This is a genomic window from Streptomyces shenzhenensis, assembly GCF_021462265.1.
Lineage (GTDB): Bacteria > Actinomycetota > Actinomycetes > Streptomycetales > Streptomycetaceae > Streptomyces > Streptomyces shenzhenensis.
Map to the genome: position 1 here is coordinate 110,757 of NZ_JAJONF010000017.1, position 56,414 is coordinate 167,170.

A 56,414-nucleotide genomic window follows, 5' to 3' on the forward strand; every position below is an offset into this window, starting at 1 on the left:
CGTGAACTGCTGCGCCGCGCGCACCCTCACGTCATCGGCACCCAGGAGGGTCTCTACCAGCAACTGCTCGACATCGAAACCGGCCTCGGACCCGACTACGGCTGGGTCGGTACCGGCCGCGAGGGCGGCAGCCGGGACGAGTCGACGGCCATCTACTACGACACCCGGCGCCTGGCCCCCGTCGAGCACTACACCTTCTGGCTCTCCGACACCCCTGAGGTCATCCGCTCCAACACCTGGGGCGCCGCCTTCCCCCGGATCGTCACCTGGGTCCGCTTCCGCGATCTCGCCGAAGACGGACGGGAGTTCTACGTCGCCAACACCCACTTCGACCAGAGGAGCCAGTACGCCCGCGAGCGCAGCGCCACGCTCCTGGTGCAGCGGATCGCGGAGTTCGACCGGAGGCTGCCCGTCGTGGTGACCGGCGACTTCAACGCCTACGCCCACAAGAACCCGGCCTACGACACCCTGGTGGACTCGGGACTCGTCGACACCTGGGACGCGGCGGAGCACCGCGGCCCCCAGTACGCGACCTTCCACGGCTACCACCGGCTCAAGCCGGACGGCGACCGTATCGACTGGATCCTGACCTCGCCGGGTGTGACCACGCACCGGGCGGTGATGGACACCTTCTCGATGCACGGCCAGTTCCCGAGCGACCACCTGCCCGTGCAGGTCTCCCTGAGCCTGCGATGAACCGAGCCCACGACGGTACGGCGAGGCCCCCGTGACCGGTGCCGGTCACGGGGGCCTCGGACAGCCCGGCGGCGGTCAGCCCTTGCGGGCCTTGACCTCCTCGGTGAGCTGGGGGACGACGTCGAAGAGGTCGCCGACGACGCCGAAGTCGACCAGTTCGAAGATCGGGGCCTCGGCGTCCTTGTTGACGGCCACGATGGTCTTCGAGGTCTGCATGCCCGCGCGGTGCTGGATGGCGCCGGAGATGCCGTTGGCGATGTACAGCTGCGGGGACACGCTCTTGCCGGTCTGGCCGACCTGGTTGGTGTGCGGGTACCAGCCGGCGTCGACCGCGGCACGCGAGGCACCGACGGCCGCGCCGAGGGAGTCGGCGAGGGCCTCGATGATCGCGAAGTTCTCGGCGCCGTTGACACCGCGGCCGCCGGAGACCACGATCGCGGCCTCGGTCAGCTCCGGACGGCCCGTGGACTCGCGGGCGGTACGGCCGGTGACCTTGGTGCCGGTCGCCTGGCCGGAGAAGGTCACCGCGAGGGCCTCGACGGTGCCCGCTGCCGGGGCGGCCTCGACGGCGGCGCTGTTGGGCTTGACGGTGATGACCGGGGTGCCCTTGGCGACGCGGGACTTGGTGGTGAACGAGGCGGCGAACACCGACTGGGTGGCCACCAGGCCGTCGTCGCCGGCCTCCAGGTCGACGGCGTCGGTGATGATGCCGGAGCCGATGCGCAGCGCGAGGCGGGCGGCGATCTCCTTGCCCTCGGCGGAGGAGGGGACCAGCACGGCGGCCGGGGACACCTGCGCGACGGCGGCCTGCAGCGCGTCCACCTTCGGGACGACCAGGTAGTCGGCGTACTCCGAGGCGTCGTGCGTGAGGACCTTGACGGCGCCGTGCTCGGCGAGCCTGGCGGCGGTGTCGGCGGCACCGGCACCGAGCGCGACGGCGACAGGCTCGCCGACGCGGCGGGCCAGCGTCAGAAGCTCCAGGGTGGGCTTGCGGACGGCACCGTCCACGTGGTCGACGTAGACGAGGACTTCAGCCATGGGATTGCTCTCCTGCGAAACGAAGTTGAGGGGCGGTCAGCGAGTGACGGGCTCAGACGGACTTCCGGCCCGCGAGGCTGCGTCAGACGAATTTGCGCTCCGCGAGGAAGGCGGCGAGCTGCTTGCCGCCCTCGCCCTCGTCCTTGACGATCGTGCCCGCCGTACGGGCCGGACGCGCGACGGCGTCCTCGACCTTGGTCCAGGCACCCTCCAGGCCGACCTCCTCGGCCTCGATGTCCAGGTCGGACAGGTCCCAGGACTCAACCGGCTTCTTCTTGGCCGCCATGATGCCCTTGAAGGACGGGTAACGCGCCTCACCCGACTGGTCGGTCACCGACACGACCGCCGGCAGGGAGGCCTCCAGCTGCTCGCTGGCCGCGTCGCCGTCGCGGCGGCCCCTGACCGTGCCGCCCTCGACCGAGACCTCGGAGAGCAGGGTGACCTGCGGGACGCCCAGCCGCTCGGCCAGCAGGGCCGGCAGCACGCCCATGGTGCCGTCGGTGGAGGCCATACCGGAGACCACCAGGTCGAAGCCGGCCTTCTCGATCGCCTTGGCCAGCACCAGCGAGGTGCCGATCGCGTCGGTACCGTGCAGGTCGTCGTCCTCGACGTGGATCGCCTTGTCCGCCCCCATCGACAGCGCCTTGCGCAGCGCGTCCTTCGCGTCCTCCGGACCAACCGTCAAAACGGTGACCTCGACATCGTCGTCGGAGTTCTCCGCGATCTGCAGCGCCTGCTCGACCGCGTACTCGTCCAGCTCGGAGAGCAGACCGTCCACGTCGTCACGGTCGACGGTCAGGTCATCGGCGAAGTGCCGGTCGCCAGTGGCGTCGGGCACGTACTTCACAGTGACAACGATCCTCAGGCTCACGCCGGCTCTCCTACTGCATCGTCTCTTCTGGGCTGCCTCTTGAAGGCAGCATAGGCGCCCCAAGCGGCTCATCCCGGTCGGGGCGGCCGCGCGCTCCGAACGAAATATTACTCACCAGTACAGCCAGTTCCCGCCCGCTAAGCAAGCGCTTTGAACTGTGACCTTCGCAACGCAGCGTAACCGGAACTCGACGCGTTCGCAGAACAGGTGACGTGTGATCCGCGGAACGGGGAGCGTGTGATCAGTCACGCAGGCCGTTGAAGCCCCCCTGGTGGTACAGGAGCGGCCGGCCTGCGCCGGAGGGATCGCCGACGAGCACCTCGGCCAGCACGATGCGGTGGTCCCCGGCCGGCACGCGGGCGACGATCCGGCACACCAGCCACACCAGTACGCCGTCGATGACCGGGACACCCGCATGGCCGTCGCGCCAGTTGGTGGGCGCCCCGAACCGGTCGGCACCGCTGCGCGCGAAGGTGGCCGCGAGCTCCGCCTGGTGCTCGCCGAGGATGTGGACGCCGATGTGCTCGGCGGTGGATATCGCGGGCCAGCTGGAGGCGCCCGTGCCGACGCCGAAGGAGAGCATGGGGGGCTCGGCGGAGACGGAGGTGAGGGAGGTGGCGGTGAAGCCGACCGGGCCGTCGGCGCCGCGCGCGGTGATCACCGCCACACCGGCCGCGTGCCGCCGGAAGGCGGAGCGGAGCAGATCGGGAGAGGCGAGCCGAGGGGTGCCGAGATCGGGCGTGGCCGTCATGGAGTTGTCCTTCCGCGGGAGGCGGTCTTCGGGTCCGGAGGGGCTCAACAACCCGGACAGCGCGCGCTCGCGGTGCGGGCCAGGTCCACGTGGACCCGCCCGAAGAGAAGGAGTTCCTGAGGCATACGGTCAGGCTGACGATAGGTGGTGCGCCCAGTCAAGCACGTTCCGGCATATGGGAGGTGTCTCACCGTCACCGGCACGTCCGTCAGACCGCCTCTCCCAGCGCCGCGATGACGTCCGCCTTGCGGGGCTGTCCGGCGGCCCGGCGCACCACCCGGCCGTCCGCGTCGAGCACCAGCACGGTGGGGGTCTTCAGGATCTCCAGGTCGCGCACGAGGTCCAGGCGGGCCTCGGCGTCGATCTCGACGTGGGTGACCCCGGGGACCATCCCGGCGACCTCGCCCAGCACTCGCCGGGTGGCCCGGCAGGGGGCGCAGAAGGCGCTGGAGAACTGCACCAGCGTGGCCCGTTCGCCCAGTTCGCCGCCGAGTTCGGCCGCCCCGAGCCGCTTGCCGTCGTCCCGCCCGCGCACCCGTACCCTCCCGCTCCGCCGCTTGTGCAGCACTCCGTAGACACTCGCCGCCGCGAGCACCGCCACGCACACCACCAGTCCGGTCATCACCGGACAAGGATCCATGAGACGGCCCGCCTCGGGAACAAGCGTTCACACGATTGCAAAGATTCCCGGCTCCCCAATCGGCGTCCGGGGCGGAATCCTTGGTTCATGGACATCGACGCACGTGGGCCGCGGTTCGCGGCGGCCGTGACGACGGTCGTACTGGCCGCCGCACTCATCACCCGGAGCCCCTGGATCCTCGCCTGGCAGACGGCGGCGTTCGCGCTGGGCGCCGCGGGGGGCATGACCCGTTCGCCGTACGGCTGGGTGTTCCGGACGGCCGTACGACCGCGGCTGGGCCCTCCGGCCGAGTTCGAGCCGCCGGAGCCCCCGCGGTTCGCACAGGCGGTGGGACTGGTCTTCGCGGGGCTCGGTCTGGTCGGATTCACGCTGGGCCCCGCGTGGTTGGGCCTCGCGGCGACCGGGCTCGCGCTCGCCGCGGCCTTCCTCAATGCGGCATTCGGGTACTGCCTGGGCTGCGAGATGTTCCTGCTCGTGCGGCAGTTGACGGCGCGCCCACAGTAAGGAAACGGTAAAACCACGAGGTGGATCAAGGGACCAACGTGACGAGGATCTCGCCGCTCCCGGGCACCAGGGCTGGCTCCCCGTCCGTTCTTCGGGCACCATCTGCGAGACGCCGTAAACCTACGGCTCCGTAACTTTCCCGCCGGGAGCCTTTTCCCCAGGCAGAGCAGAAAGGGCCCGTCCCCCCCATGGCCGAGTTGGTCTACCGTCCCGTCATCGGTTTCGCCAAGGCACTGTTCAAGGTCTGGGACCTCAAGATCGACTGCCAGGGTTCGGAGAACATCCCGCGCTCGGGCGGTGCCGTGGTGGTGAGCAATCACGTCAGCTACCTGGACTTCGTCTTCGACGGCCTGGCGGCGCTTCCGCAGAAGCGCCTCGTGCGGTTCATGGCGAAGGAGTCGGTGTTCCGGCACCGGATCTCCGGCCCGCTGATGCGCGGGATGAAGCACATCCCGGTGGACCGCGAGCAGGGCGAGGCCGCCTACGAGCACGCGCTGGCCTCGCTGAAGGCCGGTGAGATCGTGGGCGTCTTCCCGGAGGCCACGATCTCCCAGTCGTTCACGCTCAAGAGCTTCAAGTCGGGCGCCGCGCGCCTGGCCCAGGAAGCCGGCGTGCCGCTCGTCCCGATGGCCCTGTGGGGCACCCAGCGCATCTGGACCAAGGGCCACCCGCGCAATTTCAAGCGCAACCACCTGCCCATCACCATCCGGGTCGGCGAGCCGGTCGACGCTCCCCGGGACCAGTACGCGGGCGCCATCACCCGCCGGCTGCGCGAGCGCGTCCAGGAGCTGCTGGAGGCCGCCCAGCGCGCCTACCCGGCCCGCCCGAAGGACGACACCGACACCTGGTGGCTTCCGGCGCACCTGGGCGGCACGGCCCCCACGCCGGACCAGCTGAAGGCCGCCGAGGCGGCCTGAGCCTCAGCCCGCCGACTCGGGCGCGCGCACCTCGACGCGGGCACCCGGGCTGAACTTCTCCAGCAGTTCCGCGAGTTCGGCACCGGCCGAGGCCACGTCAGCCACCGGCATCGGGGTGAGACTCTCCAGCAGGAAGACGGCCGAGGTCGTCCGCTCGGTGAGGCGGGTGCGGGGGCCCTGGCGCCAGTTCCAGCGGCGGCAGGTGACGCCGGCGGCGTCGCACCACACGACCTCGCCGGCGTCGGGGTGCTCGACCACCTCCTCACCCCCGGCCACGGTGCCGAAGTCCTCCTCCCCCGTGGCGCGCGTCAGCCGCATCCCGCCCCGGACGAGGTCGAGGTCCTCGCCGCCCACCGGGATCAGGTGGGCGACGCTGATCGCGTTGTAGACGTCCACGAGCAGGTTGATGCGGGGCAGGCCGCCGTCCGCGAGGGCCCGCCTGGCCAGTGCCTCGGCCGAGTTGCGGGTGCGCGACGGCTTGGAGCCGAAGGCCGTGTAGGCCGCCCGCCAGGCGGCCATGTGCGGATCCTCGTGCGGGGCGCGCCCGTCCAGGCGTACGGCCAGACGGCGGGCCGCGTCGTCGAGCAGCCCGGAACTCGCCTCCGTGCTGGGCCCGTTCACCAGGCCGTGGGCCTCGATCACGAGGTGTGTGAAGCCGGGCGCGAGGGCGCGCACCTCGTCGGACACGGTGAGCGTGAGAGTCATCTGTCCTGCCTCAGAGTGCGGTGGGGAGCGTCTTCCACAGGTAAGTGCGGTCGGGCGCCGCTTTGAGCGCGCCGAGCACGACCGGGTGAGGTTCAGCGTACAGGACTGGATAGTCCATCTCATTGGACTCGGGGTCGGGGACCCAGGCCAGCCGTTCACCGTCGAGGGAGAACCGGGCGTCGACGCCCGGCTTGTTGCCGCGCGGGTCCTGGCGGTGCCAGGCGCCGTGGAAGCGGACGGCGATCAGGCCGTGCACGACGTGACCGGCGCCGCCGTCGTGCGTCAGGCGCTGGTAACACAGGGCGGTGGGGATGTCCTCGGCACGCAGCAGGGCGGCCAGGGCGTGGGCCTTGGCATGGCAGATGCCGGTGCGCCTCTCCAGGACGTCCGAGGCCCGCCAGGTCACCCGCGGGTCACCGGAGTCCTGGGAGTGAGGAATGGCGTCCCGCACGAACTCGTACGCGACACGTGCATAGCCATACGAGTCCTCGACTCCCGCCGCCAGTCGGGCGGCCGTCTCCCGGACCCGGGGATGGTGATGGTCGATGACCTCGTCAGCGGCCAGGTACGCGGACAGGTCGGCGGTGTTCTGGATCAGCTCCATGCCCGCAGAGCATAGGAACGCGATCACCCGAGCGTCAATGATTTTTCAGGCGATCGCATACCTATGCACCAGTCGGGCGGCGGGGACTAGCGCGCCATCTCCTCCTTGAGCGCCGCCACGAACGCGTCCACGTCCTCCTCGGTGGTGTCGAAGGCGCACACCCAGCGCACGTCCCCGGCCGCCTCGTCCCAGAAGTAGAACCGGAAGCGCTTCTGCAGGCGCAGGCTCACGTCGTGCGGGAGCCGCGCGAAGACGCCGTTGGCCTGCACCGGGTGGAGGATCTCCACGCCGTGCACGGCCCGGACGCCCTCGGCGAGCCGCTGGGCCATCTCGTTGGCGTGCCGGGCGTTGCGCAGCCACAGATCCTTGGCGAGCAGGGCCTCCAGCTGTACCGACACGAAGCGCATCTTGGAGGCGAGCTGCATGGACAGCTTGCGCAGGTGCTTCATGTGGCTGACGGCGTCCTGGTTGATCACCACCACCGCCTCGCCGAACACCGCGCCGTTCTTGGTGCCGCCCAGGGAGAGGATGTCGACGCCGACGGCGTTGGTGAACGTGCGCATCGGGACGTCCAGGGAGGCCGCCGCGTTGGCTATCCGGGAGCCGTCCAGGTGCACCTTCATGCCGTGCGCGTGGGCGTGCTCGCAGATCGCCCGGATCTCGTCCGGCGTGTAGAGGGTGCCCAGCTCGGTGCTCTGGGTGATCGAGACCACCTGTGGCATCGCACGGTGCTCGTCCTCCCAGCCGTACGCCTGCCGGTCGATGAGCTCGGGGGTGAGCTTGCCGTCGGGGGTGGGGACGGTGAGCAGTTTGAGGCCGCCCATGCGCTCGGGGGCGCCGCCCTCGTCGACGTTGATGTGCGCGCTCTCGGCGCAGATCACCGCGCCCCAGCGGTCGGTGACCGCCTGGAGCGCGACGACGTTCGCGCCGGTGCCGTTGAAGACCGGGAAGGCCTCGGCGGTGGCCCCGAAGTGGCTGCGGACGATCCGCTGGAGGTTCTCCGTGTACTCGTCCTCGCCGTAGGCCACCTGATGGCCGCCGTTGGCGAGGGCCAGGGCGGCCAGCACCTCGGGGTGGGCTCCGGCGTAGTTGTCACTGGCGAAACCGCGGACCCGCGGGTCGTGATGGCGACGCGCGTCGGTCCTGGGAGGGTTCACGGCTTCTCGGTCAGCCACAGACGGTTTCCGTTCACTTCGGCGGCGGACTTGCTCCAGACGCCCTCGACGGCCTCGGCCAGGTCCTTGACGTCCGTGAAGCCCGCGAACTTCGCGTTCGGCCGCTCGGCGCGCATCGCGTCGTGCACCAACGCCTTCACCACCAGGATGGCAGCAGCGGAGGTGGGGCCCGCCTCGCCCCCGGCCTTGCGGAAGCCGTCGGCCATGGCGAGCGTCCAGGCCTCGGCGGCCGCCTTGGCGGCCGAGTAGGCGGCGTTGCCGGCGGTGGGCTTCGACGCGCCGGCGGCACTGATCAGCAGGTACCGGCCGCGCTCGCTGCGCTGCAGGGCGTCGTAGAAGGCCAGGGAGGTGTGCTGGACGGTGCGGATCAGCAGCTTCTCCAGCAGGTCCCAGTCGGCGAGGTCGGTCTCGGCGAAGGTGGCACTGCCACGCCAGCCGCCGACCAGGTGGACCAGGCCGTCGACCCGGCCGTGGTCCTTCTCGATGCGGTCGGCCCACGCCCTGGTCGAGTCCAGGTCGAGCAGGTCGACCGTCTCACCGGTGACCACGGCGCCGCCGCCCGCGTACCGGGCCGCGTCCACGGCCTCCGCCAGGCGTTCGGGATTGTTGTCGGCTCCGACCAGGGTCGCGCCCGCCTCCGCCAGCCTGACCAGCGTCGCGTACCCGGCGGGTCCGCCCGCCCCGGCCACCGCGATCACCGCACCACTGAGAGACCCGTTGCCCGCCATGTGCTTCCCCTCTTGAGCAGTGTTCCGCAGCCGGCCGCTCACGCGGCGACCGGCTCGGCGCTGTCCGCCGTGATGCCCTTGGTCTCGGCGATCACGTTCTTCAGTTTCCTGGACAGCGCCTCGTAGAACATGCTCAGCGGAAACTCGTCGGGAAGCACGTCGTCCACGAGCTTGCGCGGCGGCAAGGTCAGGTCCAGGGCGTCCGGGCCCTTGGCCCACTTGGAGCCCGGGTGCGGGGCGAGGTAGGTGGCGACCAGTTCGTACCCGGCGAACCAGTGGACGAGCTTCGGACGGTCGATGCCCTCCTTGTACAGCTTCTCGATCTCGGCGCACAGCTGGTTGGTGACCTGCGGGGCACGCTCCCAGTCGATCGCGAGCCTGTTGTCGGTCCAGCGGACCACGTCGTGCTTGTGCAGGTAGGCGAAGAGCAACTGGCCGCCGAGCCCGTCGTAGTTGCGGACGCGGTCGCCGGTGACCGGGAACCGGAACATGCGGTCGAAGAGCACCGCGTACTGCACGTCACGGGCCTGCGGGACGCCGTCGGCCGCCAGCTTCACGGCCTCCTTGAAGGCGGTGAGGTCGCAGCGCAGCTCCTCCAGGCCGTACATCCAGAACGGCTGGCGCTGCTTGATCATGAAGGGGTCGAAGGGCAGGTCGCCGTGGCTGTGGGTGCGGTCGTGGACCATGTCCCACAGCACGAAGGCCTCCTCGCAGCGCCTCTGGTCGTGGACCATCGCGGCGATGTCCTCGGGGAGTTCGAGGCCCAGGATGTCGACGGCCGCGTCGGTGACCCGGCGGAAGCGGGCGGCCTCGCGGTCGCAGAAGATGCCGCCCCAGGAGAATCGTTCCGGCGCCTCGCGCACGGCGATGGTCTCGGGGAAGAGGACGGCCGAGTTGGTGTCGTAGCCGGCCGTGAAGTCCTCGAAGGTGATGCCGCAGAACAGCGGGTTGTCGTACCGGGTGCGCTCCAGCTCGGCCAGCCAGTCCGGCCAGACCATGCGCAGCACGACCGCCTCCAGGTTGCGGTCCGGGTTGCCGTTCTGCGTGTACATCGGGAAGACGACCAGGTGCTGGAGGCCGTCCGCGCGGCCCGCGGCGGGCTGGAAGGCGAGCAGCGAGTCGAGGAAGTCCGGCACCTGGAAGCCGCCGGCGGCCCAGCGCCGCAGGTCCGTCACCAGCGCGCGGTGGTAGGCGGCGTCGTGCGGGAGCAGCGGGGACAGCTCCGCCACGGCCTCGGTGACACGTCGTACGGCCGCCTCGGCGTCGGAGCGCGCGGGCGCGCCCTCGGCCTCGAAGTCGATGGATCCGTCCTTGGCCTGCCACGGCCGGATCCGCTCCACGGCATCCTTGAGCACGGGCCACGCCGGGTGTTCGACCACCCTGGTCACAGGAGGAACCTGCTCCTCCGAGCCCACCTGCACAAGAATTTCCGTCATGACCCATCCTCCACGGGAGAAGCTTCCGTAAGGACACCGTATGCGTACGAGGTTTCTCCCAGCAAGGGGGCAATCGGGAAATCATCCTGTGACATCGGACCTTCACCGCGCTTTTTCCTGTGCGAAACCGTGAAGGCGCTCACATTCGCCACAGCCGGTGACGAGGCGCCAGTTCGGCGGGACCGCACGGATCCGGCCGGTCAACGCGCGGCGGGACGCGCCCACGCCCGGGTGACCGCCGACCGGGGTACGGACCAGATGCCGCGCGCCCGGCGCGCCAATCCCCCCGTGTACGTACGGGTTCATCGCGACGGGCGGCCGTTAGGCTGCGCCCAGCCGCGTGGACAGCGACGTCCGTCGTACGGTTCGCGCGCCTGCCCCCACCGCCGCCGTCGACGGAAGCGAGTTGAATCTTGAACTTCCTTACCATCGGTCACCGCGGAGTCATGGGCGTCGAGCCCGAGAACACCCTCCGTTCCTTCATGGCCGCCCAGCAGGCCGGCCTCGACCTGATCGAACTCGATCTCCATCTCAGCAAGGACGGCGCCCTGGTCGTCATGCACGACGCGGAGGTGGACCGCACGACCGACGGCACCGGCCCGATCGCCGAGAAGACCCTGGAGGAGCTGCGCGCGCTGGACGCGGGCCGGGGCGAGCGGGTGCCGGTGTTCGAGGAAGTCCTGGAAGCGGTGCGGATGCCGTTGCAGGCCGAGATCAAGGACGTGGCCGCGGCCCGGGCGCTGGCCGAGGTCATGCAGCGGCGGGACCTGGTGTCCCGGGTGGAGGTGTCCTCGTTCCACGACGAGGCGGTCGCCGAGATCGCCCGGCTGGTGCCGGGGGTGCGCACCGCGCTGATCTCCAGCCTCCCCCACTTTCGAACAGACTCAAGCGGGGGGACCCCCATCGGCACGGACGTGGTGGAGCGGGCCCGGGAGGCGGGTGCGGCGACCCTCTGCCTGAACATCCGGCGGCTGACCCTGGAGGTCGTCGAGCACGCCCGCAAGGCGGATCTGCGGGTGATCGGCTGGGTGGTGAACACCCAGGACGATCTGCGGCTGGTGCGCGCGCTGCAGCTGGACGGCGCGACGACCGACTACCCGGAGATCAAACGCACCGCCCGCTTCACCGCGTGAACCCCGGCCCGCGCCTCACACCAGCGGCTTGACCAGCAGCTCGAACTGCAGGTCCGCCCGCCGTGGAATGCCGAAGCGCTCCTCGCCGTACGGGAACGGCGTCATCTCTCCCGTACGGCGGTAGCCGCGCCGCTCGTACCAGGCGGCCAGGTCTTCGCGCACCGAGATCACCGTCATGCGCATCTCCGTGACGCCCCAGTCCTCGCGCGCCTGGCGCTCCGCCTCGGCGATGACGGCCTTGCCGAGCCCGGCGCCCTGGAGGGCGGGGCTCACCGCGAACATGCCGAAGTAGGCGTGGGTCCCACGGTGCTCGAGCTGGCAGCAGGCGACGACCCGGCCCGCCTGCTCGACGGTGAGCAGCTTGCCGTCCGGCGCCTTGATCACTTGGAGGACACCCTCGGGGTCAGTGCGCTGTCCCTCCAGGATGTCCGCCTCCGTGGTCCAGCCGGCCCGGCTGGCGTCGCCCCGGTAGGCCGACTCGATCAACGCGACCAGGACGTCCACATCGGCGTCGGTGGCGTCACGGAAGGTCAGTCCGACGGCGTTCTCCATGGGCGGGTTCTCCGATCTCGGGCGCGGCTCAGCCGTGCCTGAGCTTATCCCCGCCGCCCGGCCCGCTTCCCGGCCCCTCGCGCCGCCCGGCCTGCGGGGCGACCTGCCGTTACGCTCCGGTCGCATGGTGCACGTACTGAGCAGCCGGACGCTGATCCGCCCCGCCGACCCCGGGCTCTCCCGCGCCTTCTACGGCGAGCGGCTGGGCCTCGCCGTCTACCGCGAGTTCGGTCAGGGCCCGGAGCGCGGCACGGTCTACTTCCTCGGCGGCGGGTTTCTGGAGGTCTCCGGCCGGGCTGACGCCCCCGCCTCGCCGGCGGTGCGGCTGTGGCTGCAGGTCGCGGACGTCGCGGCGGCGCACGAGGAACTGGCGGCGGCGGGTGTCGAGATCGTGCGGCCGCCCGTGAAGGAGCCGTGGGGCCTGATCGAGATGTGGGTCGCCGATCCGGACGGCATCAGGATCGTGCTGGTGGAGGTGCCGGCCGGTCATCCGTTGCGCTGCCGGCCGGGGGTCTGAGCGCGCCGCCGGAGGTGCCGCGCCATGTCGCCGGTCGTCCGCGGCGCCGGCGTGGCCGGTCGCGCAGTTCCGCGCGCCCCTTTCGGTGCTTCCGAACCGCAGCGGGGTGCGCACCCGACCGGTCAGGCCCGCAGCGCGCCCATCCTCCCCTCCAGACGGCCCAGCAACTCCGCGAGGAGTCCCGCAAGTTCGCCCTGGCCCTCCGGGGCGAGGACGGACAGCACGGCCGTCTCGTAGGCGAGTTGCTCGGGCAGGATGCCGTCGACGAGGTCGCGGCCCGCGTCGGTGAGGCGCAGGTGGGCGACCCTGCGGTCACGGGCGTCGCCGCGCCGCTCGACCAGGCCGCGCTCGGTGAGCTGCTTGAGGCGTTTGGTGACGGCGGCGCCCGAGGAGAAGGTCTCCTTGGCGAGCTCGCTCGGGGTCAGCTCGTGGCCGGTGCGGCGGAGCGCGCCGAGCAGGTCGAACTCGGGGCGGCTGAGTCCGGCCCGGCGCAGCGGGGCGTCCTCGGCCTGCTGGAGGAGAGCGGCGCAGCGGTTGATCCGGCCGATGACCTCCATGGGCCCGGTGTCCAGTGCGGGGTGGACACTGCGCCACTGCCGGACGACGGCCGCGACCGTGTCGTCCATGACGGCCCCGCTGCCCACGCCCTCGTCGTCCAGGCCTCCGCCCGCGCCCCGTCCCGCGTCGCTCGCGGCCGCCGGTCGTCCGCTGGTCGCCGTCATGGCCGTACGTCCTCCGTTGTCCTCGCGCCGTCCCAGGAGTGCGTTCCCTGGCGTCGTACCGTCGCGGCGAGCGTACGGTGTCCGGACTGCTCGGCGAGCACGACCCGCTCCTGGGGCAGCGCGCGTTGCCACCACTCGCCGGACGCGGCGTCGACCGTGGCGCGCAGCTCGGCCAGGGCGGCGGCGAGGGTGCGCCGGGCGGTCTCCAGGGCGCGCGGGGCCGGCTGCGGCCCGGCCAGCAGCCGGACGGCCTGTTCGCGGGCCCGCTCGACCGCGGTCAGGGCATGCTCGATGCGGTCACCGGCCCGGCGGTTGGTGACGACGACGGCGGTGGCGAAACCGACGAGCGCGCCGACCAGGGTGTCCACGACCCGCTCGGTGATCAGCCTCCCGGCGTCCTGGGTGCGGGCGAACTCGGTGACGAGCAGGGCCATCGGGGTGACGCAGACACTGCCGAGCCAGTAGTTGCGGCCGATCAGCGCCTCGGCGCCGAAGTTGAAGGCGAGGCAGCACAGCACCAGGGCCGCGGGGTGGAGACGGGCGAGAGGTACCACGGCGGCGAAGACGAGGACGCCGAGGAGGTTGCCGACGACGCGCTGGACGCCCCGGTGCCAGGTGAGGGTGACGTTGGCCTGGTAGAGGGAGGCCGCGGTGACCAGCGCCCAGTAGGGGCGGCCGACGCCGAGGGCGAGGGACGCGTAGCCGGCCAGGGCGCAGCCGAGCGCGGTGCGGGCGGCGAGGGGGGTGAGCGGGCCGAGCCGCTGCCACAACGGGCGCTGCGGTACGGCGCGTTCGGCGTCGACGCCGAGCAGGTCGTCGTCGGCTCCGGCGACCCGCGGGACCCGTCCGGTGCCGCGCAGGCCACGGGCCCAGCCGCGGAGCAGCCGCGGGTCGGCGTCGGCGGGGGCGGCGAGGGCGACCTCGGCGCGGACGACGAGGTGTTCGAGGGCGCGCCGGGTGCGGTCGGTGCGGGCGCCGGTGGCGAGCAGGCACTGCCAGGCGGCCTGTACGGCGGCGGCCGCGGCGGCGCGGGCCCGGTCGTGGCCGTCGCCGGTGCCGCGGGTGTCGGCGTAGGCGGCGGTGGCGCGCAGGGCGTGGGCGGTGGCCCGGCGTTCGGGGCCGTGCGGGCGCAGCAGCCCGGGGGCCATGCCGACCAGCCAGGCCCAGGCGCCCGCCGCCAGGGCGAGGCCGACGTGGCCGGGGACCTGGCCGAGGGTCTGCGGGGCGAACAGGGCGGCGGAGCCGATGAAGGTGAGGACCACGTTCCCGGGCGGGCCGACGCGGGTGGCGTCGCAGAGGACCTTCTGCACGGCGGCCATGAGCGCGCCGACGGTGACCAGGACGGCCGCGTTCGTGGTGAGCGAGGCGGCGGTCAGGGCGAGGGCCAGGCCGCCGGTCATGCCGAGGATCACCCGGGCCAGGGTGCGGGCGCGGGCGGGGTAGGGGCGGTTGTGGCCGTAGAGGGCGCACAGCGATCCGGCCATCGTGTACATCGCCAGGTCGAGGCGGCCGAGGGCCAGCAGGGCCAGGCTGGGCGGGGCGACCGCGGCGACCACGCTGCAGGCGGGCTTGAACCAGATGTCCGAGGGCCGGCCGAGGCGCAGCACACCGGCGAGGGGCAGGCGGCGGGCGGTCGTGGGGGGCGTGCTGCTCATACTCATCAATTTAGCATGTATTTTACTTGTAAAACACCATCGAACAGCGCTGGTCACATGCTGTGCTCCGGCGAATGCTCCCCGTGTACGTCCTTGCGCTCGCGTGCGCGCCGTACGGCCGGGGCATCGCATCCCTCGACACGACGTCGAGCGGGGAGGTGCGCCGTGCACGGACCGGCTTCGCCCGGCTGGCTGCTGGTCGCGCTGTGCGCGGCGACCGGGTCCTACTGCCTGCTGCGGATGCGCAGCAGGGTCGAGGAGCAGCGGCGCGCCGCGGGCGGCGAGGCGCTGATGGGGTTCGGCATGGCCGTCATGGCGGTGCCCGCGTCGGTGTTCACACCGCCGGGGTGGACGTGGCCGCTGTACGCGGCGGTGTTCGGCGCGGCCGCGTTGCACGCGCTGTGGAGCGCCCGCAGCGGTCCGCGTCATCTGCACCATCTGGTGGGGGCGGCGGCGATGGTCTACATGGCGGTGGCGATGGCGGCCGCCCCCGGCACCCACCACCACGGCGGCGCCGGAGTCCCGCTGGTGACCGGGCCGTTGCTGCTCTACTTCACCGGCTATGTGCTGCTGTCCGGCGCACGGCTGGTCCCGGTCGCGGTGACCGCCGGGACGGGTGCGCTCCGGTGGGGCGACCGGCCCGAACTGGCGCGCGCGTGCCGGTTGTCGATGGGGATCGGCATGGTGGCGATGCTGCTGGCGCTGTGAGGACCTGACAGCACAGGCGCCACGGACGTTGCCTGCGTCACTTTGGCGCAACGGGCGGTACCCGCGGGCGGTTCCCCGCTCATAGGGTGCTGGCCATGATGGTCCCCGTGGCACTGTTGCTGCTAGGCGCCCTGACCGCCGTGGCCGGCCCCCGGTTGCTCGCCCGGGCCGACTGGACGGACCGGGAACCGGTGGTCACGCTGTGGGTGTGGCAGTGCGTGGTGGCGGCCGTCCTGCTGTGCTGCGCGCTGTCGATGACGCTGAGCGCGGCGGCCGCCTGGCAGGCGGTGCGGGGGCACGTTTTCGCCACTGCCCCGAGCGGGGTGGTGGAGGCCTACGCGCTCGGTACGACGGGCCCGTGGGCGGCCGTGACCGCGGTGGTTCTCGCCTGCGCCGGGCTGTGGAGCGGGGCGATGCTGGTGCGGGAGATCGCGCGGGCCAGGTCCAGGCACAGCCGGGAACGGGCCGAACTCCTGGTCCGCGCACCGCTGTTGCCCGGCGAGGAACCGGCCGACGGCCGGCTCGTCGTCCTTGAGGGGGACCGCCCGGATGCCTGGTGGCTGCCGGGCGCGGCGCCCCGACTCATCGTCACCACGGCCGCGTTGCGTCGCCTGAAGGGGCGTCAGCTGGACGCGGTCCTGGCTCATGAGCAGAGCCACGCACAGGCCCGCCACGACTGGCTGCTGCACTGCTCGGGCGCGCTGGCCGGCGGGTTCCCGCAGATCCCGGTGTTCGCCGCGTTCCGCGACGAGATGCACCGGCTGGTCGAACTGGCCGCCGACGACGTGGCCTCCCGGCGCCACGGCCGCCTCACCACCGCGCTCGCCCTGGTCGAACTCAACGAGGACCGGGGCGTGTTCGGCCCCGGACCGACGCCGCACGCCCACGTCCCGCAGCGGGTCCACCGGCTGCTCACCGCCCCGGACCGCCTCCCGGCCCGGCACCGGCTGCGGCTGACCGCGACGGCCGCCCTGGTCCCGGTGATCCCGGTGCTGGTAGCGCTGGTACCCAGCCTGCGAGCCCTCGGGTGAGGCCGCGCCCGGCGGAGGAATTGCTCCGCGGGCAATGATTCGGCAAAGATCACGCCATGCGCCCCCCGCCCAGCGACCGCCCCGCTCCCCTTCTCGCGACCGCCGTTCTCGCCCTCTCCTCGGCGCTGCTGCTCGCCCTCGTCGCCGGCGAGTGGCCGCCCCTGGTCGCGGTGGACGAGAACATCGCCGACGCCGCCCACCGCTGGGCCGTGGCGGACCACGGCACCACACAGGTGCTGCGCGTCCTGACGGACTGGGTCTGGGATCCGCTGACCATGCGCCTGCTGTGCGCGGCGGTCGCGGTGTGGCTGGTGTGGCGGCGCTCGGCGTGGTGGACCGCCCTGTGGCTGGCCCTGACCTGCTCGCTCGGGACGATCGCCCAGCAGTCCCTGAAGACCGCCGTCGGCCGCCCGCGCCCGGTGTGGCCCGACCCCGTCGACTCCGCCCACTACGCCGCCTTCCCGTCCGGCCACACCATGACGGCCACGGTGGTCTGCGGTCTGCTGCTGTGGCTGCTGCACCGCCGCGGCACCCGCCGCGCGATATGGCGTACGGCCCTGGCCGCGGCCGGGGTCTCGGTCGTGGGCGTGGGCCTGACCCGGGTGTGGCTCGGCGTCCACTGGCCCTCGGACGTGCTCGGCGGCTGGCTGCTCGGGGCCCTGGTGGTGGCGCTGGCGGTGCTGGCGTACGAGTGGGAGCCCGACGGCCGGGGACGGCCTCACCCGTAGCCCACGGGCGCACCCGGCCGTCGGTAGAGTCCGGCACATGACTGCCGTGCTCTTCGACTTCTCCGGGACCCTCTTTCGCATCGAGTCCGCCGAATCCTGGCTGCGGGCGGTGCTCGCCGAGGCCGGAGCACCGCTCACCGAAGCCGAGTTGACGCGGACGGCGCAGGCGCTGGAGGCGGCCGGGGCACAGCCCGGCGGAGCCTTCCCGGCCACGCTGCCCGAGGAGCTGTCCGGCGTGTGGGCGGTGCGCGACGAGAGCGCGGAGCTGCACCGGGCCGCGTACACCGGCCTGTCCCGGCGGGTGGCGCTGCCGGACCCCGCCCTGCACGACGCGCTGTACGAGCGGCACATGGATCCGCGGGCCTGGACGCCGTACCCGGACGCCGCCCGGGTGCTGCGCGCGCTGCGTGAGCAGGGGATCGGGGTCGGTGTGGTCAGCAACATCGGCTGGGATCTGCGCCCGGTCTTCCGCGAGCACGGACTCGACGCGTACGTGGACACCTACGTCCTGTCGTACGAACACGGTGTCCAGAAGCCGGATCCGCGGCTCTTCACGGTCGCGCTGGAGGCTCTCGGGGCCGCGCCCGCGCAGACGCTGATGGTCGGGGACAGCAGGCCCGCCGACGGCGGGGCGGCGGCGCTCGGCTGCCGGGTGCACTTCGTGAACCACCTGCCGGCGGCCGAACGGCCGGACGCGCTGCTGGCGGTCCTTGACCTGGTGGGCGTGGCACGCCGACCGGCCACGCCCACCCAGGCCTGAGCTGCGGTGCCGTCCGCCCGAGACGCTCCCCCGTGTCGCCCCGGACGGACGGCAGCCCTGAACCGGCCCCGCGCAGGGCGGTGCCGACCGCGTCGATTATAGTTGGCTGGCAGCCAGTCAACGCAGGAGTTCCAGCATGTCCCCGCGCAGCCCCTCGGTCAATGAAGAATTGCGCAGGCGTTCGCGCGAGCGACTGCTGCAGGCCGCGGTGGAGCTGGTCGACGAGCACGGCTTTGAGGCGACGACGCTGGGCGCCATCGCGGACCGGGCGGGATCGGCGCGCGGACTGGTGTCGTACTACTTCCCCGGCAAACGCCAGCTGGTCCAGTCGGCCGTGCACCGGCTGATGCACCGCACGCTGGAGGAGGCGCTGGAGCACGAGCCGCGCACCGAGGACGGGCGGGAGCGGCTGGCCCGGGCCATCGACGCGATCCTGGGGCTCGCGCACGACCGGCCGGTACTGATGCGCCAGCACATGGCGGGACTGCTCCAGGCCGAGGGCTTCGTGCAGTGCCCCGAACAGCGCCGGCTGGCGGAGCTGCTGGGCGACACCGTCGCCCGGTACGGCTCGCCCCAGGTCGCGGCCGACTACCCCATGCTGCGCGCCATGCTCATGGGGGCGGTGTACGCGGCGCTGGTGCCTGGGGTGCCGATGCCGATCCCGGCGCTGCGGGCGGAGCTGTTCGAGCGCTACGGGCTCGACTGGGAGCTGGGCACTCCCCCGGAGTCCGCGCCGGCGACCGAGCCGCAGGACCTGTCCCGGTTCTTCGCGACCGGGGACCGGACCGAACCCGGATCCGTGCCGGAGTCCGGACCCGGTCGGCCCGCGGGGGCATGACGCCGGCCAGGAAGCCCGCGTCACGCGCCTGCGCGTGAGCCGGGTCGCCGACGAGCTGGGTGTCCCCGGTGGCGTCACACGCCTGCGCGTGAGCCGGAGCGGCCGGCGGGGGCCGCGCCCGGGCACGACCGCACCCCGTGAACTCTGGACAGCGGCTCCTCGACCCGGTCGGTGAGCACCGTCGGAGCGGCCGGGGACAGCGGGCCGGGCCGTGACGCACGTCCTCGGCGGCGGAACGACGCTTCCAGCGCACACACGACGTGACTCTATGATCACACCACGCGGCCGCGGACGCACGTCCGCGTCACCCCAGCGGCCCTGTCGAGGCGGCCGGGCCGGTGGGATGCTGGAGTCACCAGCCCCTCGGGCAAGGAGTTCCGCTGTGTTGCGTGTCGCCGTCGTCGGCTCCGGGCCGAGCGGGTGCTACACCGCCCAGAACCTCGTCCAGCTCGACCCCACGGTCCGCGTGGACGTCCTGGACCGGCTGCCGTGCCCGTACGGGCTGGTGCGCTACGGCGTCGCTCCCGACCACGAGAAGATCAAGTCGCTGCAGGGAAACCTGCGCACCGTCCTTGAGCACGAGCGGGTGCGGTTCCTCGGCGGGGTCCGGGTCGGGGTCACGGGCGGGGTGCCGGTGGAGCGGCTGCGGGAGCTGTACCACGCGGTGGTGTACTGCGTGGGCGCCGCCGCCGACCGGCGGCTCGGGATTCCCGGCGAGGAGCTGCCGGGCAGCTGGTCGGCCACCGAGTTCGTGTCCTGGTACAGCGCGCATCCCGACGCGGTCGACGCCGGGTTCGTGCGCGACGCCCGCTCGGCGGTGGTCATCGGGGTCGGCAACGTCGCGGTGGACGTGGCGCGGATGCTGGCCCGGGGTGCGGCGGAGCTGAGACCCACCGACATGCCGCAGCAGGCGCTGACCGCGCTGGCGGCGAGCCGGATAAGAGAGGTCCACGTGATGGGCAGGCGGGGCCCCTCACAGGCCCGGTTCACCACCAAGGAGCTGCGCGAGCTGGCCGGGCTGCCGGAGACCGAAGTCCGGGTGGAACCGGCCGACCTGGCGCTCGACCCGGCCTGCGCCGACCCGTCCGCGCTGCCCGCCGCCCAGCGCCGCAACGTGGAGGTGCTGCGCGGCTGGAGCGACGCCGGCGGCCGGGGAGCGGAGCGCAGCATCCGGCTGCGCTTCTTCCTGCGCCCGGTCGAACTGCTCGCCGAGGGCGGACGGGTCGGCGCGGTGCTCTTCGAGCGCACCGAGCCGGACGGGCGCGGCGGGGTGCGCGGCACCGGGCGGTACGAGACGGTCGAGGCGCAGCTGGTACTGCGGTCGGTCGGCTACCGCGGAGTGCCGCTGGACGGACTCCCGTTCGACGAGGAGAGCGGCACCGTGCCCCACGAGGCGGGCCGGGTCCTGCACAGCTGCTTCGGCGCACCCGGCGACTACGTGGCCGGCTGGATCAAGCGGGGACCGACCGGCGTCATCGGCACCAACCGGCCCGACGCCAAGGAGACGGTGGCCTCCCTGCTGGCGGACGCGCCCGCGCTGCTGCGCAGGGAGGTGCCCGAGGATCCGGTCGCCGCGCTGCGTTCGGCGGGCATCGAGCCGGTCGAGTGGAGGGGATGGCAGGCGATCGAGCGGGCCGAGGCGGCGCTCGGCGCCCGGCTCGGCCGGAGCGTGGTCAAGCTGGCCGACTGGAACTCCCTGCTGGCGGCGGCGCGCTCGGGGCCGTAGCGGAGTCGCACGCGATCGGGTGGGCATGACACGTATCGGCAACGAGCCGGAAATCAACAAACTGTTCAAGCCGCTTACCGTCTCGTGCTGTCCGGATGTCGTCCCCGCCCTGGAGTCCCCATGGCCCCCACCAGCGCCTCCGTCCATCCCGTCGACGAGGTCCCACCCGTACGGCAGTTGGCCGCGTTCGGCCTTCAGCACGTGCTCGCGATGTACGCGGGCGCGGTCGCCGTGCCGCTGATCGTGGGCGGCGCGATGAAGCTGTCGCCCGCCGACCTGGCGTATCTGATCACCGCCGACCTGCTGGTGTGCGGCATCGCCACCCTCATCCAGTGCGTCGGCTTCTGGCGCTTCGGCGTCCGCCTGCCGATCATGCAGGGCTGCACGTTCGCCGCGGTCTCGCCGATGGTCCTCATCGGTACGACGGGCGGCGGACTCCCCGCGATCTACGGCTCGGTGATCGTGGCGGGCCTGGCGATCATGCTGCTCGCGCCCGTCTTCGGCCGGCTGCTGCGCTTCTTCCCGCCCCTGGTCACCGGCACGGTGATCCTGATCATCGGGGTCTCGCTGCTGCCGGTCGCGGGCAACTGGGCGGCGGGCGGCGCGGGTGCGAAGGGCTTCGGGGAGCCGAAGAACCTGGCGCTCGCGGCCTTCGTGCTCGCGGTGGTGATCGGCGTGCAGCGGTTCGCGCCGGCCCACCTCGCCCGGATCGCGGTCCTGATCGGCATCGCGGTGGGCCTCGCGGTGGCGGTGCCCTTCGGGTTCACCGACTTCGGCGGGGTCGGGGACGCCGACTGGCTGGGCATCAGCACGCCGTTCCACTTCGGGGCGCCGGCGTTCAAGGCGTCGGCGATCGTCTCCATGCTGGTGGTGGCCCTGGTCACGATGACCGAGACGACCGGTGACCTGCTCGCGGTCGGCGAGCTGACCGGCCGCGAGGTCGAGCCGCGCTCCCTCGCCGACGGGCTGCGCGCGGACGGCCTCTCGACCGTCCTCGGCGGTGTCTTCAACACCTTCCCGTACACGGCCTACGCGCAGAACGTGGGCCTGGTCGGCATGACCCGGGTGCGCAGCCGGTGGGTGGTCGCGGCGGCCGGCGGCATCCTGGTGCTGCTCGGTCTGCTGCCCAAGCTGGGTGCGGTGGTCGCGGCGATTCCGGCTCCGGTGCTGGGCGGCGCGGGCCTGGTGATGTTCGGCACGGTCGCGGCGAGCGGCCTGCGCACCCTGGCGGCCGTCGACTTCAGGGGCAACAACAACCTGACGGTGGTGGCCGTCTCGGTGGCGGTCGGCATACTGCCGGTGGGCGTGCCGACGGTCTACGCGAGGTTCCCTGACTGGTTCCAGACGGTGATGAACAGCGGCATCAGCGCGGGCTGCCTGACCGCGATCGTGCTGAACCTGCTCTTCAACCACCTGCCGTCGCGGACCGATCCGGCCCCGGGGACGGTTCCCACCGGAGCCGGATCCGCCTGACCGGGGCTTGACGTCAAGGCTTGGCCGGGGCTTGTCGTCAAGAGAGAGCGGCCGCGGTGGACGGGCCCGCGGACAGATGCTCGTGAACCGCCCGCCAGTCCCCGTCGCCGACGCGGTGGAAGACGATGGTCTCGCGCTCGTGCAGCACCTCCTCGCCGGCCGTGGTGGCGACGCGGGTGGTCACCGAGTGGCTGAACACCGCCGTGTCGCCGAGGAGTTGGAGGCGACGGTCGTTCGAGTCGCAGGACAGGACACGGAAGTCGTCCTCGTCGCTCCACTTCTGCCACAGGGCCCGGTACTCCTGGGTGGAGTCCAGCCGCCGGTCGGTGGTGTGGAAGACGAATGTCGCGTCGGCCGCGAAGGCGTCGAAGTAGTCGTCGGTGCGGCCCTCGGCGAAGGCGGCGATCAGGGCGTCCGCCGCGGCGAGGACGGTGTCGTGGTCGTTCGTCATGGGCGCGGCTCCGAGATCCGGGCCACGGCGCGGACGGGTGCGCCGTCCGCGCCGGGCAGGTGCAGGGGGAAGAGGCTGACGTGGACGTCGTGGCCGCTGAGCTGGGCGTCGAGGAGCTCGGCGAGGTTGGTGAGGTTCTCGGCGATGACGGCGTCGGCGCCGCACAGGACGCGGTGGGCGGGAAGGGTCTCGCCGGGGGTCGGGTCGACACTGAGGGCGTCGATGCCGACGGTGTGCACGCCCCGCGCGACGAGGAGGGCGGCCGCCTCCTTCGTCAGATGGGGGTGGTCGTGGTAGGCGTCGGTGCCCCAGTGGGCCGACCAGCCGGTGGCGATCAGCACGATCCGGCCGGCCGGGACCCGGGCGAGCAGGTCCGCCCCGATGGCCGCCCGGGGCGCCAGGCCCCGGGCGTCGACGACGTGGGCGGGGCCGTCGAAGCGGTCCAGCGGCAGCTGGTCCAGCGTGGGCAGGCCGTCCTCGATGTGGGAGGGGGCGTCCACGTGCGTGCCGGACTGCGAACCCATGTGCACCTGAAGGACGTTGACACCGTCCTGGGCCGCGGTCAGCGCGGGCCGGATGTCCACCAGCGGATCGCCGGGGTAGACCGGCATCCCGGTGCGCAGCGGCACGGACAGGTCGATCAGGCGCATCCCCCTCACACCTCCGCGGGCTCGGGGGTGGCCACAGGGGCGCCGTCGGCGGCGGTGATCGGCGCCACCGGGGTGTCGACGGCACGCACCAGCCGCGGGCCCTCGGGGCCGAAGACGGCGCGGGGCTCGGGGAAGAACCACAGCAGCGCGAGGTAGACGACCGCGGCCAGGCCCAGTCCGACGGGCAGCGAGATGTCCACGCCGCCCGCGAGGTCACCGAGGGCGCCGACGAACTGGCCGGGGAGGTTGACGAACTGGACCGCGAGCAGGGCGGAGGCCAGCCAGGCGCCCATGCCGCGCCAGTTCCAGCCGTGCGTGAACCAGTAACGTCCGCCCCGCTGACGGCGGTTGAAGACCTGCAGCGAGTCGGGGTCGTACCAGCCGCGGCGGGTGAGGAAGCCCAGGGTCATGATGACCATCCACGGCGCGGTGCACACGATGATCAGCGTCGCGAAGGTGGAGATGGACTGGGTCAGGTTGGCGGCGAAGCGGCCGACGAAGATGAAGGAGATGGACAGGACGCCGATGAACACGGTGGCCTGCACCCGGCTGAACCGGGGGAAGACGCTGGCGAAGTCGAGGCCGGTGCCGTAGAGCGAGGTGGTGCCGGTGGACATGCCGCCGATCAGCGCGAGCAGACAGACGGGCAGGAAGTACCAGGAGGGCGAGACGGCCAGCAGGCCGCCGACGTAGTCCGGGGCGCTCGGGTCGAGGAAGTTCCCCGCCTTCGCGGCGATGATCGAGGCCGTCGCCAGGCCGAAGAAGAACGGCAGGATCGTCGCGACCTGGGAGAGGAAGGCCGCGCCCATGACCCGGCGGCGCGGGGTGTCGGCGGGGATGTAGCGGGCCCAGTCGCCGAGGAAGGCTCCGAACGAGACGGGGTTGGACAGCACGATCAGCGCGGAGCCGATGAAGGCCGGCCAGAAGCCGGGGGTGCTCAGCGAGTGGAAGCTGCCCTGGTAGCCGGGGTCGAAATCGCCCCCGAAGGCGAGCAGGCCGAGGGCGAAGAGCAGGGAGGCGGCGGCGACCGCGATCTTGTTCACGAAGAGCATGAAGCGGAAGCCGTAGATGCACACCGTCAGCACCAGCGCGGCGAACAGCCCGTACGCGACGGCGTAGACGCCCTCGTTGGTCGGCAGGTGGAACATCCGGTGCGCGCCGCCGACCAGGGCGTCGCCGGAGGACCACACGGAGATGGAGAAGAAGGCGACCGCGGTCAGCAGGGAGAGGAAGGAGCCGACGACCCTGCCGTGCACGCCCAGGTGCGCGGAGGAGGACACCGAGTTGTTGGTGCCGTTCAGCGGCCCGAACACGGCCAGCGGGGCGAGGATCAGCGCGCCGACGGCCAGTCCGAGGCCGGTGGCCGCCAGGCCCTGCCAGAAGGAGAGCCCGAACAGGATCGGGAAGGCGCCGAGGACGCAGGTGGCGAAGGTGTTCGCGCCGCCGAAGGCGACCCGGAACAGGTCCAGCGGCCGGGCGGTGCGATCGGCGTCCGGGATGCGCTCCACCCCGTACGTCTCGATCTCGGTCAGCGCCGGAGCGTCGTGCTGCTCCGACGGGGGGCTGGTGGTCATGTCTGCTCCTCGCGAGGGCCGGTGGAGTCCAGGGTGAACAGGCTGATCAGGTCGTAGGCGACGTGGGACGCCGCGACGGAGGTGATGTCGGCGTGGTCGTAGGCGGGGGCGACCTCGACGACGTCGGCGCCGACCAGGTTGAGCCCGGCGAGGCCGCGCAGGATCTCCAGCAGCTCGCGCGAGGTCATGCCGCCGGCCTCGGGGGTGCCGGTGCCGGGGGCGTGCGCGGGGTCGAGGACGTCGATGTCGACGGACACGTACAGCGGCCGGTCGCCGATGCGCTGCCGCAGTGCGTCCACCGTCTCGTCGACGCCGCGGCGCAGCACGTCGGAGGAGGTGACGATGCCGAACCCGAGGCGGCGGTCCTCCTCCAGGTCCCGCTTGCCGTACAGCGGCCCGCGGGTGCCGACGTGGCTGAGCGCCTCGGTGTCGACGATGCCCTCCTCGACGGCGCGGCGGAACGGGGTGCCGTGGGTGTACTCGGCGCCGAAATAGGTGTCCCAGGTGTCGAGGTGCGCGTCGAAGTGGAGGACCGCGACCGGTCCGTGCCGCCTGGCGACCGCGCGCAGCAGCGGCAGCGCGATGGTGTGGTCGCCACCGATGGTGACCAGCTTCGTGCCGTCGGACTGGAGGCGGGATGCCTCGTGCTCGACGGTCTCGATCGCCTCGTTGATGTCGAAGGGGTTCACCGGGATGTCACCGGCGTCGGCGACCTGCACCGTCGCGAAGGGCGACACGTCGAGCGCCGGGTGGTACGGGCGCAGCAGCCGGGAGGCCTCGCGCACCGCGGCCGGGGCGAACCGGGCGCCGGGCCGGTAGGAGACCCCGGTGTCGAAGGGGACGCCGACGACGGCGATGTCCGCGCGGGACACCTCGTCCAGCCGCGGCAGCCGGGCGAAGGTCGCCGGTCCCGCGTAGCGGGGGACGCGGGAGGAGTCCACAGGTCCACGGGGCTGGGTCGTCATCAGGCACCTTCCTGTCAGTCTGGGCGTGCACCGCCGGATGGGCGGACCCCGGGGCGGAGTGAGTGGTTCCGGTAACGGGGGATGACTCAGTGTGCGGACGGCCGAACGGCGGGGTCAATTGTTGACGACACGAAGAACTACAGTTGACTTGTGTCCGACCACAAAGCCACGCCGCGTTCCGTCCTCACCGTCGGCGACCTGCTGTCGTTCCCGGCGCTCCAGATACGCCTGCTCGCGGGCGGCGGCGGCCTGGGCCGCACGGTCTCCTGGGCGCATGTCAGCGAACTGGAGGACCCCACGCCCTGGCTCCAGGGTTCGGAGGTCCTCATGACCGTGGGCCTCGCCGTGCCGCGCGCCGCCGGGGCCCAGCGGCGCTATCTGGAGCGGCTCGACGACGCGGGCGTCGCGGCGCTGGTCCTCAGCACCCAGTTGCGCACCCCGCCGCTGCGGCAGGCGTTCCTCGCCGCGGCCGAGGAACGCGGCTTCCCGGTGCTGGAGGTGCCGCTCACCGTTCCCTTCGTCACCATCGCGCAGGAGGTCGCCGCGGCGGTCAGCGAGAAGTCCGCCGAGCGGCTCGGCGCCCAGCTCCAGGTCTTCGGCGCGCTGCGCTGGATGGCCGAGGAGAACCTCGACATCCCCGCGCTCTTCGACCGCCTGGAGCAGCTCAGCGGCTACCGCCTCTTCCTGTGCACCCCCCAGGGGCGCCCGCTGCTGCCCGGGGTCGCGGCGCCCGAGGATCTCTCGGTGCTGCCGGCGGACCCGGACGCCCCGCCGACCGTGCCCGGCGGCTTCGTGCTCCCGGTCCTCGGCCCGGGTGGCGCGGCCGGTTACCTGGTCGCGCTGGAACAGGCCGGTGCCCGTCCGGCCGGGCTGGCCGTCGTCCAGCACCTGGCCACCGTCGCCGCCCTGCGACTCGCGATGGTCCGTCAGGAACGCGAAGTGCTGCGGCGGGAGGGGGCGGAGACCCTCGCCGAGATGCTTCAGGACACCCTCGACCCGGCCGGCGCCCAGCGCCGGCTGGCCCACCACGGCCTGGACACGCGGCGGCCCGTGGTCCTCGCGGTGCTCCGGCGCGCCCAGGACGAGCAGTTGGACGGCGCCCTGTCGGACCATCCGCACCTGACCCTGCGACGCGGTGAGGACCGGCTGGTCCTGGCCGAACCCGGCTTCACCGAGGCCCTGGCCGGGCTGCCCGGCGCGGTGTGCGGGGTGAGCCGCCCCTTCACCGTCGGCGAGCCCCTGCGGGTCGCCCGGCAGGAGGCGGAATGGGCGGCCGGACGCGCCGAGGAGGCGGGCAAGCCGCTCCTCCACTACGGCGAGGACGCCACCGGGCGCTGGCTGCCCGAGGACCGCCGGCTGCTGGCGGCACTCGTCGAGCAGGTCCTCGGCGAGGCCCTGCGCTACGACGAGGCGCACGGGTCACAGCTGCTGGTCTCCGTGCGCACCTGGATGGAGCGCGACCGCCGCACCGAGGACGCCGCCGCGGCCCTCCACGTCCACCCGAACACCCTCGCCTACCGGCTGCGCCGGTTCGGCGAGGTGACCGGCCGGGACCTGTCGACGACCGCCGCCTTCACCGAGGTCTGGTTCGCCGTGCGCGCGGCGACCGAACTCGGCGTGGCGGTCGCGGGGCCGTAGCCCGGGGCTCCCGGCAGAACCCCCTCCCCGGCGCCGGAAGGGACCCCGTGGTCACCGGGACGTGCGGAACAGCCCCGCGGGCACCGCTGCCGCCAGTGCCCCGTACCCGGTCGGGTTGAGGTGCAGCCAGTCCCCCACCTGGAGGTCGGCCCGCAGGCGGCTCGGATCGGCCGGGTCCCGTACCACCCGGTCGAAGTCGATCACCGCGTCGAAGTGCCCGGGCCCCCGGATCCACGCGTTGACGCGCCGGCGGGCCGCCTCGCGCACTCCCGCCCCGTCGTCGTAGGCGTTGCCGCCGAACGGCAGCAGGGTGGCGCCGTAGACCCGGATGCCCTGGGCGTGGGCGCGGACGACGATCTGCCGGTAGGCGGCGACGAGGTCGTCGGCGACGGCCTGCTGGGCCCGCGGGGTGGCGGCGGCGGTGCCGATGTCGTTGACGCCCTCGAAGACGATCAGCCAGGAGACCCCGCTGCGGGAGAGGACGTCCCGGTCGAGCCGGGCCAGCACATTGGGGCCGAGACCGTCGGCGAGGACCCGGTTGCCGCCGGCCGCCTGGTTGAGCACGGCGATGCCCGGGGTGCCGGCCCCGGACCGCAGACGGTCGAAGAACTGGTCCGGCCAGCGGTCGTTGCCGTTGGTCGTGGACCCGCGGCCGTCGGTGAGGGAGTCGCCGAGAACGGCCACGGCCCGGGTGGCGGCGGGAGCCAGGACCTCGACGTCGCTCAGCAGGTACCAGTGGTCGACCGCGGTCGCGCCCGTCAGATCCGGGTCCCGCGTGTGGTCGCCGCCGACGAGGTACGACGTGGTGCGCGAACCCGGGTGCGAGGTGAGCGCCAGATCGGGCTGGCCCTGCGCGGTGTACGCCGTGACCGTGAGTTCGGCCCCCGGGGCCAGTTCGAGGTCGACGGGATCGGAGACGACCTGGGCCCCGACGGGTACGACGGTCGCGGCACGCCCGGAGAAGGTCACCCGGTGCAGGCTGTCCGGAACGATCGCGGAGACTCCCGCCCGGCCGCCCGCCGGCAGCGCCACGGTCACCGAGGTCAGCGGCAGCGCGGTGTCGCCGTAGGCGTTGGAGAAGCGCAACCGGAGCCGGGGGGCGCCGACCGTCACGCGGACGGTCTGGCGCAGGGTGGTGTCGGCCAGCACGGACCGCTCCCCCGTGAAGGGCGCGGGCGGCAGGTTGCCGGCCTCGGTGAGCTGCGGCATCCCGGTCCAGGTGGTCACCCAGTGGCTGCCCTGGCGGGCGGCCGGGGCGACCGGGCGCGGACCGCGTACCAGCGCGGTGACGGCCGTGGCGGTCACCACCAGGGCGAGGGCGAGGACACCGGTGCTGAGCAGGGTGGCGAGCGGCGTTCTGCCGGGCTGCGGCTTCACGGGGACCTTCCGGGCGAGGGGACGGCGGCGGTGCCGTCGTCAGCTGACCGTGCGGGGGTACCGTCGAGCGAGAACGCGGTGGCGGGCGCGCTGTCGCCGGTGCGGGCTGTCTGGTGGCCGATGCTCACGTTCGCCGAAGCCGGTGACCTCGGTGAGCGTCGCCGCGGGGACGGCGACGGGGCGGGCCGAGGCGGCGGGCACCGCGAGCAGCGGCAGCCCCACCAGAACGCGGAGAACCGAGAGCGGCCCGGTGCGCGGTGCGTCGAGGGTGGGGACGGGTGTGGCACGTCGTCGTTGTCCCTTTCTGATCGCGGCTCGGTGCGGCGTCGTGCGGGGAACTCCCGGCATGGTGGCATGAACACGGCCGCGCACGGAAGCGCTCCCACGTCACTTCGCGGGACGCGGGACGACCGGAACGGATGCTGCGCGAGGCGTTGACCAGAAAGCGCTTTCACTCTACCTTCCGTTCAGAAACCTGAACGGCGGGTCTCGATGGGCCGTCGTTCACACAGGTGCACGAATGCAGCGGTCCACAGGATGAACATTCATCAGCCACATGAACGACCCTGTGGAACAGCAGGCAGGCCCCCCACTCGAAAGAAGGCATACGGGACATGACTTCACGAGCACCGAACAGTGCGCGCGCACTGCTGGGCGCACTGGCCGCCCTGGGACTCTCGCTTGGCATGATCATGACTGGCGGCACCTCGGCGGAAGCGGCCACCTGGCCGACCGCGAGCGGCAGCCAGGCCGTCACCGCGACGATCAAGCTGTCGGGGACGAAGGACTACGGGATGCTGCGCCTGTACGGCAGCGGCGACCTGGGCACCGGCGGGCAGAGCGAGAGCCAGGACCCGATCCTCGATCTGGCGGCCGGCACCGTCCTGAAGAACGTCATCATCGGCGCGCCCGCCGCGGACGGCATCCACTGCGAGGGCAGCTGCACGCTGCAGAACGTGTGGTGGGAGGACGTCGGTGAGGACGCGGCGACCTTCCGCGGCTCCTCGTCGTCCAACGTGTACACCGTCTCGGGCGGCGGCGCGAAGGAAGCCAGCGACAAGGTGTTCCAGTTCAACGGCGCCGGGACGCTGAACGTGTCCAACTTCGCGGTGCAGAACTTCGGCAAACTGGTCCGCTCGTGCGGCAACTGCTCCACGCAGTACAAGCGCACGATCAACCTGAACACCATCGAGGCGACGTACAAGGGCAGTGCGCTGGTCGGGATCAACACCAACTACGGGGACAGCGCGACGCTGAAGAACATCACGATCGTCGGGGACAGCAGCAAGAAGATCGTGCCCTGCCAGAAGTACATCGGCAACAACACGGGCGCCGAACCGCCGAAGAACGGGAGCGGGCCGGACGGGACGTACTGCAAGTACTCCAGCTCCGACATCACCTACAAGTGAGCCCGGGCGGTGGGGCGGGCGGATTCCCGACTCGACGAGGCCGGGCCGCCGGAGCATGCCGGGTTCGTAGCCGCTGCCGCCCCACCGTTCTACGAGTCCGCCGTCGCGGTCGAAGCGGCTGATCCGCGGGCCCCGGCGGCCGGCCTCCTCACCGGTGACCGGCCGCCCGGACAGCGGTCCCGGGTGCGTCCCGGAGACGACAGGGGCGACGGCCGACCCGTCGCCGGTGGCGACCGGACGCACCACCTGGATGCCAGGTCGCACAGGGCCGTTCGCGGCTCGCCGAGCATGGCCTCGTACCCGTCGGGCCCCGGCGCCCGGCCGGAGGGCGGGGCCATGGCCGGTCGAGCCGGCCGCGACCATCCGGCCGAGGGCGTCGAGGTCGCCTGCGCCGACGGCCTCACCGAAAGCGGTCCGCGCGGCGATGCTCGTCCGCTGGACCATGGGCAGTCCCGGCGCATCTGGGCCACTGTCCTGTCCGTCGGCCGCGAAGCCCATGCGCACGGCCTTCGACCGTGCCCAGCCGGCGGCCCCCGGCACATCTGCGCCGGGGGCCGCCGGCAAGAGCCGGAGAACCGTCAGTCCGCCGTGTCCCCCGTCGGCCCCCTCAGTTCGGCCCGGTACCCCGTGTACGCGGCGCGCAGTTCGTCGCCCGGCCAGTCGGCGGGCAGGAGTTCCGGGGGCAGGACCGGGTCGGTGAGCAAGTGGCGTACCGCCGCCGCGAAGACCGTGAAGCGGTCGGCCGGGAGGCGGGACGCGGACGCGCGGGCGAGGAGGGCGCGGGCGGTGCCCGCCCAGGTGGTCAACGGCCAGAGGCCGGCGGCCAGTTCGGACGCGGGTAGGTCGGGGCGGGCGGTGTAGGACTGCGTGGTGCCGGCGAGGTCGGCCGGCAGGGGCCGGGCCAGGTTCGCCGGGCGGAGCCAGACGCCCTCGCGGAGTTCGGCCAGGCGGAGGGCGGCCAGCCGGGAGCGCAGGTCGGCTCGTGCGGCGGGGCCGCGGCCCGTGGCCGTGACGACCAGCATCTCCCAGTCGCCACGCCACGCGCGCGTGCGGGGCCGTACCGCCTCGTCCTGGCGGCGCTGGCGGGCCAGCAGCCGGTCGCTGAGGCCGTAGACGGCGTCGTCGCCGCGGCGCAGGTCGCCGGCCGCCGTCATGCGGCTGAGCGCGGCCCGGAGCGTGGAGCCGCCGATCCCGAAAGGCTCGACGAACCGGATCAGGTCCTTCACCGGCAGCTCCGGCGGATGCGTACCCAGCAGCAGGCTCAGCACTACCGACCGGGCCGACAGGGGGCGCAGGCCGACGTCGGCGGGCTCGGCGGACAGGTCGTTCATGCGCATGGTCACGTACTGTACGTGCGGAGAGTTGTTGCACTATTGCTGCGACCGCAGAAATATCGCAACATAGAGCCATGGACTCGACCGTCGCGCTTCCGCAGCCGCAGTACGCCACTCACGACGTCACCAACCAGGCGCCGCCGCTCGCCCCGTACGACGCCTCCGACGACCCGGTGCTGATCGAGGGGCTGCGCCGGGAGGGGGCGGAGTGGGCCGAGGAGGGGATCCGGCGGCTCGGGGTACGGGCCGGCAGTGCGGCGGCGCAGGAGTGGGGTGAGCTGGCCAACCGGCACGAGCCGGAGCTGCGCAGCCACGACCGGTACGGCAACCGGGTCGACGAGGTCGACTTCCACCCGAGCTGGCACCACCTGATGCGGGTGGCGGTGGCGGAAGGACTGGCGGGGGCCGCCTGGGCCGACGACCGCGCGGGGGCACACGTCGCGCGGACCGCGGGTGGGCTGGTGTGGGGGCACACCGAATCCGGTCACGGCTGCCCCACGTCGATGACGTACGCCGCCGTTCCCGCGCTGCGCGCCCAGCCCGATCTGGCCAAGGTGTACGAGCCGCTGCTGACCAGCCGGGAGTACGCGCCGGGGCTGCGCGTGCCGACCGAGAAGCCGGGGCTGCTCGCCGGGATGGGCATGACCGAGAAGCAGGGCGGTTCGGACGTCCGGACGAACACCACGGCCGCCACCCCCACCGCCGAGCCGGGCGTCTACACCCTGCGCGGGCACAAGTGGTTCACCTCCGCGCCGATGTGCGACGTCTTCCTGGTGCTGGCCCAGGCACCGGGCGGCCTGTCGTGCTTCCTGGTCCCGCGCGTGCTGCCGGACGGCAGCCGCAACGCGTTCCGCATCCAGCGGCTGAAGGACAAGCTCGGCAACCGCTCCAACGCGTCCTCCGAGCCGGAGTTCGACGGGACCGTGGCCTGGCTGGTCGGGCCCGAGGGGCGAGGAGTGAAGACCATCATCGAGATGGTCAACTGCACCCGGCTGGACTGTGTGATGAACTCGGCGACCCTGATGCGCAAGACGCTCGTCGAGGCCGGTCATCATGTGCGCCATCGCAGCGCGTTCGGCGCGCGGCTCGTCGACCAGCCGCTGATGCGCAATGTCCTGGCCGACCTGGCCCTGGAGTCGGAGGCAGCGACCACGCTGACGCTGCGGCTGGCCGGGGCCGCCGACCGCGCGGTGCGCGGGGACGAGCAGGAGCGGGCCTTCAGGCGGATCGCGACCGCCGTCGGCAAGTACTGGGTCACCAAGCGCGGCCCGGCCTTCACCGCGGAGGCGCTGGAGTGCCTGGGCGGCAACGGCTACGTCGAGGATTCCGGCATGCCCCGGCACTACCGCGAGGCCCCGCTGCTGTCGATCTGGGAGGGCTCGGGGAACGTCAACGCGCTCGACGTGCTGCGGGCGCTGTCCCGCGAAACCAGCGCCGCCGACGCCCTGTTCGGCGAACTCGCGCACGCCCGCGGAGCGGACAGCCGGCTGGACGCCGCCGTGACCCGGCTGAAGAACGAACTGGCCGGGACCGATCAGGTGGGGGCGCGCCGGGTGGTCGAACGGATGGCGCTGGCGCTGCAGGCCTCGCTGCTGGTCCGGTACGCCCCGGCCGCCGTCGCGGACGCCTTCTGCGCGACCCGGCTCGGCGGCGACTGGGGGCACGCGTTCGGCACCCTGCCCGCCGGCGCCGCGTTCGACGCGATCCTGGAACGGGCGCTTCCTGACCGGAACTGACCCCCCTACCGGCGCCCGTGGCCGGTGACCGCCGACGGATCGCACACAGTCGCCGCCCGGTTCCGCATCGTTGTCAGTGCCGTGGTACAGACTCCGGAACAGGGGGTTCTCGCCTGGGGAGGACAACGTGTTCACGGGGATCGACGAGGTCGACTGGGCCGCGCTGCGGCACGCGTACGGCACCGCGGAGGACGTGCCCGGGCTGCTGCGCGGACTGGCCTCACCGGACGCGGCCGAACGGGAGGTCGCGCTCGACGGGATGTACGGCTCGGTGCACCACCAGGGGAACGTGTACGACTCGACGCTCGCCTGCGTCCCGTTCCTCTTCGCACTCGCTTCCCGTCCGGAGGTGCCGGACCGGGGCGCCATCGTCGAACTGCTGGTCAGCATCGGCGCGGAGAGCGCCGGTCCACGGGCCCGGGCCGCCGTCCGCGCCGGCGCCGCGGCGTTCGTGCCACTGGCCGCCGACGCGTGTCCCGGGGTGCGCCGGGCGGCGGCCGGGGCGCTGGTCCGGTTCCTCGACGGACCGGCGCGGGTGCTGGCGCTGCTACGGCGGCGGATCGCGGTCGAGCGCGACGAGCAGGTGCTGCTCGCTCTCATCGAGGCCCTCGGGCTGCTGGTCCGCCACCGTCCCGCCCAGGCGGCCGGGGCGGTGGCGCTGCTGGCCGCGCAGAGCGGGCCGCCGTACGCCCCGACGGCACGGCTGGCGGCCCTCGGCCAGTTGGGTCTCGGCGCGCCCGAGCGGCTGCCCGGCGACCTGGTGCCCACCGCGGTCCGACTGCTCAGGGAGCGGTCCGAGCGGCGCGCGGCAGGCGGGGACCGGGTGGACACGGACACCCTGGTCGGCCGGATACGGCGGCTGCGGCCGTCGGACGAGGAGGGTTCGTATCTGCTGCGCACCCTGCACCGGGCGCTGGACGACCGGGTGGCGGACCGGATCGCCCTGCTCGTCGGCCAGTTGAGCAGCCCGGACCCGATGGACCGGTGTAACGCGGTGCGGATGTCGGCCGGGCTGTTCCGTGGGTGGCGGGCGGACTTCACGACGCCCGTCGAGCTGATCGGCAGGCAACTGGGCCGGGGGCAGGACCAGTTACGGGACGCGGCCGTCTCGGTGCTCGCGGAGCTGTTCGGGCTGGCCGCGCCCGCCGCCGATGAGCTGCACGCGCTGGTGACGGTACGGCCCGACCTGTGGGTACGCACCTGGGAGCGCGGCAGGCCCTCGCTGGGCGGTCCGCTCAAGGCACTGGCCAGGAGCGGCGATCCGCGCGCGGTGCCGGCCCTGTCCCAATTGCTGGCGAGACCGGTGGCGCCCGCGGGTCTGGGCTTCGAGATCGCGCATCTGGGCCCGGCGGCCGCTCCGCTCGCCCCCGCGCTGCGGCACCGGCTCGGCCGGATCGACCCGGACTCGCCACGCGCCGCCGAGCTGGCCGCTCCGCTGCTGGCGGCGCTCACCGCTCTCAAGGACCCCGTGGCGGTGCCGGAGGTGCTGCGGCTGCTGCGCGGCGCGCCGGACGGGCTGGGCGCCCGGGAGGCCCTCGTCGGCCAGGCGGTGCGGGCCCTCGACGCCCTGGGGACGGCGGCCCGGGCGGCGGCACCGGTCCTGCGCGGGCTCCTGGACACCCGGCACGCGGCCGTGGCGGCGGGGGCCCTGTGGTCGGCGGAGGGGGAGGCGGACGCCGTACTCCCCGTGCTGCTGCGGGAGCTGACGCTCGGTCGCAGCCGCGGCGCGCGGACGGCGGCCGGGCAGCTGGGGCGGCTGGGACCGGCCGCCCGTGACGCGCTGCCCGCGCTGCACCGGCTGGCCGGATCCGGCCGGGTGGGGGAACGAACGGCGGCTGCCGAGGCGTTGTGGCGGATCGGCGGGGATCCGGAGCCCGTACTGCCGGTGTTCCGGACCGCCTGGTCGGAGAACCCCTGCACACGGGGCGCGATCGCCGGGTGTCTGGCCGCGATGGGCCCGGCGGGCGCCCCGCTGCGCGACCTGCTGACGGCCGAACTCGCCACCGCCCGGCGCCACACAGCACGACCGGGCGGGTTCGGCAGCCACGACATCGCCCAGGACGAGCGGCTGCTCTCCGACTGCCGCCAGGCGCTGGCGAGTCAGTGACCGGAAGCCGCGCCGTCACGCGCCGGCGAACCGGTGACCGACCACCGCGCCACGCAGAACACCGGCGAACCGGTGACCGACCACCGCGCCACACAAGACGCGGGCGTCAGCCGGTCGTCCGGCCCCACTGCGGTCCGAGCCGTGCCCATTCCGCGTCCCAGCGGTCCATCCGGCGCCGCTCCAGGCGGCCGCGCGCGGCGAGCCCGGCGACGAGCGGCACGGCGGCCGCGCTCAGCCCGGTCAGTCCGCCGATCAGCGTGGCGCGGAAGCGGGCCTCGGAGGCGGTGGCTGGCCGGGTGACGAGGTGCCCCTGAGGATCCGTCCAGACGGTGACCGGGGTGCCGGCCTTGCTGCCGGCCGCCACCCGCGCCTGGCCGGTGTGCGCGGAGCCGTCGGCGACGGTCCAGCCCACTCTCGTCCAGACCCGTTCCCCGTCGGCGGACTGGGACTTGGGGCGCGCCGGCCCGGGGGCCCTGTCCAGGACACGGGCCACGACCGGGTGCCACTCGACGCGCTCGCGGGCCAGGCCGTCCTCGACCGACCGGTTCGCCGCTAGCCCGGCGAGCACCCCGGCCAGCAGGGTGAGCAGCCAGGTGCCGAGCAGCACCCAGGCCTCCATCGTGTCGGCGCGACGCTTCAGCGGGTTGCGCCGCCAGCGCCACAGCCAGACCTTCGGACCACGGAACGCCTTCAAAGGCATCCTCCTCACGCGCGCACGGACAGCCCCGTACCGCCCTCCCATACGGGAGCCGCCGCCCCGTTGCTCACGGCGGACTCCAGGTCGACGGTCGCACGACCGGCCCCGCTCGCGCAGGCGTCTGCCGGAACGCGTTCCGCCGCCTTGTTCGACCGACCGACACGACGGCTCCGACCTGCGACGACGCAGTCCCGGGGGTGACTGTCAGTGGTGGGGTGCAGACTGGCCGGTGTCTGAAATCGCGTGTGACAAAGGCGTCATGGAGGTGGTCGGCATGACCGAGGTACTGCTCGCCGTGGGGACCCGGAAGGGCCTGTTTCTCGGGAGGCGTCGAGGTGGCGCCTGGGAGTTCGACGAAAGTCCCTACTTCAACGCGCAGGCGATCTACTCGGTCGCCATCGACACCCGGGGCGGGCGGCCCCGGGTGCTGGCGGGCGGCGACAGCGCGCACTGGGGGCCTTCGGTGTTCCACTCCGACGACCTGGGCCGCACCTGGAGCGAACCGGCCCGGCCCGCCGTGAAGTTCCCGAAGGACACCGGTGCCTCGCTGGAGCGGGTCTGGCAGCTCCATCCGGCGGCCGCCGAGCCGGAGGTGGTGTACGCGGGCACCGAACCGGCCGCCCTGTACCGGTCCGAGGACCGCGGGGAGAGCTTCGCCCTGGTCCGGCCGCTGTGGGAGCACCCGACGCGCGACAAGTGGGTGCCGGGCGGCGGCGGTGAGGGCCTGCACACCGTCGTCACCGACCGGCGTGACCCGAAGGCGGTGACGGTCGCCGTCTCGACGGCCGGCGTGTTCCGCACCAGCGACGGCGGTACGAGCTGGACGCCGTCCAACTCCGGTGTCTCCGCGGTGTTCCTGCCGGATCCCGACCCGGAGTTCGGTCAGTGCGTGCACAAGATCGCCCAGGACGCGGGGAGTCCGGACCGGCTCTATCTGCAGAACCACTGGGGGGTGTACCGGAGCGACGACGCGGGGGCGCACTGGACCGACATCGGCGCGGGGCTGCCGTCGACGTTCGGATTCGCGGCGGCCGCCCATCCGCACCGCGCGGAGACGGCGTACGTCTTCCCGATCAACGCGGACGCGGACCGGGTGCCCGCCGAGCGCCGCTGCCGGGTCTTCCGCACGGCCGACGCGGGCAGGACCTGGGATCCGCTGACGGCGGGGCTGCCGCCGGAGGACCACTACGGCACGGTGCTGCGCGACGCGCTGTGCACGGACGACGCGGACCCGGCCGGCGTGTACTTCGGCAACCGCAACGGCGAGGTGTTCGCCTCGGCCGACGACGGCGACAGCTGGCGCCAACTGGCCTCCCATCTGCCGGACGTGCTGTGCGTACGGGCCGCGGTCGTCGCCTGAGGGCAGGTTCCCGGAAGGAGGGGGGTCTCCGCCGTCCGGGGCGAGCGTCCGGTCGCCCTCGGTCGTCCCGCGACCGCGGTGACCACGGCTTGATCGCCGACCCGTGTACGGCAGTAGGCTGACGCCGTGGCACCACGACCCTTGCATGAGATCGTCGAACCGGGCTGGGCGAAAGCCCTGGAACCAGTGGCCGGGAGGATCGCCGCGATGGGCGACTTCCTGCGCGCGGAGATCGCCGCGGGACGCACCTACCTCCCGGCCGGCCCGAACGTTCTGCGGGCCTTCCGACAACCCTTCGATGACGTCCGCGTCCTGATCGTCGGCCAGGACCCGTATCCGACCCCGGGGCACGCGGTGGGGCTGTCGTTCTCGGTCGCGCCCGAGGTGCGGCCGCTGCCCGGCAGCCTGATCAACATCTACCGGGAGCTGAACACCGACCTGGGCCTGCCCCAGCCGTCCAACGGCGACCTCACCCCGTGGACCCAGCAGGGCGTCCTGTTGCTCAACAGGGCGCTCACCACGGCTCCGCGCAGCCCGGCCGCGCACCGCGGCAAGGGCTGGGAAGAGGTCACCGAGCAGGCGATCCGGGCGCTGGCCGACCGCGGCAAGCCGCTGGTGTCCATCCTGTGGGGCCGCGACGCCCGCAATCTCCGCCCGCTGCTGGGCCAGTTGCCGGCGGTGGAGTCCGCGCACCCGTCGCCCATGTCGGCGGACCGCGGCTTCTTCGGCTCCCGCCCGTTCAGCCGGGCCAACGACCTGCTGATCCAGCAGGGGGGACAGCCGGTGGACTGGCGTCTGCCGTGACCGGCCAGGACGGCGGTGGAGCCCTCGGCGCGGGGTTCCTCGCCGTCGACTCGGGCGGCTCCGGGTTGCGGGCCGTCGTCGGCGTGCCGGGCCGTGAGCCGTCGGCGCCGCGGGTGTCCCGGGAACCGGTGCGGACGGGGGCGCGGGGCCTGGACCCCGGGCATCTGCTGGAGAGACTCCTGCCCATGGCGCGGGCGTTGGCCGGCTCGTACGGGCTGGAGCGGATGACGACGGCCGTCGTCGGTGCCGCCGGTCTGGCCGGCCTGGGCGACACGCTGCGGGCCGAGCTGCCCGGCGCGCTGGCCCGGGAGCTCGGAGTGCGGACGGTCGCGCTCGCCGCCGACGCCGTGACCGCGTACGTAGGCGCCCTGGGTCCGCGGCCGGGCACCGTGGTCGCCGCCGGGACCGGGGTGATCGCACTCGGCAGCGATCTCACCGGGTGGCGGCGGGCGGACGGCTGGGGGCACCTGCTGGGCGACTGCGGCAGCGGCGCCTGGATCGGCCGGGCCGGCCTGGAGGCGGCGCTGCGCGCCTTCGACGGGCGGGACGGCGGCTCGGCCGCGCTGCGGGCCGCTGCCGAGGAGCGGTTCGGACCGCTGCCGGGGCTGCCCGGGCAGCTCTATCCGCGCGCCGACCGGCCCGCCGTGCTGGCCTCCTTCGCCCCCGACGTCGCGGACTGCGCGGCTGCGGGCGACCCGGTCGCGGCGGCGATCCTGGGTGCCGCCGCCCGGCACCTGGCCGAGTCGGCGGCCGCCGTCTGCCCCACGTCGGGTGCGCCCCGACTGGCCCTCACCGGCGGCCTCTTCAAGCTGGGCGACCCGCTTCTCGTACCGCTGGCCGAGGAGTTGGCGCGGTTGCTTCCGCAGGCTCGGCAGGTGCCGGCGGAGGGCGATCCGCTGCACGGAGCGGTACGCGTCGCGAGTGACCTGGTCACCGGGGGGCTCACACTCCCCGGTGATGAAAATCTGCTCACCGTTGTGCACATAAAACGTGTACATACAAACGGTGACTGATCCCGTTGGGCCACGAAGTGTCCGACAGGCCACGAAATCACCCCAGAATCATGCGTAACTCATCAGACAAAACAGGACGGATACCGCTCACCTGCACCCTCCCCGAACAAGGGAACCCAGATAGCCAGTAACATGCGGCGCCATGAGCTCCCCCACTGGGCCCGCGTCCGGCCTGCCAGTACGAATGCCGCGACCCCGCCAGCCCGGACGGCACCGCCGCCCCGAACCGCTGGTGGCTCCTGAGGACGCGCCCGCGCTCGTCCTCGCGGTTCCGGGAACGCCCAGCGCGGCCACGCGCGGCCTCGCCGAAGAGGTCGTGAGCATCGCCCGTTCCGAGCTGCCGGGCCTGGACGCCCGCATCGGCTACCTGGACGGGGACGACGCGGAGTTCCCCACCCTTCAGTCCGTGCTCTCCGGTGCCGCGGAGGAGCGCACCGCCCGTTACGAGCAGGCCGTCGCCGCCGGTGCCGAGGGGCTCAAGGCCCCCGACGGCCCGGTCGCCGTCGTCGTGCCGCTGCTGGCCGGCCCGGACAGCGCGCTGCTGCGCCAGCTCCGCCACGCGGTCATGGAGAGCCGGGTGGCCGCCGACCTGACCGATGTCCTCGGCCCGCACCCGCTGCTCGCCGAGGCGCTGCACGTGCGCCTGTCCGAGGCGGGTCTGGCCCGTGCCGACCGCGCCCGGCTGTTCACCGTGGCCACGGCCGCCGACGGCATCATCCTCGCGTCCGTGGGCGGCGACGAGGCCGTGCAGGCCGCCGGGATCACCGGGATGCTGCTCGCCGCGCGCCTGGCCGTGCCGGTGATGGCCGCGGCGCTGGACCAGGAGGGTTCGATCGCCTCCGTCGCGGAGCAACTGCGGAATTCGGGGTCGCAGCAGCTGGCGCTGGCGCCGTACCTGATAGGCCCGGAGATCGACGCGGCGCTGCTGGCCGCGGCCGCGGAGGAGGCCGACTGCCCCACCGCCGACCCGCTGGGGCCGTACCCGGCGATCGGCAAGCTGGCGCTGGCCAAGTACACGACGGCGCTGGGGATCGCTCCGCAGCAGCCGCAGGGTGCGCCGGTGCGGTGAGCTGACACACGCCGACGGTTCCCTTTCCCGGGCGGAGAGGGGACCGTCGGCTTTTTTTGGGGCGTACGGCCGGTACGACGGGGCGCTTCAGTCGAAGACGATGCAGGAGGCGGCCGGGACCTCCACCGAGCCGTCGTAGCGGGGCTGGCCCGTGTGCGGGTCGACGGTGAACCAGGTGATGTTGCCCGAGCGCTCGTTGGCGGCGTAGAGGAAGCCGCCCGACTCGGTGACCGCGCGTGGCCAGTGGCCGCCGCAGGGGACCGTGGCCGTCAGGTGCAGGCGGTCCTCGTCGGTCGTGAACGTGGTCAGGACGTCCTCACCCCGGGTCGCCGTCCAGACGAAGCGGCCGTCGGGCGAGACGGCGATGCCGGACGGGTAGACGTCGCCGGACGGGGCGCCGGGCAGGACCGGGGTCTCGGTCAGCGGCTTGAGGGTGCCGGTGCCGGCGTCCCAGCCGCAGACGGTCACGGTCGGGGTGAGTTCGTTGACCACGTAGGCGTACCGGCCGCCGGGGTGGAAGGCCAGGTGGCGCGGCCCGGAGCCGGGGCGCAGGGCGAACTCCCGGTGGAGGACGGGGGTGCCCTCGTCCAGGGTGCAGACGCGGACCGAGTCGGTGCCCAGGTCCACGCTGACCGCCCAGCGGCCGCTGGGGTCGGACTGCACCTGATGGGCGTGCGGGCCGCGCTGGCGCCGCTCGTGCGGGCCCGAGCCGGTGTGCTGGAGCTGCCCGGAGGGATGTGAGGCGAGGGTGCCGTCCGGACGGACCGGAACGGCGGTGACGCTGCCCGAACCGTAGTTGGCGGTCAGGACGTGGCCGTCGAAGAGGCCGAGGTGGGTGGGACCGCTGGCGTCGACCGGGACCGGCGGCCCCGCGAGGCGCGGTTTGTCGTCGTGCACGTGATACGCGGCGACCGCGCCGTCCGCGGTCTCGCTCACCGCGTACAGGGTGCGCCCGCCGGGTCCGAGCGCGAGATACGACGGGTCGGGCACGCCGTCGACGCTCTCCAGGAGGGCCAGGGCGCCGCTGTCCGGCCGGACCGCCGCCGTGACGATGCCGGGGCCGCCCGCGGCCGTGAACGATCCGATGAACGCCCTGCGCCGCCTGCCGCCGTCTGTCACCGCTGTCCCCTATCGCTGCGAGCCGCCACGAGCCGGTACGGGGCGGTACGAGTCGGTACGAGCCCGCCTGGGCCGACGGTAGCAGCTCGCGGTCTAGACCAGGAGGTGCGGGGCGGCGCGTCTCAGGCGCCGGCCAGGGGCGAGCCCGAGGGCGTGCGCAGCGGCTCGGCGAGTTCGGACAGCGTGCGCTCCAGGCCGTGAACGAGGTGGCGCCGCGCGAGCGCGTTCCGCACCGGCCGCTGCCTCTCGTGGAGTCCATCGGCCCGACCGCGCGCGCGTAACGGCATCCTGGTCCCATGAGCGATCTCGGCAACCTCTCGGTCATCTTCGATCTCGACGGGACACTCGTGGACAGCGAGCCGAACTACTACGAGGCGACACGGCAGATGCTGGCCGGGCACGGCGTCCCGGGCTTCACCTGGGCGGAGCACGAGCGTTTCGTCGGCATCAGCACGCTGGAGACGGTGACCCTGCTGCGCGACCGCCATGGACTGCGGCCCTCGGTGGCCGAGTTGCTCGCGGAGACGAACCGGCGCTATCTGGAGCTGGCCGGGACACGCACGCGCGTGTACCCGCAGATGCGGAAGTTCGTGGAACTGCTGGCGGCCGAGGGGGTGGCGCTGGCGGTGGCCTCCGGGTCGTCCCCCGAGGCGATCGAGGCGATCCTGGCCGGCACGGGCCTGGACGCGTGGCTGCGCGCGGTGGTCTCCGCCGACGAGGTCCCGCACGGCAAACCGGCCCCCGACGTCTTCCTGGAGGCGGCCCGCCGCCTCGGGGCCGCCCCGGCCGACTGCGTGGTCCTGGAGGACGCCGCTCCGGGCGCGGCCGCGGCACACGCCGCCGGGATGCGCTGCATCGCGATCCCGTACGTCGCCGCGCAGGCCGACGCCCCCGAGTTCGGCACGGCCGAACTGCTGCTGCGGGGCGGCCAGGCGGATTTCACGGCCCGAGCGGCGTACGACTGGCTGGTCCGGCCGGCCCGGTCCGACTGACGGTTCGGCAGGCCGGCTGTCGAGGCGCTCGCGCCGGAGCAGCCCCGGATTCCCCTGCCCGTCCTCCCGGTCGACGTCGAGGAGAACGGCCCGGATCCCCACGACCCCTCGTTCGGCCGGACGAGGGGGTACGACGGCTGGGCGCAGCTCTCGGGCGCCTCGGCGGCGGCACCGCGGCCGGCCGGAGCGGTGGCCGTGCTGCTCGGAGCAGGGCCGGAACTCACTGGGGTCAGGTCGTCGAAGCCCTGTCCCGACGCTCGCGGGCCACCACCAGTACACAGGGCAGGCGTCACCCGGACGGCGCACCCGGCCAGCCGTTCGCTCCGCCGGCCGTGCGATGCCCGGAATGGCTGCATAGCGTGGCCGCATGACCACGACCTGCGCAGAACCGCGGCCGCCGGCCACCGACGACCGGCGCTGGCGGGCGCTCGGGGTCTGTCTCGCGGCCGGCTTCATCTCGCTGCTCGACACCTCGATCGTCAACGTGGCGCTGCCCTCGATGGAGCGCGGACTGGGCGCCACCGAGGCCGCCCAGTCCTGGGTGGTCTCCGGGTACTCCCTGGCCTTCGGGCTGGCGCTCGTCCCGGCGGGCCGGCTCGGCGACATGCGCGGACGGCGCCAGACCTTCCTCATCGGGCTCGCCGTGTTCACGGTGGCCTCGGCGGCCTGCGGGCTCGCCGCGAGCCCCGACTGGCTGGTGGTGTTCCGGCTGATCCAGGGCGCGGCGGCGGGCGTGGTCGCGCCGCAGACCTCGGGGCTGATCCAGCAGATGTTCCACGGCTCCGAGCGCGCCAAGGCCTTCGGGCTGCTCGGCAGCGTCATCGGGGTCTCGACGGCGGTCGGCCCGCTGGCGGGAGGCGTGATCATCGACGCCGTCGGCACCGACGACGGCTGGCGCTGGGTGTTCTTCGTCAACCTGCCCATCGGGGTCGCCGCGCTCGCCGCGGGCCTGCGGCTGCTGCCCCGGTTCCCCGCGTCGGCGGACCGGCGGGAGCGGTTCGACCCGCTCGGGGTGCTCCTCCTCGGCTCCGGCGTGTTCGCCCTGATGCTGCCGCTGGTGCAGGAACAGCAGTGGACCGGCCGGCAGAAGTGGGCGCTGCTGCCGGTGGGCGCGGTGCTGCTGGGCCTGTTCTGGATGTGGGAGCGGCGGCAGGGCCGGCTCGGGCTGGCGCCCCTGGTCGATCTGAACCTGTTCTCGCTGCGGTCCTTCACGCTCGGCTCGCTGATCAGCCTGACCTACTTCGCGGGCTTCACCACGGTCTTCTTCGTCCTCGCCCTGTTCCTGCAGAACGTGGCGGGATACAGCGCGCTGGCCGCCGGAGTCACGGTGCTGCCCTTCGCGGCCGCCTCCGCGGTCGGTGCCGCCCTGGGCGGCCGGATGGTGGTGCGCCACGGGCGCAGGGTCGTCGTCATCGGTCTCACCGGGGCGGCGGTGGGGCTGCTCGGGGTCGTCGCGGTGGTACGGCTGGTGCCGTTGGAGAGCATCGGGTGGGCCGCGGTGGTGCCGATGATCATCGGCGGCCTCGGCTCCGGCATCACCGTCTCGCCCAACACCACGCTCACCCTGACCCTCGTCCCGGTGAAACGGGCCGGCGCGGCCGGCGGCGTGCTCCAGACCGGCCAGCGCGTCGGATCGGCGGCCGGCATCGCGGTGGTGGGCTCGGTGTACTTCGCCCGTCTCGCGCACCACGGCCCGGCCGACGAGGCGCTCCAGCTGGGGCTGCTGACGTCCGTCGGGTTCATCCTGGTGGCACTGGCTCTGGCGGTGGCCGATCTGGGAGAGCGGGCGAAGGCGCCGAAGACACCGGAGGCAGCGCGGACGCCGGAGGCAGCGCAGACGGCTGAGGCAGCGCAGACAGCTGAGGCAGCGCAGACAGCTGAGGGCTGAGCGCCGGGCGTCCCGAGCCTCCCGGGCGGCCACCGCCTCCACCACCGAGGGCACGGTCGGCGTCGGCACGACCTGTGAGGTACGGGGTCGTGGGCAGGTGCTTCGGCCACACCGACGACCGCGGCGGCCCGCAGAGCGGCCGGGAGCACGGGAACAGGGGTCCGCGCGATTCCCCCACGGAGAACGCGGACGACACGGGGGGCAACGGCTGCGGCCGGGGCTGCTTCCGGGCTCACGGGCGCTTCCAGCGGTGGGGCCGGGCCCGCCCGGCGTGCCGGGATGTCCGCGGGGGTCGTGACATCGCGCGGGCCCGGGATCGCGGAAGGTGATCGGGGCGCGGAAGCAGATCGGGGGCGGCTGTCAGGCAGGCGGTGGACGTCCGGCCGCGGCTTACGAGCGACGGCGGGGTCTGCCGCGTTTCGCGGGCTTGGCGGACTTCGCGCCGGCGGCACGCGCGCGTGCGGTACGGGCGGCCGGCTTCTGCGCCTGCCGGGCCTTCGCCGGCGAGGCCTGTGCGGACCCGGACGGCTTCTCGGTCTGTGCGGTCTGGCGGCCGCGCGTGCTGTTGACCGTGCGGCCGCGGACGATGCCGATGAAGTCGTCGACCATGTCCGTGGTGGCCTCCTCGGGCCAGGACAGGGCGACGGTCGACTCGGGGCCGTCGGTGAGCGGCCGGTAGGTGAGGTCCCGGCGGTGGTACAGGCGGGCCAGCGACTGGGGGACGACCAGGAGGCCCACACCGGCGGCGACCAGCTCGACGGCGTCCTCGGTGGTCGCGGGGCGCTCGAAGGCGGGCTCGCCGGGCGGGGCGTCCCAGTCGAAGACGTCGTCGAGGGGGTGGAGGAGGACCTCGTCGGCCAGGTCGGCGACGGTGACCTCCTCGGCCGCCGTGATCACGTGGTCCTTGGGGACGACCACCACCGTGGTCTCGGTGTAGAGGGGGATCGCGCTGAAGAACGTACGGTCCACCGGAAGCCGTACCAGGCCGGCGTCCGCGTCCCCCGCGCGCATCAGGCCGGCGGCCTCGGCGGCGGGGACCTGGTGCAGGGTGAGCGGGATGTCGGGCAGGCGCTCGTGCCAGATCCGAACCCATTTGGCGGGCGTCACGCCGGGGACGTACGCGAGCCGGAACGACGGTGTTTCCTCCGAGCCTGTCACCAGCCCAGGTTAACGGGCCGCGGAGGGCCGTTCGGCACCGGCCGCCGCCGGCCGCCGCATCGGCCGTGGCCGGCCGGCGGGCCGTCCGGTGCGACAGGTGGCGGGCCGGCGGCCCCGCCGTCGGTCGTGGTCGGGGCTCCCGCGCCTGGCCGATACCCTTGACCTCATGAGTTCGCACCAGACCGGCCAGACGATGAAGCCCGCGACCGCGGCGAAGAAGCTGGGCGTGTACCTGCCCGCCACGCCCGCCGCCTTCCAGGAGGGCGTCGTCTCGCGCGCCGAGCTGAACGAGCTCCAGGCGAATCCGCCCGAGTGGCTGCGTGAGCTGCGGGTCAACGGACCGCACCCGCGTCCGGTGGTCGCGAGCAGGCTGGGCGTGTCCATCGCGGGGCTTGCGCGCGGCGGGGTGACGGAGCCGCTCACCACCGAGCAGATCGAGGAGCTCCGGCGTGAGCTGCCCGAGTGGCTGGAGAAGGAGCGCGCCACCCAGGCCGAGGTCCGCAAGGAGACCGTGCGGCTGAAGAACCTCAAGCGGGAGAAGGAGTCGGGGCAGGCCTGAGCCCTCGCCCGCGGGACTTTTCACGGCCCCGGCCCAGGCACCCGCGCCTGCGTCCCGGGGCCGTCGTCGTACCGGTCGCGCCTCTCGCCGTACCGGCCACCCGGTCGCCATACCGGCTGCCCCGCTTGCCCGCACCGCTGTCCCCGCCGTCCGCCGGTCCCTCCCGGTTCCTCCCCGACCCCTCCCTTCTTCACCCGTCCCGCCCCCGACGCTGCGGTTTCCCGTCTCGATGTGGACCGCGAGGGGGTGTTGAGAACAGGTCCCGGCGACCGGACAGAACAACCGGAGGACAGCCCAGCAGGGCGTCAGTCAGTGGTCGGGCCACGGCCACCGGAACCTGAGTATCAGCATCAATGTCAGTGGTCTCCCCTACAGTCGCCGTCAGTTGATCACTGCGGTGCGGGGAGGCACGCATGGGGTGGGTGACGGCCGGGGAGTACGAGGTGGCCCTGGACGGCGGGAAGGTGGTCTGCCGCAACGCGGCTGGGCGGCGGCTGAAGTCGGTGCCCGCGAAGTTGGCGGACGATCCGGCCGTCCTGGGGCTGCGGCAGCTCGCCGAGTGGCTGGAGCGGCACGAACGGCAGTGCCTGGCCGACGTGGAGCGGTGGATGACCCGTTCGCTTCCGGTGCCGCTCGCCGTGCTGACGCAGGTGTGGCCGGACCCCGCCTGGCAGGCTGCCCTGCGCGACCTGGTGGTCACCGGCGCCGACGGCGAGGTCGCCGGGTTCCTGCGGGATGCCGACGCGGGACGCGGTCTCGGCCTGGTCGACCTCGACGGCGACACGGTGCGCATCGCCCCCCGGCTGGTCCGGCTGCCGCACCCGGTGCTCCTCGAAGACCTGGCGGAGCTGCGGGAGTTCGCCGTGGAACTCGGCGTCGAACAGCGGGCCCAGCAGCTCTTCCGCGAGGTCTGGCACCGCCCTGCCGCGCTGGACGCCGAGGGCACGCAGATCGAGGAGTACGCGGGCGGGGTCTTCAAGGAGCTGCGGTTCCTGCACGGCAGGGCCACGCAGCTGGGGTACCGGGTGCGCGGCGGATACGCGGTCTGCTCCGTGCTGGAGGAGGGCCGCGGGGTCGAGGCCCGGGTCTGGATCGGCGACTACGACAGCTACTTCGAGACCGAGACCGGCCCGCTGGTGTGGACCGATCCGGCGGGCCGCACGCTGAGGCTGGGTCAGGTCGGCCCGGTCGCCTGGTCGGAGGGGATGCGGATGGCGGCGGCGCTGTACGCCGGGCGGGACATCGAGGACGAGGAGCGGGCGGCATGACCACGTACGACGAGACCACCACGGCCGCGCTGCTCGACGCCGGCGCGGTCCTGCCCCCGGGCACGACCGCGCGGGAGGACGCCGATGTCCTGACCGCGCGGACGTACACGCACCCCGCCCTGGACGGCCGCCCGGTGGTGCGGCTGGTGCCGGGCACCCTCGGCGAGGCCGAGGACCTGGCGCTGGAGTTCCTCGGTCTGGCCCGGGAGCCGGAGGCGCCCGAGGTCGGTCAGGTGCGCCGGGAGACCCTGGGCTTCCCGGCCTGGGCGCTGGTGCACGACCCGGCCAACGGCCACCACGCCCTCGCCCTGGTCAAGGACGTCGAGCGGCTGGCCCGGCAGGCCAAGTCCAAGCCGGGCAACGCGAAGGAGGGATTCGAGGCGCTCGGCGAACGGCTCGGCCGCGCGGTCCCGCACTTCCTGCCGACCTTCTACGAGCAGGCCGCGCGGGTCTTCCTCCAGCACGAGAACACGACGTACGCGGGCGCCTTCTTCGGCAAGGCCCGCGAGGCCGAGCGGGTGCACGCCCTGACGGTGGACGAGGAGCGCCGGCGGGCGGTGTTCCTGGAGTTCGCCTTCGCCGGGGCGCTCACCGTCAAGGCGCTCAAGGAGTATGTGAAGGACCTCGCGCGGCGCCTCGAACCGGGCACCGCCTGGGCGCAGTTCCGGCAGCTGACGGTGGAGCGCTGCGCGGCCGGAATGCCGCCGTACGCCTCACTGCCGCAGGACGCGCGCGGGCTGATCAAGACGGCGGGGCTCGACCGGGTCACCGAGGAGTGCGCCCTGGTCGCCGACCTGCTGGCGTCCCCGGCCGCCGTCCGGGCGCCCGCCTCTTTCTGGAACGCCTACCGGAGCGTACTGCCGGTCCTCGTCGAACGACGGCCCGAGATCCGGGTACGGCTGCTGGAGATCATGCCGGCGGGCCTGGGCCGGAAGGTGGAGGACGACGAGTTCTGGCTGACGCTCCTGACGGAGTGCGGAGCGGACCTGCTGCTCACCGAGGAGGGCGGCGGGGAGGTCGACGCGGCGGACTGGCTCAGCCGGTGGGCCCAGCACCGCAAACACGGTGCCGCGTACTCGCACCGCTCCCCCGCCACGCTGGCGCTGGTGGAACGGATGGCGTCCCGGCTGCGGGCGGGCGCCCGGCCCGTCGATCTCTTCGCCGGGCGCTGGCAGGCGGGGGCGGACCTCGACCTGCTGGACCTGTGCGTGGCGGAGGGCATCGCCTTGGCCGTACCCGACCCGGACACCCAGGTGCACCTGCCGCTGGCCGGCTGGCTGCGCGACCAGCGGCCCGGCAGGCGCGACCTGAAGGCCGTCGCCGCCGAATCCCGTTACCGCGCGCTGCTGTCCGGCGCCGTCGAGGGGCTCGGGCGGGGGCAGGGGGCCGCGGAACTCCCCCAGGTGGCCGCGCATCCGGTGCTCGGCGACGTGCTGCGCGAGTGGCTGCGGGAGGCGACCGCGGAGTTCGCCGCCGGCGGCGGACTGCCCGGGGTCGAGGCCGGGCTGGAGCGGCTGCGCCCCTTCCGGACGGTGGTGCCGGAGAGCCCGCAGGCCGTCCGCAGGCTGACCGAGTACGACATCGTCCCGGTCCTCGGCCGTACGCTGCGCGCCGGGATCCTGGACGAACTGGGCTGGCCGGCGCTGGAGGAGGCGCTGGAACTGCTCGACGCCGAGGTGCGCGGCGACCGGGACAACGAGCTGTCGGTGACCGAGGCATGGCCGGCGCTGATCGTGGCGCGCGGCCACAAGGCGGTCGTCGTCGGCCCCGAGGGGATCCTGCTCACGCACGACCTGCGGCTGCCCGCCGGCCTGGACCGCTGGCAGCGCCCCCGGTTCCGGTACGCCGACGGCGAGTTGCTGGTGATGTGGCGGGACGGTGCGAAGCAGCACGGCTACTGGTCGAACCGCCCGTCGGAGGTGGTCGCGCTCGGCGGTGAGCAGATCCCCGGCTGGTGGTCCGGCATGGACGCGGCCAACGCCTCGATCCCGCTGCCCGGCGGCGGCCGGGCCACGGGCGGCCGCACCCTGCACGCCGGGGACACGGTCCTGCCGCCGAGCCGCCCGGTGCTGGGCGACGGCACCACGTACTGGCGTCAGGGCAGGCAGGGCCGGCAGTCCCTGTGGCTGGAGTACGACCCGGCGAGCGGGGAGCACGGGCGTGCCTCGCTGCCCGCGCTGCTGGCGTCGGCCGTCCGCGAGGACGCCTCGCTGCTGCACGACTCCTGCGAGGTGCTGCCGCTGCAGCCCGGCCTTGAGCACAGCCCGTTCGGCACCGACGGCACGGTCCTGGGGCGGTGGGTGCGCACGGAGGGCGAGGGCCTGAATACCCCGAATACCCCGCATATACGGACGACCGCCGGCACGCCGGACGGGCGGACGGCGACCCTGCGCGCGGCCCGCAACGGCCGGGTGCCGGGGGTGCCGCTGGGCGCGCTGCGGCTGCCGGGCGGGGCCGAGCCGATCGCCGCGCAGTCGTACCGGAGCGTCGCCCTGCACGCGGCCGACGGCACCGAGCTCGGTCGGGTGTCCTTCGGCGAGTCGGGCGGAACGTACGCGGCCGGTACCCGGCTGGTGCCGCCGGTCGTGTTCTGGCACGCGCTGCGTCCCCGGGACGAGCGCGGGTCGGCCGTACTGCGCGCCCTGACCGACGAGGCGGCCGGTGAGCTGATGCGTGCCACGGCGACGGCGCTGGACGAACGGCGGCAGGCGCTGGCCCGGGCCGGCAAGGACGACAGGGCCAGGGCCGCGGTGCCGACCGCCGACGAGGTCACCGTGGCCGCGGTGGCACAGGCGCTGCCCGGTCTGACCGACCGGCGGCTGCTGGCCGGTGTCGCCGCCCTCGTCCACACGGCGCTGCGGGGCGCCGAGACGGCCGGGGCCCTGGCCGCGCCCGCGCAGGAGCGGGCGCGGCAGCCCAGGCAGCGGACCGAGGGCATGTTCGCCGACTACTCCCCGCCGCGCGGCGAGGACCGGGCGCTGCACGACGCGACGGCCGGGGTCGTGACCCTGCAGAGCGCGTGGCACGGCGGCTGGGCGGCGCTGCGCCAGATCCGCGCGGTGAACCACGTGCTGTCCGGCAGGCCCGCCGACGGCAGACCGCTGCCGGAATCCGAGCGGCTCGCCCCCGTCGGCGACGGCTGGCAGAGCGACGAGTACACCGTCCCCGGCATCGGCGCGGAATGGCCGCCCGTCCTGGGCGCGCTGCGGCCGCTCGCCTACCGCGCCTGCTCACCGGCCCTCACCGACGTCCAGCGCGAGCCGCTGCTCCTGCTGTTCGAGGCGCTGACCGAGGGGCCGCTCCCCGCGCTCGGGACCACGCTGCGCGTGGTCGTGCTCGGCGAGCCGCACGACAAGCAGCAGCGGGTGGGGCAGGTGCTGCGCCGGGACGGTCGCACGGTGGTGGTGCTCGGCTGCCAGAGCGTCGACGTCCGGCTGGGAGCGGTCGAGTGGCTGGCGCTGGACCACGACCCGTCCGGGGCGTTCGGTGCCGTCGGGCACTTCACGCTGGTCCGAGAGACCCGGTACGCCGCCGGGATCCCGGCTGACCGGCTGGCCGAACTGACCCGGCTGGTCCGGGAGAAGGGCGCCGCACCCTGGCGTCCCGAGGCCCCCGAGGCGCTGGTGACCGCGACGAACGGCGCGCTCGGCCCCCTGCAGGCCACCGTGCTGCTGGCCGGCCACCCGCACGCCCCCGGTGCCGCGGGGCTCGCGGCAGTCGGCCTCAAGCCCCGCGGGCGGACCTTCGGTGCACAGCTGCTGAGCTCCCTGGGCCAGGACGAGCAGCGGGCGCTTCTCGGCGCGCTGCTGCCGGAGGACCCGGCCGGGCTCTGGACGACCGGCCCCGACACGGCGGCCGCGGGCCGGCTGTGGGCCGAGCGGCTCGGCACTCTGGTGCGCCTGCCGGAGGAGCTCAGCACCGATCTCGCCGGCATGGGCGTCGACCACGCCGAGGCCGTACTCAACCCCGCCCGCACGCCCTGGCTCGCGCGCACCACGGTCTTCCGGCCCGACGAGGACGGCGACTTCACGCCCGCCGACCCGTCGGCGGTACCCGGTTCGTACGCGCTGGCCGGGGCGGTGCGGAGCCTGGCGGCGCTGGCGTACGTGCTGCCGTACGGGCATCCGCTGCGGGCCGGGCTGGCAGAGGGGCTGGTCGCGCTGCGCCGCCGGCTGACCGACCCCGAGCTGCTGCTCGACCTGAACCTGGACTGGACGGAGAAGGGCGACCCGGCCTGCGGGCGACTGCGCAAGATCTTCGGTCTGCCCGAGACCGGCGGGGGCGACGCGCACGGGCTGACGAGGGCCGGTGACACGCTGGTGCTGCGTCCCTGGTACCAGGACATGGAGCATGTGCTGCTGCGGCCGGCGGCGCTGAGCGGGGCCGACGACCCCGTTTTCGGGCTCCTGGAGGGCCTCTTGGGCGCGGGGCGCTCGTCCCGGCTGCGGGCCGTGCGGACGCTGCTCGGCGACGACCTCGCCCGTGCCCTCACGGCCGAAGGACCCGAAGGGTACGCCCAGGACCCGTCGGTCAGCGTGCCCGCGCTGGTCGCGGAGGTCGCCGAGGCGCACGGTCTCGGCGCGGACGCGGCGGCGCTCTACCTCCAGCTGCTGGCGCTGCCCGATCCGACCGACCGCAACTGTGCGCGCTGGACCGGCTGGAAGCCCGCCCGGATCAAGAAGGCGCGCGCCGAACTGGCGGCGACCGCACTGGTCGTCGAGGCCAAGCGCCCGCGCGCCGGCCGCACCCTCTTCCTGCCCGGCGGCTGGCGCGACCTCAGGGCGCCGGCCCTGCCGTCGGAGACCTGGAAGGAGGCCCTCTACCCGGTCTCCGACGGCGACCGGACCCTCCCGCTGGTCCCGGTGCGCGAGCTGTTCACCCGGGCCTGGGAGCGCGTCCGCGCCGGGGACGCCCCCGGGTACGAGGAGCTGACCACCCGGGCGACCCGCGGCGGCCGCCGCCGATGACCACGATCCGCACCACCGCCCGAACCGCCGTGAAGGACGACCGTCGATGACCGCCAGCACCGCTCCACTCCGCCAGATCGTCCCGCCCGAGGACCGGTACGCCACCGAGCTGGCCTTCCTCGCCGCCCACGACGCCGGTCCGCGCCCGCCGGCCTGGCGGCTGACGCCCCGGGCCGTCGTCACCTTCGTCATGGGCAGCGGCGGCCGGGCGCTGCGGCTCGCCGACGACGCCGTGGCACCGAAGGGGGTGCCGCGTCGGCTCGTCGTGGCGGACAAGTTCGTCGGCGACCGGGCCCTCGTCGAGCGCTGCGTGGTGACTCTCGCCGGTGAGCGCGGGCTGTTGCTGGTGGGCGAGCCCGGCACCGCCAAGTCGATGCTGTCGGAGCTGCTGTCGGCCGCGGTGTGCGGCACCAGCGGCCTGGTCGTGCAGGGCACCGCCGGCACCACGGAGGACCAGCTCAAGTACGGCTGGAACTACGCCCTGTTGCTCGCCCAGGGCCCGAGCCGCCAGGCGCTCGTGCCCTCCCCGGTCCTCACCGCGATGTCCCGGGGCGCCGTCGCTCGCGTGGAGGAGGTGACCCGCTGCCTTCCCGAAGTGCAGGACTCCCTGGTCTCGCTGCTGTCCGAGCGGCGCATCGCGGTACCCGAACTGGCGGGCACCGACGACGCGCTGGCCCACGCGGCCCCCGGCTTCACCCTCATCGCCACGGCCAACCTGCGGGACAAGGGCGTCTCGGAGATGTCCGCCGCGCTCAAGCGGCGCTTCAACTTCGAGACGGTGGGCCCGATCACGGACCTCGACGCCGAGACCGCGCTGGTGCGCGGCCAGGCCCGGGCGTCGGTGGAGCGGGCCGGGGCACCCTTCCAGGTCGACGACGCGGTCCTCGAGGCCCTGGTCACCGCGTTCCGTGATCTGCGCGAGGGACGGTCGGCGGAGGGCTGGGAGGTGGAGCGTCCGTCCACGGTGATGAGCACGGCGGAGGCGGTGTCGGTGGCGGGCGCGCTGGCTCTGGCGGCGGCCTACTTCCCCGGGGACCGCGACGTCCTCGGCCTGCTCCCGGGCCACCTCCTCGGCGTCGTACGCAAGGACGATCCCGCCGACGCGGCCCGGTTGCGCGGCTACTGGGACGGTCCGGTACGGCGGCGTGCGGAGCAGGGTTCGGCGACCTGGCGCACGCTGTGGGACCTGCGCACGGTGCTGGAGGCGTGACGGTCGTGTCCGACTCCCCCGAGGCGGCACTCGCCGCGCTCACCGATACGGCGGGGCCGTACCTGATCGGTGTACGGCACCACGCGCCCTCGCTCGCCGCCGCGGTACCGGCGCTGCTGGACGCGGCGAGACCGGACGTACTGCTGGTCGAACTGCCCGCGGAGCTGCAGGAGTGGCTGCCGTGGCTGGCCCACGAGGAGACCCTGGCTCCCGTGGCCCTCGCCGCGGCACCGGGCGACGGCAGCGGCGGCCCGGCGTTCTATCCGTTCGCCGACTTCTCCCCGGAACTGGCGGCGGTGCGGTGGGCGGAGCGGAGCGGGGTGCCGGTGGTCGCCTGCGATCTGCCGCTGGCGGACCGGGGGTGGCGGGAGAAGGAGGCCATGGCAGCGAGGTCCGGTCGTCTCTCGGAGGCCTTGCACTCCCGGCTGACGGGGCGTCCGGGGGATGACCTGTGGGACAGGTTGGTGGAGGCGGCCGCCCCCGGTTCGACGGCGGAGGCCGTGCGCCGGGCAGCACTGCTCACGGGGTGGGCGTTGCGAGAGGAGGGGGGCGTGTCGGAGCTGGATCTACGGCGCGAGGAGTGGATGCGTTCCCGGCTGGCGGAAGCAACGGCACGCGGTGAACGGGCTGCCATGGTGGTCGGCGCCTTTCACGCTCCGGCACTGCTGCGCCCCGCCGGGGACGCGGCGCATTCGACGTGCGGCCACCGCCGTGTGGGCGCGGGGAGCCCCCACTGGCCCGCACCCGAATGGACGACCTCCCTCATCCCCTACACCTACGCCCTCCTGGACGAGCGTTCCGGCTACCCGGCCGGCATCCGCGACCCCGAGTGGCAGCACATGGTCCTGGAGACAGCGGGAGATCCCCTCGCCCTGGAACACGCGTTGACCAGCGCGGCCGTCCGTATCTGCGCCGAACTCCGCGCGTCGGGCCACCCCTCGGGCCCCGCCGACGCCCGGGAGATCACCCGCCTCGCCTCAGACCTCGCCCGCCTCCGCGGCCTCCCCGCCGCGGGCCGCGGCGAACTGGTCGAGGCGACCCAGACCGTGCTGGCACAGGGCGAGCCCTACGGCCGGGGCCGGGCCGTCGCCAGGGCGATGGAGAACGTCCTGGTCGGCACCCGAGTCGGCCGCCCCGCGCCCGGCGCACCCCGCAGCGGTCTCGCCCCCGCCGTCGAGGCCGAACTCGCGGCGCTCGGCCTGCCCGGCCCCGCGGACGGCGGCCCCGGCACCTTCCGGGACCTTCGGCTCGACCCCCTCCGCTCGGATCTCGACCGGCGCCGCGAACTGCTGCTGCGCCGCCTGACGCTGTGCGCCGTGCCGTACGCCGACCCCAGGACGGTGACCGGCACGGGCGGTGCGGACGCCCTCACCTCGCGCTGGGAGGTGCGCTGGACGCCGGCCACCGCGGCGATGCTGACGGCGGCCGGGATCCGGGGGGCCACCCTCGTACAGGCTGCCGAGGGCGTGCTGCGCGAGCGGAGCCGCACGGAGCGGGACGCCGGCGGCCCGACGGCGGCGCAGGTGCTCGGCGGCCTGGAGCAGGCGGCGCTCTGCGGACTGGACGGCCTCGTGGCGGAGCGGCTCGGCGACACCGCCGAGGTGCTCCCGGACACCGGCACCCTTCCCGAACTCCTCGCCGGGCTGGCCCTGTCGGACCGGCTGCGGAACGGCCACATCGCCGGCCTCGGCGCGGACGAGGACCGTACGGCCAGGGCCGTCGCGGTGGCCGAACTGCTGACCGCGGCCGCGGTGCGCCAGGTGGACGGCCTGACCGGTTCCGAGGACCCGGCCGACGCCCGCGCCCTGCTCGAACTCGCGCACCGCGCCGACCTGTCGGGCGGGATCCGGCTCGCCGACGCCCTGGCCCGGCTGGCCGCGGACGGCTCCCCGTTGATGCGGGGAGCCGCCGGAGCGGTTCGCGTGCTGCTGGGCCAGGAGGAACCGGGGGCGTTCGGCGGCCGGGTCGCCTCCTGGGTGGACGGGGCGGTCGATACCGGGTCCCGGTCGGCGCTGACCGCCCGGCTGACGGGGCTGCTGACGGCCGCCGGACGGCTGCTGGAGGCGGCCGCACCGGCGTTGGAACCCCTGGTCGACCGGGTGTCGGGACTGTCCGACCGGGACTTCCTGGACCGGCTGCCGGCCCTGCGCGGAGGTTTCGACACGCTGAGCCCGGCCGACCGCGAGCGTCTGCTGACCGGAGTCGAGGAACGTCTGGGCGTCGACCGGGTGGCCGACACCGGGGCGGTCGACCCGGCATCACTGGCCACCTGGACCCGCGCGGACCTCGCCGCCCGCGAAACCCTGCGCGCGCTGGGCCTGCTGACCCCGCCGCGGGCTCACCCGGAGCCCGAGCCGGTCGGCGCCGCCGTGGCCGTGACCGGTCACCGGCTGGCCCCCGCCGACCGCTGGCGTCTGCTGCTCGGCCGCCGCACCGATCGACTCCCCGAGGGGGTTCGTGCCTTGGCCACGGCGCTGGACGAGCTGTACGGGCGCGGGCACGGCGAGGGCAGCCGTGGCGACCTCGGCGGCGGCCGGGGCGGTGGGCGTGAGGCGTCGTATCCCGGGGTGCGGGAGTGGTCGCAGGAGCTGGCGGCGCTGTTCGGGCCGGGCATCCGGGAGGAGGTGCTGGCGGCGGCCGCGGCGACGGGCCGCCAGGACGTGCTGGCCGAGCTGGATCCGGACAGCGTGCGCCCCTCCGTGGACCTGCTGCGGTCGGTGCTGCGACACGCGGGCGGGCTGCCCGAGGCCCGGCTGGCGGCGCTGCGCCCGCTGGTGCGGCGCCTGGTGGACGCGCTGACCCGGGAGCTGGCGACCCGGCTGCGCCCCGCGCTGCACGGCACCGCCCTGCCGCGGCCCAGCCGCCGGCCGGGCGGCGGCCTGGACCTGTCGCGTACGCTGCGGGCCAACCTGGCCACCGCCCGCCGGGCAGCCGACGGCACGGTCCGGGTGATCCCGGAGCGCCCGGTCTTCCGGACCCGGGCCCGGCGCGCCGCCGACTGGCGGCTGATCCTGGTCACGGACGTGTCCGGGTCCATGGAGGCGTCGACGATCTGGGCGGCGCTCACCGCCTCGGTGCTGGCCGGGGTGCCGACTCTGTCCACACACTTCCTGGCGTTCTCCACCGAGGTGATCGACCTCACCGGGCACGTGGACGACCCG

48 protein-coding genes and 1 pseudogene (2 of these 49 cut by a window edge) are annotated in these 56,414 nt (G+C 73.7%); 28 read left to right on the forward strand and 21 right to left on the reverse strand.

Annotated elements, in window-relative coordinates:
- A protein-coding gene (locus tag LQ326_RS22610; RefSeq protein WP_234539169.1) for an endonuclease/exonuclease/phosphatase family protein crosses the window boundary here: on the forward strand, positions 1-696 show its 3' portion. The gene continues 240 nt to the left of window position 1, outside the view; 696 of the gene's 936 nt are visible here — the last part of the coding sequence; its start codon lies beyond the left edge, outside the window; the stop codon is at positions 694-696.
- Positions 697-771: 75 nt separating this feature from the next.
- Here LQ326_RS22610 and LQ326_RS22615 read toward each other — a convergent pair whose 3' ends face one another.
- From LQ326_RS22615 to LQ326_RS22630, 4 genes are all read right to left on the reverse strand, one after another.
- A complete protein-coding gene (locus LQ326_RS22615; RefSeq protein WP_234539170.1) occupies positions 772-1,734 on the reverse strand; it encodes an electron transfer flavoprotein subunit alpha/FixB family protein in 963 nt (320 codons plus the stop codon).
- 82 nt (positions 1,735-1,816) lie between these two features.
- A complete protein-coding gene (locus tag LQ326_RS22620; protein WP_234539173.1) occupies positions 1,817-2,605 on the reverse strand; it encodes an electron transfer flavoprotein subunit beta/FixA family protein in 789 nt (262 codons plus the stop codon).
- Positions 2,606-2,846: 241 nt separating this feature from the next.
- Positions 2,847-3,356: a flavin reductase family protein gene (locus LQ326_RS22625; RefSeq protein WP_234539175.1), complete on the reverse strand. Its 510-nt coding sequence runs from the start codon at positions 3,354-3,356 to the stop codon at positions 2,847-2,849.
- Positions 3,357-3,564: 208 nt separating this feature from the next.
- On the reverse strand, positions 3,565-3,978 hold the full coding sequence (locus tag LQ326_RS22630) for a TlpA family protein disulfide reductase (RefSeq protein WP_234539284.1): 414 nt from the start codon (positions 3,976-3,978) through the stop codon (positions 3,565-3,567).
- Between the two features lie 105 nt (positions 3,979-4,083).
- On the opposite strand from LQ326_RS22630, the gene LQ326_RS22635 reads away from it, so the two are divergent.
- Together LQ326_RS22635 and LQ326_RS22640 are read left to right on the forward strand one after the other, a co-directional pair.
- Positions 4,084-4,500 (forward strand): DUF4395 domain-containing protein, encoded by a 417-nt coding sequence (locus tag LQ326_RS22635; RefSeq protein WP_234539177.1) that lies wholly within the window; start codon positions 4,084-4,086, stop codon positions 4,498-4,500.
- A gap of 188 nt (positions 4,501-4,688) precedes the next feature.
- Positions 4,689-5,417 carry a lysophospholipid acyltransferase family protein gene (locus LQ326_RS22640; RefSeq protein WP_234539179.1) on the forward strand — a complete coding sequence of 243 codons (729 nt, stop codon included), beginning with the start codon at positions 4,689-4,691 and terminating at the stop codon, positions 5,415-5,417.
- 3 nt (positions 5,418-5,420) lie between these two features.
- Here the strand turns inward: LQ326_RS22640 and LQ326_RS22645 are convergent, their stop codons facing one another.
- From LQ326_RS22645 to LQ326_RS22665, 5 genes are all read right to left on the reverse strand, one after another.
- A complete protein-coding gene (locus LQ326_RS22645) occupies positions 5,421-6,122 on the reverse strand; it encodes a B3/B4 domain-containing protein (protein ID WP_234539181.1) in 702 nt (233 codons plus the stop codon).
- A 10-nt stretch (positions 6,123-6,132) separates the two neighbouring features.
- Positions 6,133-6,726: a transglutaminase domain-containing protein gene (locus tag LQ326_RS22650; protein ID WP_234539183.1), complete on the reverse strand. Its 594-nt coding sequence runs from the start codon at positions 6,724-6,726 to the stop codon at positions 6,133-6,135.
- A gap of 86 nt (positions 6,727-6,812) precedes the next feature.
- Positions 6,813-7,883, reverse strand: a complete 1,071-nt coding sequence (locus tag LQ326_RS22655) for a threonine aldolase family protein (RefSeq protein WP_234539186.1) — start codon at positions 7,881-7,883, stop codon at positions 6,813-6,815.
- On the reverse strand, positions 7,880-8,629 hold the full coding sequence (locus LQ326_RS22660) for an SDR family oxidoreductase (protein ID WP_234539188.1): 750 nt from the start codon (positions 8,627-8,629) through the stop codon (positions 7,880-7,882). The genes LQ326_RS22655 and LQ326_RS22660 overlap by 4 nt, the downstream gene beginning before the upstream one ends.
- A gap of 38 nt (positions 8,630-8,667) precedes the next feature.
- The gene (locus LQ326_RS22665; protein WP_234539190.1) at positions 8,668-10,065 is read right to left on the reverse strand and encodes a DUF6421 family protein; all 1,398 of its coding nucleotides are present in this window, start codon (positions 10,063-10,065) and stop codon (positions 8,668-8,670) included.
- A 413-nt stretch (positions 10,066-10,478) separates the two neighbouring features.
- On the opposite strand from LQ326_RS22665, the gene LQ326_RS22670 reads away from it, so the two are divergent.
- Positions 10,479-11,198, forward strand: coding sequence for a glycerophosphodiester phosphodiesterase (locus LQ326_RS22670; RefSeq protein WP_234539192.1), 720 nt, complete (start codon positions 10,479-10,481; stop codon positions 11,196-11,198).
- 15 nt (positions 11,199-11,213) lie between these two features.
- On the opposite strand, the gene LQ326_RS22675 is transcribed toward LQ326_RS22670, so the two are convergent.
- A complete protein-coding gene (locus LQ326_RS22675; protein ID WP_234539194.1) occupies positions 11,214-11,750 on the reverse strand; it encodes a GNAT family N-acetyltransferase in 537 nt (178 codons plus the stop codon).
- A 124-nt stretch (positions 11,751-11,874) separates the two neighbouring features.
- On the opposite strand from LQ326_RS22675, the gene LQ326_RS22680 reads away from it, so the two are divergent.
- Positions 11,875-12,267 carry a VOC family protein gene (locus LQ326_RS22680; RefSeq protein ID WP_234539196.1) on the forward strand — a complete coding sequence of 131 codons (393 nt, stop codon included), beginning with the start codon at positions 11,875-11,877 and terminating at the stop codon, positions 12,265-12,267.
- Positions 12,268-12,389: 122 nt separating this feature from the next.
- Here LQ326_RS22680 and LQ326_RS22685 read toward each other — a convergent pair whose 3' ends face one another.
- Positions 12,390-12,989: a MarR family winged helix-turn-helix transcriptional regulator gene (locus LQ326_RS22685; RefSeq protein ID WP_234539198.1), complete on the reverse strand. Its 600-nt coding sequence runs from the start codon at positions 12,987-12,989 to the stop codon at positions 12,390-12,392.
- Complete coding sequence (locus tag LQ326_RS22690; RefSeq protein WP_234539200.1) at positions 12,986-14,644, reverse strand: FUSC family protein; 1,659 nt, start codon at positions 14,642-14,644, stop codon at positions 12,986-12,988. Before LQ326_RS22690 ends, LQ326_RS22685 begins: the two co-directional genes overlap by 4 nt.
- A 165-nt stretch (positions 14,645-14,809) precedes the next feature.
- Between LQ326_RS22690 and LQ326_RS22695 the strand changes: the two genes are divergently transcribed.
- The 7 genes from LQ326_RS22695 (at position 14,810) to LQ326_RS22725 (ending at position 21,908) form a co-directional block, all read left to right on the forward strand.
- Positions 14,810-15,352 (forward strand): DUF5134 domain-containing protein, encoded by a 543-nt coding sequence (locus LQ326_RS22695; RefSeq protein ID WP_234539202.1) that lies wholly within the window; start codon positions 14,810-14,812, stop codon positions 15,350-15,352.
- 95 nt (positions 15,353-15,447) lie between these two features.
- Entirely contained in the window at positions 15,448-16,383 is a 936-nt protein-coding gene (locus tag LQ326_RS22700; RefSeq protein WP_234539204.1) for a M56 family metallopeptidase, read from the forward strand.
- Between the two features lie 56 nt (positions 16,384-16,439).
- The gene (locus LQ326_RS22705) at positions 16,440-17,111 is read left to right on the forward strand and encodes a phosphatase PAP2 family protein (RefSeq protein ID WP_234539206.1); all 672 of its coding nucleotides are present in this window, start codon (positions 16,440-16,442) and stop codon (positions 17,109-17,111) included.
- Between the two features lie 37 nt (positions 17,112-17,148).
- Complete coding sequence (locus tag LQ326_RS22710) at positions 17,149-17,871, forward strand: HAD family hydrolase (RefSeq protein ID WP_234539208.1); 723 nt, start codon at positions 17,149-17,151, stop codon at positions 17,869-17,871.
- Positions 17,872-18,007: 136 nt separating this feature from the next.
- A complete protein-coding gene (locus tag LQ326_RS22715; protein WP_234539210.1) occupies positions 18,008-18,709 on the forward strand; it encodes a TetR/AcrR family transcriptional regulator in 702 nt (233 codons plus the stop codon).
- A gap of 382 nt (positions 18,710-19,091) precedes the next feature.
- Positions 19,092-20,435, forward strand: coding sequence for an FAD-dependent oxidoreductase (locus LQ326_RS22720; RefSeq protein WP_234539212.1), 1,344 nt, complete (start codon positions 19,092-19,094; stop codon positions 20,433-20,435).
- 120 nt (positions 20,436-20,555) lie between these two features.
- Positions 20,556-21,908, forward strand: coding sequence for a nucleobase:cation symporter-2 family protein (locus LQ326_RS22725; protein ID WP_234539214.1), 1,353 nt, complete (start codon positions 20,556-20,558; stop codon positions 21,906-21,908).
- A 37-nt stretch (positions 21,909-21,945) separates the two neighbouring features.
- On the opposite strand, the gene LQ326_RS22730 is transcribed toward LQ326_RS22725, so the two are convergent.
- The 4 genes from LQ326_RS22730 to speB are packed head-to-tail and all read right to left on the reverse strand — an operon-like array spanning position 21,946 to position 25,548.
- The gene (locus LQ326_RS22730; RefSeq protein WP_234539216.1) at positions 21,946-22,359 is read right to left on the reverse strand and encodes a YybH family protein; all 414 of its coding nucleotides are present in this window, start codon (positions 22,357-22,359) and stop codon (positions 21,946-21,948) included.
- The gene (locus LQ326_RS22735; protein ID WP_234539218.1) at positions 22,356-23,009 is read right to left on the reverse strand and encodes a cyclase family protein; all 654 of its coding nucleotides are present in this window, start codon (positions 23,007-23,009) and stop codon (positions 22,356-22,358) included. The genes LQ326_RS22730 and LQ326_RS22735 overlap by 4 nt, the downstream gene beginning before the upstream one ends.
- A gap of 5 nt (positions 23,010-23,014) precedes the next feature.
- The gene (locus LQ326_RS22740; RefSeq protein ID WP_234539220.1) at positions 23,015-24,583 is read right to left on the reverse strand and encodes a purine-cytosine permease family protein; all 1,569 of its coding nucleotides are present in this window, start codon (positions 24,581-24,583) and stop codon (positions 23,015-23,017) included.
- Positions 24,580-25,548, reverse strand: coding sequence for an agmatinase (gene speB / locus LQ326_RS22745; protein WP_234539222.1), 969 nt, complete (start codon positions 25,546-25,548; stop codon positions 24,580-24,582). Before speB ends, LQ326_RS22740 begins: the two co-directional genes overlap by 4 nt.
- A 150-nt stretch (positions 25,549-25,698) precedes the next feature.
- On the opposite strand from speB, the gene LQ326_RS22750 reads away from it, so the two are divergent.
- Positions 25,699-27,186 carry a PucR family transcriptional regulator gene (locus LQ326_RS22750; protein ID WP_234539223.1) on the forward strand — a complete coding sequence of 496 codons (1,488 nt, stop codon included), beginning with the start codon at positions 25,699-25,701 and terminating at the stop codon, positions 27,184-27,186.
- Positions 27,187-27,237: 51 nt separating this feature from the next.
- Here LQ326_RS22750 and LQ326_RS22755 read toward each other — a convergent pair whose 3' ends face one another.
- A complete protein-coding gene (locus tag LQ326_RS22755) occupies positions 27,238-28,563 on the reverse strand; it encodes an SGNH/GDSL hydrolase family protein (protein WP_234539225.1) in 1,326 nt (441 codons plus the stop codon).
- Positions 28,564-29,177: 614 nt separating this feature from the next.
- On the opposite strand from LQ326_RS22755, the gene LQ326_RS22760 reads away from it, so the two are divergent.
- A complete protein-coding gene (locus LQ326_RS22760; RefSeq protein ID WP_181809247.1) occupies positions 29,178-29,972 on the forward strand; it encodes a pectate lyase in 795 nt (264 codons plus the stop codon).
- Between the two features lie 578 nt (positions 29,973-30,550).
- Here LQ326_RS22760 and LQ326_RS22765 read toward each other — a convergent pair.
- The gene (locus LQ326_RS22765) at positions 30,551-31,309 is read right to left on the reverse strand and encodes a PaaX family transcriptional regulator C-terminal domain-containing protein (protein ID WP_234539228.1); all 759 of its coding nucleotides are present in this window, start codon (positions 31,307-31,309) and stop codon (positions 30,551-30,553) included.
- A gap of 71 nt (positions 31,310-31,380) precedes the next feature.
- On the opposite strand from LQ326_RS22765, the gene LQ326_RS22770 reads away from it, so the two are divergent.
- Positions 31,381-33,042: an acyl-CoA dehydrogenase family protein gene (locus LQ326_RS22770; protein ID WP_234539230.1), complete on the forward strand. Its 1,662-nt coding sequence runs from the start codon at positions 31,381-31,383 to the stop codon at positions 33,040-33,042.
- Between the two features lie 127 nt (positions 33,043-33,169).
- Entirely contained in the window at positions 33,170-35,149 is a 1,980-nt protein-coding gene (locus tag LQ326_RS22775) for a HEAT repeat domain-containing protein (RefSeq protein ID WP_234539231.1), read from the forward strand.
- 106 nt (positions 35,150-35,255) lie between these two features.
- Here LQ326_RS22775 and LQ326_RS22780 read toward each other — a convergent pair whose 3' ends face one another.
- The gene (locus tag LQ326_RS22780) at positions 35,256-35,843 is read right to left on the reverse strand and encodes an Rv1733c family protein (protein ID WP_434056955.1); all 588 of its coding nucleotides are present in this window, start codon (positions 35,841-35,843) and stop codon (positions 35,256-35,258) included.
- 277 nt (positions 35,844-36,120) lie between these two features.
- On the opposite strand from LQ326_RS22780, the gene LQ326_RS22785 reads away from it, so the two are divergent.
- From LQ326_RS22785 to LQ326_RS22800, 4 genes are all read left to right on the forward strand, one after another.
- On the forward strand, positions 36,121-37,206 hold the full coding sequence (locus LQ326_RS22785; RefSeq protein WP_234539236.1) for a WD40/YVTN/BNR-like repeat-containing protein: 1,086 nt from the start codon (positions 36,121-36,123) through the stop codon (positions 37,204-37,206).
- Positions 37,207-37,332: 126 nt separating this feature from the next.
- A complete protein-coding gene (locus LQ326_RS22790) occupies positions 37,333-38,010 on the forward strand; it encodes a uracil-DNA glycosylase (protein ID WP_234539237.1) in 678 nt (225 codons plus the stop codon).
- Positions 38,007-39,023, forward strand: a complete 1,017-nt coding sequence (locus LQ326_RS22795) for an N-acetylglucosamine kinase (RefSeq protein WP_234539238.1) — start codon at positions 38,007-38,009, stop codon at positions 39,021-39,023. Before LQ326_RS22790 ends, LQ326_RS22795 begins: the two co-directional genes overlap by 4 nt.
- A gap of 142 nt (positions 39,024-39,165) precedes the next feature.
- Complete coding sequence (locus LQ326_RS22800) at positions 39,166-40,092, forward strand: sirohydrochlorin chelatase (protein ID WP_234539240.1); 927 nt, start codon at positions 39,166-39,168, stop codon at positions 40,090-40,092.
- 87 nt (positions 40,093-40,179) lie between these two features.
- Here the strand turns inward: LQ326_RS22800 and LQ326_RS22805 are convergent, their stop codons facing one another.
- A complete protein-coding gene (locus LQ326_RS22805) occupies positions 40,180-41,211 on the reverse strand; it encodes a lactonase family protein (protein ID WP_234539241.1) in 1,032 nt (343 codons plus the stop codon).
- A gap of 203 nt (positions 41,212-41,414) precedes the next feature.
- Between LQ326_RS22805 and LQ326_RS22810 the strand changes: the two are divergent.
- The 3 genes and pseudogenes from LQ326_RS22810 to LQ326_RS22820 all read left to right on the forward strand — a co-directional run.
- A pseudogene (locus LQ326_RS22810) lies at positions 41,415-41,492 on the forward strand (Lrp/AsnC family transcriptional regulator); the annotation flags it as partial.
- 15 nt (positions 41,493-41,507) lie between these two features.
- The gene (locus LQ326_RS22815; RefSeq protein WP_234539243.1) at positions 41,508-42,203 is read left to right on the forward strand and encodes an HAD family hydrolase; all 696 of its coding nucleotides are present in this window, start codon (positions 41,508-41,510) and stop codon (positions 42,201-42,203) included.
- Between the two features lie 367 nt (positions 42,204-42,570).
- Complete coding sequence (locus LQ326_RS22820; RefSeq protein ID WP_234539245.1) at positions 42,571-44,091, forward strand: MFS transporter; 1,521 nt, start codon at positions 42,571-42,573, stop codon at positions 44,089-44,091.
- A 390-nt stretch (positions 44,092-44,481) separates the two neighbouring features.
- On the opposite strand, the gene LQ326_RS22825 is transcribed toward LQ326_RS22820, so the two are convergent.
- Positions 44,482-45,249: a LysR family substrate-binding domain-containing protein gene (locus LQ326_RS22825; protein WP_234539246.1), complete on the reverse strand. Its 768-nt coding sequence runs from the start codon at positions 45,247-45,249 to the stop codon at positions 44,482-44,484.
- Positions 45,250-45,415: 166 nt separating this feature from the next.
- On the opposite strand from LQ326_RS22825, the gene LQ326_RS22830 reads away from it, so the two are divergent.
- From LQ326_RS22830 to LQ326_RS22850, 5 genes are all read left to right on the forward strand, one after another.
- Positions 45,416-45,808, forward strand: a complete 393-nt coding sequence (locus tag LQ326_RS22830; protein ID WP_234539248.1) for a DUF5997 family protein — start codon at positions 45,416-45,418, stop codon at positions 45,806-45,808.
- A 413-nt stretch (positions 45,809-46,221) separates the two neighbouring features.
- Positions 46,222-47,076: a DUF4132 domain-containing protein gene (locus LQ326_RS22835; RefSeq protein WP_234539250.1), complete on the forward strand. Its 855-nt coding sequence runs from the start codon at positions 46,222-46,224 to the stop codon at positions 47,074-47,076.
- The gene (locus LQ326_RS22840; RefSeq protein WP_234539251.1) at positions 47,073-52,043 is read left to right on the forward strand and encodes a hypothetical protein; all 4,971 of its coding nucleotides are present in this window, start codon (positions 47,073-47,075) and stop codon (positions 52,041-52,043) included. The genes LQ326_RS22835 and LQ326_RS22840 overlap by 4 nt, the downstream gene beginning before the upstream one ends.
- Positions 52,044-52,089: 46 nt before the next feature.
- Complete coding sequence (locus LQ326_RS22845; RefSeq protein ID WP_234539253.1) at positions 52,090-53,253, forward strand: ATP-binding protein; 1,164 nt, start codon at positions 52,090-52,092, stop codon at positions 53,251-53,253.
- A protein-coding gene (locus LQ326_RS22850; RefSeq protein WP_372496923.1) for a vWA domain-containing protein crosses the window boundary here: on the forward strand, positions 53,250-56,414 show its 5' portion. The gene runs 330 nt beyond the window's last position; 3,165 of the gene's 3,495 nt are visible here — the first part of the coding sequence; it begins with the start codon at positions 53,250-53,252; its stop codon lies beyond the right edge, outside the window. The genes LQ326_RS22845 and LQ326_RS22850 overlap by 4 nt, the downstream gene beginning before the upstream one ends.

What these genes read in the sequence shown, in the direction of transcription:
- LQ326_RS22615 (WP_234539170.1), bottom strand. Translation starts at nt 1,734, where the DNA reads ATGGCTGAAGTCCTCGTCTACGTCGACCACGTGGACGGTGCCGTCCGC.
- LQ326_RS22625 (WP_234539175.1), bottom strand. Translation starts at nt 3,356, where the DNA reads ATGACGGCCACGCCCGATCTCGGCACCCCTCGGCTCGCCTCTCCCGAT.
- LQ326_RS22630 (WP_234539284.1), bottom strand. Translation starts at nt 3,978, where the DNA reads ATGACCGGACTGGTGGTGTGCGTGGCGGTGCTCGCGGCGGCGAGTGTC.
- LQ326_RS22635 (WP_234539177.1), top strand. Translation starts at nt 4,084, where the DNA reads ATGGACATCGACGCACGTGGGCCGCGGTTCGCGGCGGCCGTGACGACG.
- LQ326_RS22640 (WP_234539179.1), top strand. Translation starts at nt 4,689, where the DNA reads ATGGCCGAGTTGGTCTACCGTCCCGTCATCGGTTTCGCCAAGGCACTG.
- LQ326_RS22645 (WP_234539181.1), bottom strand. Translation starts at nt 6,122, where the DNA reads ATGACTCTCACGCTCACCGTGTCCGACGAGGTGCGCGCCCTCGCGCCC.
- LQ326_RS22650 (WP_234539183.1), bottom strand. Translation starts at nt 6,726, where the DNA reads ATGGAGCTGATCCAGAACACCGCCGACCTGTCCGCGTACCTGGCCGCT.
- LQ326_RS22660 (WP_234539188.1), bottom strand. Translation starts at nt 8,629, where the DNA reads ATGGCGGGCAACGGGTCTCTCAGTGGTGCGGTGATCGCGGTGGCCGGG.
- LQ326_RS22665 (WP_234539190.1), bottom strand. Translation starts at nt 10,065, where the DNA reads ATGACGGAAATTCTTGTGCAGGTGGGCTCGGAGGAGCAGGTTCCTCCT.
- LQ326_RS22675 (WP_234539194.1), bottom strand. Translation starts at nt 11,750, where the DNA reads ATGGAGAACGCCGTCGGACTGACCTTCCGTGACGCCACCGACGCCGAT.
- LQ326_RS22680 (WP_234539196.1), top strand. Translation starts at nt 11,875, where the DNA reads ATGGTGCACGTACTGAGCAGCCGGACGCTGATCCGCCCCGCCGACCCC.
- LQ326_RS22685 (WP_234539198.1), bottom strand. Translation starts at nt 12,989, where the DNA reads ATGACGGCGACCAGCGGACGACCGGCGGCCGCGAGCGACGCGGGACGG.
- LQ326_RS22690 (WP_234539200.1), bottom strand. Translation starts at nt 14,644, where the DNA reads ATGAGCAGCACGCCCCCCACGACCGCCCGCCGCCTGCCCCTCGCCGGT.
- LQ326_RS22700 (WP_234539204.1), top strand. Translation starts at nt 15,448, where the DNA reads ATGATGGTCCCCGTGGCACTGTTGCTGCTAGGCGCCCTGACCGCCGTG.
- LQ326_RS22705 (WP_234539206.1), top strand. Translation starts at nt 16,440, where the DNA reads ATGCGCCCCCCGCCCAGCGACCGCCCCGCTCCCCTTCTCGCGACCGCC.
- LQ326_RS22710 (WP_234539208.1), top strand. Translation starts at nt 17,149, where the DNA reads ATGACTGCCGTGCTCTTCGACTTCTCCGGGACCCTCTTTCGCATCGAG.
- LQ326_RS22715 (WP_234539210.1), top strand. Translation starts at nt 18,008, where the DNA reads ATGTCCCCGCGCAGCCCCTCGGTCAATGAAGAATTGCGCAGGCGTTCG.
- LQ326_RS22725 (WP_234539214.1), top strand. Translation starts at nt 20,556, where the DNA reads ATGGCCCCCACCAGCGCCTCCGTCCATCCCGTCGACGAGGTCCCACCC.
- LQ326_RS22730 (WP_234539216.1), bottom strand. Translation starts at nt 22,359, where the DNA reads ATGACGAACGACCACGACACCGTCCTCGCCGCGGCGGACGCCCTGATC.
- LQ326_RS22735 (WP_234539218.1), bottom strand. Translation starts at nt 23,009, where the DNA reads ATGCGCCTGATCGACCTGTCCGTGCCGCTGCGCACCGGGATGCCGGTC.
- LQ326_RS22740 (WP_234539220.1), bottom strand. Translation starts at nt 24,583, where the DNA reads ATGACCACCAGCCCCCCGTCGGAGCAGCACGACGCTCCGGCGCTGACC.
- speB (WP_234539222.1), bottom strand. Translation starts at nt 25,548, where the DNA reads ATGACGACCCAGCCCCGTGGACCTGTGGACTCCTCCCGCGTCCCCCGC.
- LQ326_RS22760 (WP_181809247.1), top strand. Translation starts at nt 29,178, where the DNA reads ATGACTTCACGAGCACCGAACAGTGCGCGCGCACTGCTGGGCGCACTG.
- LQ326_RS22765 (WP_234539228.1), bottom strand. Translation starts at nt 31,309, where the DNA reads ATGCGCATGAACGACCTGTCCGCCGAGCCCGCCGACGTCGGCCTGCGC.
- LQ326_RS22770 (WP_234539230.1), top strand. Translation starts at nt 31,381, where the DNA reads ATGGACTCGACCGTCGCGCTTCCGCAGCCGCAGTACGCCACTCACGAC.
- LQ326_RS22785 (WP_234539236.1), top strand. Translation starts at nt 36,121, where the DNA reads ATGACCGAGGTACTGCTCGCCGTGGGGACCCGGAAGGGCCTGTTTCTC.
- LQ326_RS22800 (WP_234539240.1), top strand. Translation starts at nt 39,166, where the DNA reads ATGAGCTCCCCCACTGGGCCCGCGTCCGGCCTGCCAGTACGAATGCCG.
- LQ326_RS22815 (WP_234539243.1), top strand. Translation starts at nt 41,508, where the DNA reads ATGAGCGATCTCGGCAACCTCTCGGTCATCTTCGATCTCGACGGGACA.
- LQ326_RS22820 (WP_234539245.1), top strand. Translation starts at nt 42,571, where the DNA reads ATGACCACGACCTGCGCAGAACCGCGGCCGCCGGCCACCGACGACCGG.
- LQ326_RS22830 (WP_234539248.1), top strand. Translation starts at nt 45,416, where the DNA reads ATGAGTTCGCACCAGACCGGCCAGACGATGAAGCCCGCGACCGCGGCG.
- LQ326_RS22835 (WP_234539250.1), top strand. Translation starts at nt 46,222, where the DNA reads ATGGGGTGGGTGACGGCCGGGGAGTACGAGGTGGCCCTGGACGGCGGG.
- LQ326_RS22840 (WP_234539251.1), top strand. Translation starts at nt 47,073, where the DNA reads ATGACCACGTACGACGAGACCACCACGGCCGCGCTGCTCGACGCCGGC.
- LQ326_RS22845 (WP_234539253.1), top strand. Translation starts at nt 52,090, where the DNA reads ATGACCGCCAGCACCGCTCCACTCCGCCAGATCGTCCCGCCCGAGGAC.